The organism is Amycolatopsis sp. VC5-11, assembly GCF_037034185.1.
In the GTDB taxonomy this organism is placed as follows: Bacteria; Actinomycetota; Actinomycetes; order Mycobacteriales; family Pseudonocardiaceae; genus Amycolatopsis; species Amycolatopsis nivea.
This window is the reverse complement of the sequence record NZ_JBAGKF010000009.1, coordinates 283,095-333,677: the sequence shown is the minus strand read 5'-3', so window position 1 is coordinate 333,677 and position 50,583 is coordinate 283,095. Positions and strand designations below refer to the sequence as shown.

General features: G+C 70.1%; 52 protein-coding genes (1 of these 52 cut by a window edge). 23 read left to right on the top strand and 29 right to left on the bottom strand.

Annotated elements, in window-relative coordinates:
* Positions 1-941 precede the first annotated feature (941 nt).
* The 4 genes from WA670_RS27050 to lipA all read right to left on the bottom strand — a co-directional run bounded on the left by WA670_RS27050 (position 942) and on the right by lipA (position 4,984).
* Positions 942-2,144, bottom strand: a complete 1,203-nt coding sequence (locus tag WA670_RS27050) for an Ig-like domain-containing protein (protein WP_336159229.1) — start codon at positions 2,142-2,144, stop codon at positions 942-944.
* Positions 2,145-2,274: 130 nt separating this feature from the next.
* Complete coding sequence (locus WA670_RS27045) at positions 2,275-3,144, bottom strand: patatin-like phospholipase family protein (protein WP_134665687.1); 870 nt, start codon at positions 3,142-3,144, stop codon at positions 2,275-2,277.
* Between the two features lie 57 nt (positions 3,145-3,201).
* A complete protein-coding gene (locus WA670_RS27040) occupies positions 3,202-3,879 on the bottom strand; it encodes a DedA family protein (protein ID WP_043839989.1) in 678 nt (225 codons plus the stop codon).
* Between the two features lie 103 nt (positions 3,880-3,982).
* Positions 3,983-4,984 carry a lipoyl synthase gene (gene lipA, locus WA670_RS27035; RefSeq protein WP_134665689.1) on the bottom strand — a complete coding sequence of 334 codons (1,002 nt, stop codon included), beginning with the start codon at positions 4,982-4,984 and terminating at the stop codon, positions 3,983-3,985.
* A gap of 128 nt (positions 4,985-5,112) precedes the next feature.
* On the opposite strand from lipA, the gene WA670_RS27030 reads away from it, so the two are divergent.
* Genes WA670_RS27030 through WA670_RS27015 form a run of 4 tightly spaced genes read left to right on the top strand, consistent with a single transcriptional unit; the run spans position 5,113 to position 8,978 of the window.
* On the top strand, positions 5,113-6,021 hold the full coding sequence (locus WA670_RS27030; protein WP_037809491.1) for an ABC transporter ATP-binding protein: 909 nt from the start codon (positions 5,113-5,115) through the stop codon (positions 6,019-6,021).
* Positions 6,018-6,791 (top strand): ABC transporter permease, encoded by a 774-nt coding sequence (locus tag WA670_RS27025; RefSeq protein ID WP_037809493.1) that lies wholly within the window; start codon positions 6,018-6,020, stop codon positions 6,789-6,791. The genes WA670_RS27030 and WA670_RS27025 overlap by 4 nt, the downstream gene beginning before the upstream one ends.
* Positions 6,792-6,825: 34 nt before the next feature.
* Positions 6,826-7,521, top strand: a complete 696-nt coding sequence (locus tag WA670_RS27020) for a response regulator transcription factor (protein ID WP_134665939.1) — start codon at positions 6,826-6,828, stop codon at positions 7,519-7,521.
* A 17-nt stretch (positions 7,522-7,538) separates the two neighbouring features.
* Positions 7,539-8,978: a sensor histidine kinase gene (locus tag WA670_RS27015; protein ID WP_199817403.1), complete on the top strand. Its 1,440-nt coding sequence runs from the start codon at positions 7,539-7,541 to the stop codon at positions 8,976-8,978.
* On the opposite strand, the gene WA670_RS27010 is transcribed toward WA670_RS27015, so the two are convergent.
* Positions 8,959-9,903 (bottom strand): oxidoreductase, encoded by a 945-nt coding sequence (locus tag WA670_RS27010; protein WP_336159228.1) that lies wholly within the window; start codon positions 9,901-9,903, stop codon positions 8,959-8,961. The two genes, WA670_RS27015 and WA670_RS27010, sit on opposite strands and share 20 nt — an antisense overlap.
* Before the next feature lie 19 nt (positions 9,904-9,922).
* Positions 9,923-10,444 (bottom strand): hypothetical protein, encoded by a 522-nt coding sequence (locus tag WA670_RS27005; RefSeq protein ID WP_275295744.1) that lies wholly within the window; start codon positions 10,442-10,444, stop codon positions 9,923-9,925.
* 132 nt (positions 10,445-10,576) lie between these two features.
* On the opposite strand from WA670_RS27005, the gene WA670_RS27000 reads away from it, so the two are divergent.
* On the top strand, positions 10,577-11,197 hold the full coding sequence (locus WA670_RS27000) for a TetR/AcrR family transcriptional regulator (RefSeq protein WP_275295745.1): 621 nt from the start codon (positions 10,577-10,579) through the stop codon (positions 11,195-11,197).
* A gap of 25 nt (positions 11,198-11,222) precedes the next feature.
* Positions 11,223-12,158, top strand: a complete 936-nt coding sequence (locus WA670_RS26995) for an LLM class F420-dependent oxidoreductase (protein WP_336159227.1) — start codon at positions 11,223-11,225, stop codon at positions 12,156-12,158.
* A gap of 46 nt (positions 12,159-12,204) precedes the next feature.
* On the opposite strand, the gene lipB is transcribed toward WA670_RS26995, so the two are convergent.
* The 7 genes from lipB to lpdA form a co-directional block, all read right to left on the bottom strand.
* Positions 12,205-12,948 (bottom strand): lipoyl(octanoyl) transferase LipB, encoded by a 744-nt coding sequence (gene lipB / locus WA670_RS26990; protein ID WP_037809504.1) that lies wholly within the window; start codon positions 12,946-12,948, stop codon positions 12,205-12,207.
* Complete coding sequence (locus WA670_RS26985) at positions 12,945-13,574, bottom strand: phosphatase PAP2 family protein (RefSeq protein WP_037809506.1); 630 nt, start codon at positions 13,572-13,574, stop codon at positions 12,945-12,947. Before WA670_RS26985 ends, lipB begins: the two co-directional genes overlap by 4 nt.
* Positions 13,571-14,449: a TIGR01777 family oxidoreductase gene (locus tag WA670_RS26980; RefSeq protein ID WP_037809508.1), complete on the bottom strand. Its 879-nt coding sequence runs from the start codon at positions 14,447-14,449 to the stop codon at positions 13,571-13,573. Before WA670_RS26980 ends, WA670_RS26985 begins: the two co-directional genes overlap by 4 nt.
* Positions 14,450-14,464: 15 nt before the next feature.
* Complete coding sequence (locus tag WA670_RS26975) at positions 14,465-14,950, bottom strand: ArsR/SmtB family transcription factor (protein WP_037809509.1); 486 nt, start codon at positions 14,948-14,950, stop codon at positions 14,465-14,467.
* A 5-nt stretch (positions 14,951-14,955) separates the two neighbouring features.
* The gene (locus WA670_RS26970; protein ID WP_336159226.1) at positions 14,956-16,065 is read right to left on the bottom strand and encodes a serine hydrolase; all 1,110 of its coding nucleotides are present in this window, start codon (positions 16,063-16,065) and stop codon (positions 14,956-14,958) included.
* A 114-nt stretch (positions 16,066-16,179) separates the two neighbouring features.
* Positions 16,180-17,967 (bottom strand): 2-oxoglutarate dehydrogenase, E2 component, dihydrolipoamide succinyltransferase, encoded by a 1,788-nt coding sequence (sucB, locus tag WA670_RS26965; RefSeq protein WP_134734449.1) that lies wholly within the window; start codon positions 17,965-17,967, stop codon positions 16,180-16,182.
* A gap of 55 nt (positions 17,968-18,022) precedes the next feature.
* Positions 18,023-19,396 carry a dihydrolipoyl dehydrogenase gene (gene lpdA, locus WA670_RS26960; protein WP_037809512.1) on the bottom strand — a complete coding sequence of 458 codons (1,374 nt, stop codon included), beginning with the start codon at positions 19,394-19,396 and terminating at the stop codon, positions 18,023-18,025.
* Between the two features lie 193 nt (positions 19,397-19,589).
* Here lpdA and WA670_RS26955 point away from each other — a divergent pair, with 193 nt between their 5' ends.
* Positions 19,590-19,937, top strand: a complete 348-nt coding sequence (locus WA670_RS26955; RefSeq protein WP_043827645.1) for a hypothetical protein — start codon at positions 19,590-19,592, stop codon at positions 19,935-19,937.
* A 535-nt stretch (positions 19,938-20,472) separates the two neighbouring features.
* On the opposite strand, the gene WA670_RS26950 is transcribed toward WA670_RS26955, so the two are convergent.
* Together WA670_RS26950 and WA670_RS26945 are read right to left on the bottom strand one after the other, a co-directional pair.
* Complete coding sequence (locus tag WA670_RS26950) at positions 20,473-21,456, bottom strand: SMI1/KNR4 family protein (RefSeq protein ID WP_336159225.1); 984 nt, start codon at positions 21,454-21,456, stop codon at positions 20,473-20,475.
* A gap of 83 nt (positions 21,457-21,539) precedes the next feature.
* Entirely contained in the window at positions 21,540-23,042 is a 1,503-nt protein-coding gene (locus WA670_RS26945) for a leucyl aminopeptidase (RefSeq protein WP_043827644.1), read from the bottom strand.
* A 102-nt stretch (positions 23,043-23,144) separates the two neighbouring features.
* Here WA670_RS26945 and WA670_RS26940 point away from each other — a divergent pair, with 102 nt between their 5' ends.
* Positions 23,145-24,002: a sulfatase gene (locus WA670_RS26940; RefSeq protein ID WP_336159224.1), complete on the top strand. Its 858-nt coding sequence runs from the start codon at positions 23,145-23,147 to the stop codon at positions 24,000-24,002.
* Complete coding sequence (locus WA670_RS26935; protein ID WP_134733547.1) at positions 23,995-24,621, top strand: DUF402 domain-containing protein; 627 nt, start codon at positions 23,995-23,997, stop codon at positions 24,619-24,621. The genes WA670_RS26940 and WA670_RS26935 overlap by 8 nt, the downstream gene beginning before the upstream one ends.
* Before the next feature lie 10 nt (positions 24,622-24,631).
* Here WA670_RS26935 and WA670_RS26930 read toward each other — a convergent pair whose 3' ends face one another.
* Positions 24,632-24,934 carry a hypothetical protein gene (locus tag WA670_RS26930; protein ID WP_037809519.1) on the bottom strand — a complete coding sequence of 101 codons (303 nt, stop codon included), beginning with the start codon at positions 24,932-24,934 and terminating at the stop codon, positions 24,632-24,634.
* Positions 24,935-25,030: 96 nt separating this feature from the next.
* Between WA670_RS26930 and WA670_RS26925 the strand changes: the two genes are divergently transcribed.
* The gene (locus tag WA670_RS26925; RefSeq protein ID WP_037809520.1) at positions 25,031-26,134 is read left to right on the top strand and encodes a branched-chain amino acid aminotransferase; all 1,104 of its coding nucleotides are present in this window, start codon (positions 25,031-25,033) and stop codon (positions 26,132-26,134) included.
* Between the two features lie 66 nt (positions 26,135-26,200).
* Here WA670_RS26925 and cobT read toward each other — a convergent pair whose 3' ends face one another.
* Positions 26,201-27,271, bottom strand: coding sequence for a nicotinate-nucleotide--dimethylbenzimidazole phosphoribosyltransferase (gene cobT / locus WA670_RS26920; RefSeq protein WP_037809521.1), 1,071 nt, complete (start codon positions 27,269-27,271; stop codon positions 26,201-26,203).
* A gap of 79 nt (positions 27,272-27,350) precedes the next feature.
* Between cobT and WA670_RS26915 the strand changes: the two genes are divergently transcribed.
* Complete coding sequence (locus tag WA670_RS26915; protein WP_336159223.1) at positions 27,351-28,043, top strand: IspD/TarI family cytidylyltransferase; 693 nt, start codon at positions 27,351-27,353, stop codon at positions 28,041-28,043.
* Here the strand turns inward: WA670_RS26915 and WA670_RS26910 are convergent, their stop codons facing one another.
* Both WA670_RS26910 and WA670_RS26905 read right to left on the bottom strand, forming a co-directional pair.
* Entirely contained in the window at positions 28,044-29,033 is a 990-nt protein-coding gene (locus WA670_RS26910; protein WP_037809525.1) for an aldo/keto reductase family protein, read from the bottom strand.
* A 54-nt stretch (positions 29,034-29,087) separates the two neighbouring features.
* On the bottom strand, positions 29,088-29,747 hold the full coding sequence (locus WA670_RS26905) for a DUF3043 domain-containing protein (RefSeq protein ID WP_037809528.1): 660 nt from the start codon (positions 29,745-29,747) through the stop codon (positions 29,088-29,090).
* Between the two features lie 143 nt (positions 29,748-29,890).
* Here WA670_RS26905 and WA670_RS26900 point away from each other — a divergent pair, with 143 nt between their 5' ends.
* A complete protein-coding gene (locus WA670_RS26900) occupies positions 29,891-30,268 on the top strand; it encodes a HesB/IscA family protein (RefSeq protein ID WP_037809530.1) in 378 nt (125 codons plus the stop codon).
* A gap of 73 nt (positions 30,269-30,341) precedes the next feature.
* Here WA670_RS26900 and WA670_RS26895 read toward each other — a convergent pair whose 3' ends face one another.
* Complete coding sequence (locus tag WA670_RS26895) at positions 30,342-30,527, bottom strand: hypothetical protein (RefSeq protein ID WP_037810040.1); 186 nt, start codon at positions 30,525-30,527, stop codon at positions 30,342-30,344.
* A gap of 155 nt (positions 30,528-30,682) precedes the next feature.
* Here WA670_RS26895 and WA670_RS26890 point away from each other — a divergent pair, with 155 nt between their 5' ends.
* Complete coding sequence (locus WA670_RS26890; protein WP_106961136.1) at positions 30,683-31,672, top strand: carbohydrate kinase family protein; 990 nt, start codon at positions 30,683-30,685, stop codon at positions 31,670-31,672.
* A 308-nt stretch (positions 31,673-31,980) separates the two neighbouring features.
* On the opposite strand, the gene asnB is transcribed toward WA670_RS26890, so the two are convergent.
* On the bottom strand, positions 31,981-33,915 hold the full coding sequence (asnB, locus tag WA670_RS26885) for an asparagine synthase (glutamine-hydrolyzing) (protein WP_134665713.1): 1,935 nt from the start codon (positions 33,913-33,915) through the stop codon (positions 31,981-31,983).
* Between the two features lie 212 nt (positions 33,916-34,127).
* On the opposite strand from asnB, the gene ctaC reads away from it, so the two are divergent.
* Entirely contained in the window at positions 34,128-35,075 is a 948-nt protein-coding gene (gene ctaC, locus WA670_RS26880; protein ID WP_051728682.1) for an aa3-type cytochrome oxidase subunit II, read from the top strand.
* A 32-nt stretch (positions 35,076-35,107) separates the two neighbouring features.
* Positions 35,108-35,530: a cytochrome c oxidase subunit 4 gene (locus tag WA670_RS26875; protein ID WP_037809532.1), complete on the top strand. Its 423-nt coding sequence runs from the start codon at positions 35,108-35,110 to the stop codon at positions 35,528-35,530.
* Positions 35,531-35,541: 11 nt separating this feature from the next.
* Here the strand turns inward: WA670_RS26875 and WA670_RS26870 are convergent, their stop codons facing one another.
* Positions 35,542-36,450, bottom strand: a complete 909-nt coding sequence (locus WA670_RS26870) for a DMT family transporter (protein ID WP_336159222.1) — start codon at positions 36,448-36,450, stop codon at positions 35,542-35,544.
* A gap of 83 nt (positions 36,451-36,533) precedes the next feature.
* On the opposite strand from WA670_RS26870, the gene WA670_RS26865 reads away from it, so the two are divergent.
* On the top strand, positions 36,534-37,493 hold the full coding sequence (locus tag WA670_RS26865) for a GlxA family transcriptional regulator (RefSeq protein WP_336159221.1): 960 nt from the start codon (positions 36,534-36,536) through the stop codon (positions 37,491-37,493).
* 159 nt (positions 37,494-37,652) lie between these two features.
* Here the strand turns inward: WA670_RS26865 and trpD are convergent, their stop codons facing one another.
* From trpD to WA670_RS26850, 3 genes are all read right to left on the bottom strand, one after another.
* Positions 37,653-38,696 (bottom strand): anthranilate phosphoribosyltransferase, encoded by a 1,044-nt coding sequence (gene trpD, locus WA670_RS26860; RefSeq protein WP_336159220.1) that lies wholly within the window; start codon positions 38,694-38,696, stop codon positions 37,653-37,655.
* Positions 38,697-38,701: 5 nt separating this feature from the next.
* Entirely contained in the window at positions 38,702-39,115 is a 414-nt protein-coding gene (locus WA670_RS26855; protein ID WP_009074814.1) for a hypothetical protein, read from the bottom strand.
* Positions 39,116-39,176: 61 nt separating this feature from the next.
* Positions 39,177-39,602, bottom strand: a complete 426-nt coding sequence (locus WA670_RS26850) for a ribonuclease E inhibitor RraB (RefSeq protein ID WP_037809537.1) — start codon at positions 39,600-39,602, stop codon at positions 39,177-39,179.
* Between the two features lie 107 nt (positions 39,603-39,709).
* On the opposite strand from WA670_RS26850, the gene ctaE reads away from it, so the two are divergent.
* From ctaE to qcrB, 4 genes are read left to right on the top strand one after another with little or no spacing between them, the layout of a single operon-like run.
* The gene (ctaE, locus tag WA670_RS26845) at positions 39,710-40,336 is read left to right on the top strand and encodes an aa3-type cytochrome oxidase subunit III (RefSeq protein WP_009074819.1); all 627 of its coding nucleotides are present in this window, start codon (positions 39,710-39,712) and stop codon (positions 40,334-40,336) included.
* 55 nt (positions 40,337-40,391) lie between these two features.
* Positions 40,392-41,210, top strand: coding sequence for a cytochrome bc1 complex diheme cytochrome c subunit (gene qcrC / locus WA670_RS26840; RefSeq protein ID WP_037809539.1), 819 nt, complete (start codon positions 40,392-40,394; stop codon positions 41,208-41,210).
* A complete protein-coding gene (qcrA, locus tag WA670_RS26835; RefSeq protein WP_037809545.1) occupies positions 41,207-42,358 on the top strand; it encodes a cytochrome bc1 complex Rieske iron-sulfur subunit in 1,152 nt (383 codons plus the stop codon). The genes qcrC and qcrA overlap by 4 nt, the downstream gene beginning before the upstream one ends.
* Positions 42,355-44,013 carry a cytochrome bc1 complex cytochrome b subunit gene (gene qcrB / locus WA670_RS26830; protein WP_037809547.1) on the top strand — a complete coding sequence of 553 codons (1,659 nt, stop codon included), beginning with the start codon at positions 42,355-42,357 and terminating at the stop codon, positions 44,011-44,013. The genes qcrA and qcrB overlap by 4 nt, the downstream gene beginning before the upstream one ends.
* A gap of 58 nt (positions 44,014-44,071) precedes the next feature.
* Here the strand turns inward: qcrB and WA670_RS26825 are convergent, their stop codons facing one another.
* The 4 genes from WA670_RS26825 to WA670_RS26810 form a co-directional block, all read right to left on the bottom strand.
* Positions 44,072-44,524, bottom strand: coding sequence for a GNAT family N-acetyltransferase (locus WA670_RS26825; RefSeq protein ID WP_037809548.1), 453 nt, complete (start codon positions 44,522-44,524; stop codon positions 44,072-44,074).
* Between the two features lie 29 nt (positions 44,525-44,553).
* Entirely contained in the window at positions 44,554-45,006 is a 453-nt protein-coding gene (locus WA670_RS26820) for a GNAT family N-acetyltransferase (RefSeq protein WP_037809549.1), read from the bottom strand.
* Between the two features lie 33 nt (positions 45,007-45,039).
* Complete coding sequence (locus WA670_RS26815; protein ID WP_009074830.1) at positions 45,040-45,324, bottom strand: Lrp/AsnC family transcriptional regulator; 285 nt, start codon at positions 45,322-45,324, stop codon at positions 45,040-45,042.
* A gap of 82 nt (positions 45,325-45,406) precedes the next feature.
* Positions 45,407-47,125, bottom strand: coding sequence for a DEDD exonuclease domain-containing protein (locus WA670_RS26810; RefSeq protein ID WP_238607706.1), 1,719 nt, complete (start codon positions 47,123-47,125; stop codon positions 45,407-45,409).
* Between the two features lie 120 nt (positions 47,126-47,245).
* On the opposite strand from WA670_RS26810, the gene WA670_RS26805 reads away from it, so the two are divergent.
* From WA670_RS26805 to WA670_RS26795, 3 genes are all read left to right on the top strand, one after another.
* The gene (locus tag WA670_RS26805) at positions 47,246-48,643 is read left to right on the top strand and encodes an NYN domain-containing protein (protein WP_037809553.1); all 1,398 of its coding nucleotides are present in this window, start codon (positions 47,246-47,248) and stop codon (positions 48,641-48,643) included.
* 783 nt (positions 48,644-49,426) lie between these two features.
* Positions 49,427-49,648: a hypothetical protein gene (locus tag WA670_RS26800; RefSeq protein WP_037358162.1), complete on the top strand. Its 222-nt coding sequence runs from the start codon at positions 49,427-49,429 to the stop codon at positions 49,646-49,648.
* A 429-nt stretch (positions 49,649-50,077) separates the two neighbouring features.
* Positions 50,078-50,583 carry the beginning of a C40 family peptidase gene (locus WA670_RS26795; protein ID WP_238607705.1) on the top strand. The gene runs 556 nt beyond the window's last position, so only the first 506 of its 1,062 coding nucleotides appear in the window; it begins with the start codon at positions 50,078-50,080; its stop codon lies off the right edge, out of view.

The window sequence follows — 50,583 nt, the reverse complement described above, 5'->3', positions numbered from 1 at the left end:
CTGATAGGTCTGGGCCCCGGTCGAGAACCCGAAATGGGTTTTCCCGGGGCCCAGACTCATGTTCACGGACAAGTACGAGGCCCGGAACCCCACCAGGGGAACCGGGCCTTCGTCATGCCCAAGCTATTTCTTCGGAGTCTCCCGAAGGCTGCCGCTGGATCACGCCGCGGCGCGCGCAGGACTGGGCTTCAAGACTCCAGGGAGCGTGCGAGGGGAACGCATCCCGCGGAAGCGAGCAACTAGTTGGCCCCATTCAGCAGCGCAGGCAGTGGCGGCACGAGGCAACGAGACCCAGTCAGCACGGCAGACAACGGAGCAACTAGTCCTGGGCGAGCTTCGCCCGCGTTGTGCGCTCACCACGGACGTGGCGGCTCCCAGCACCGCCGGCGGGGAAGCGATGCGACACGCAGAGAAACGTCGAGCACCGCCGGCAAAGCGGCGCGGTGAGGGAAGGTGTCCGCATCAGGGAGCAATGGGCGGCACTAGGCGATGAGATCGAGGCAGCAAGACCGGCAACGGAAGGCCCGTCCTGGGCCGGGCTTCGTCTCCGCAGCCGATTCGACGGCATTCCGGCCCGGGTACCGATAGCCACTCCGCAGCGGCATGGCCCGGTGTCGGTCACTGCTCGGCAGCGACACAGCCCGGTGCCGCTAACTGCTCCGCGGCAACGCGACTCGGTGCCGCTCACTACTCTGCGGCGACGCGATTCGGTGCAGCTAACTGTTCTGCGGCGACACGGCCCGGAGCTGCTCACTGCTCCGCGGCGACGCGGCCCGGTCCCGATCACTGCTCCGCAGCAACGCAGCCCCGCCCCGGTAACCACTCCGACCCCCGGGCAGCAAAAAGGGTGCCGGAGCAAGAAGCTCCGGCACCCTTCTCTGTCGAACCGTTCAGCCGAACCAGCCCTCAACCTTGCCCAACCCAAGCCGGGCAGTGAGGGGCTACTTCAGGGCCGAGCCCTTCTGCCAGTCGGTCCAGGACTTGGACCAGTCGCCGTACAGGTCCCACACCGGGAGTTGCGGGCCGCCTGAGTTGGTGACTTCTACGACGTCTCCCAGGCCGAAGTTGTTGAAGAACCACTCCGCGTTCGCGGCGTTCAGGTTGATGCAGCCGTGCGAGACGTTGGAGCTGCCCTGTTGCCCGACGCTGTTCGGGTTCTCGTGGACGAACTCTCCGTCGTTCGAGATGCGTTCGGAGAACTTCTCGTTCGAGCGGTACGCCTTCGGGTCCGGCGGGCACACGCCGTACGTGCAGGAGTCCATCGTGTAGTTCGCCTGCTTGTCCGAGATGACGTGCGGGCCGAGGTGGGTGGGGGTCGCGTCCTTGCCCATCGAGATCGGCATCGACTTCACCATCGAACCGTTGTGGAAGATCTGCATCTGTTCGCTGTTGCCGTCGGCTTTCGCGATCCACGAATCGTGCACCTTGTACGTTTCGGTGCGATCGTCCGCTCCGTACACGCCATTTCCGAAATCGACGCCGTAAATCTTCGCGGTCACCGTCAGCGTGGTGCCCGGCTTCCAGTATTCCTTCGGCCGGTAGTGGACGTTCTTGTCGTCGATCCAGTACCAGCTGCCGTCCTGCTTCGGCGACGACTCGACCGTGAGCGCCTTCTCCACCGCGGCCTTGTTCTTCACCGCGACGCCGAAGCTGAACACGATCGGCTGGCCGACGCCGACACCCGCGCTCTTCACCGCGTTCGGGGCCGGGATCAGGTTCGCGTTCGCCTGCTTCTTCGGCGACAGCGTGGTCACCTGGCCCTGCTGTTCGACGGATTTCCCGTCCGCGCCTTGGGCATGCGCCTTCACCTGGTACGTGCCGCCGTAGCCGAGGACCTCGGTGGTCGTCCAGCTGAGCTTGTCCGGAGAGAACTCGCCCGCGACGGCTTTGCCCTTGGAGCTCGTGACCGTGACGTCCGTGAGCTTCCCGTTCGCCGCCTTCACGACGATCGGCGTGCTCGGGCTGATCCCGGACGCGTTGGCCGGTTCGATCGACACCGAAGCCGGTGTCGCGGTCTGGCTCGACCCGCCCGGCGCACCGGGCGTGCCAGCGTTGCTGCCGCCGTCCCCGGAGGAACAGGCGGAAAGCAGCACGGTCGCCGCAAGAATTCCGGCGAGCGGAAAAAATGTCTTCTTCGGGAACATTATGTCTCTTTTGTGAGGGTCCAGGACCGGCAGGTTCAACTGCAAAACTACGCGATCGGAAAGACGCCCCGACCGGCGGATCGGTGCATTAGGGTGACGCGGATCACGTTCGCGAATTCCGCGTCGCGGATCAGGGACGCAGCAATCCGGGCGCGCCGTACAAGCCGGGGCCGTCGACGGTCAGTTCCTTCAAGTGGTCTCGCGCGGCGTGGTAGGCCTGCGACGCCAGGTCGTCGGTGCGCGAGAAGTCCAGCGGGCTCACCTGGACCGGTGCCGGGCCCGGCAGGTAGACCACCGGCACCGTCCGGGCGGCGACCGGCGCTTCCAGCACGGCCTGGTTGCGCATGCTGATCATCGCGGTGAACATCATCACCTCGGCGAACGTCCGGGGCGCGCCGGGCATTTTGCCGGGGAACGCGCAGTCCAGGACGACCAGCGACTTCGCGCCCATGCGCAACGCCTGCCGCATCGGGACGTTGGCGACCAGGCCGCCGTCGTAGAGGAGACGGTCCTCGTACGGCACCGGCGGGTAGATGCCGGGGATCGCGCAGCTCGCCAGGAGCGGTGCTTGCAGCGGACCGGAGGTGAGCAGGACCGGTTCGGCGGTGTCGACGTCGGTGGTGACGACGCCCAGCGGCATCGCCAGATCCTCGAACCGGCGGCCGGCGCCGAGGTGGTCGTCGATGATCCTGGCGAGGCCGGTGTTCGGGAACAGGTGGGTTTTGCTGTGCCGGAGCGTCCGGACCTGGCTGAGCACGCCGCCGGGGAAAGCCTCGGCCTTCGTCATGTGCGCCCAGATGTCGCGGAGCCGCCGGAGCCGGTCGTCGCCGGCCAACGCGAGCACCGCGGCGTTCAGCGAGCCGACGGACGTGCCGACCGCCAGATCCGGCGTGATGCCCGCTTCGTCGAGGGCTTGCAGCATGCCCACCTGCAGCGCGCCGAGGCTGCCGCCCCCGCCGAGGACGAACGCGACCGGCTTCGGGAGGTCAAGTGCCTGCATACGGTCGAATCTAATCAGCCGGACGGCTCCCGGGCGGGTGACTTCGAGTGACCTCGGTCAATTGCCGGTGCGGGCGGGCTCTTCCGGCTGCTCGTCCGGCGAAGCGGCGGAACCGGTGATGCCCAGTGCCTTGCGTTTCTTCATGCGCAGCAAGAAGAAAACCAGCACCCCGATCACCAGCGCGGCCACCACGAGGAACCCGGTGTTCATCGCGCTCTCGACCTGCTTCGCCGCCTCGCCCAGCGCCGCGCCGAGGCTGATGTGCACGAGCGACCAGCAGAACGCGCCGGCGGCGGTCGCCGGGAGGAACTTGCGGAACGGCAGGTTCGACGCTCCCGCGGCGGCCGGCGTCAGGGTGCGCAGCACCGGCAGGAACCGCGCGAAGAACACCGCCCACGCGCCCCGGCGTTCGAGGACGCCGGTGGCCTTGTCCCAGGCGTCCAGCCCGTATTTGCGGATGAGCTTCGTCTCCCGCAGCCGCGGCCCGAACTTCCGGCCGAGGGCGTACCCGATCGAATCGCCCAGCGCCGCGCAGACGGTGACGACCGCCCACAGCGTCAGGAAGCGGGGCACGGACGTCGCCGTGGTCGCCGCGATCAGCAGGCCCGATTCGCCCGGGGCGATGAAGCCGAGGCCGATCGTGCACTCGGCCAGCACGAGCCCGCCTGCCGCCGCGACGAGACCCGGTTGGGGGAGTGCTTGCAACCAGTCGAGGATGTCCGTTACTAAAGCCACACCATCACTTTACTGATTCTTGGGAATAGCGTGCCACGTTCAGGGGACGCGGAGACGAATAAGGGGCCCCGGTGCGTAACCGGGGCCCCTCGTCGGTACGGGTTCAGCGGGACAGCAGGCTGCTGGCTTCTTGCGCCGCCGGTCCTTCGGCGGTCAGGTGGGCGAGGTTCTCCGGGAGCGCCTCGCCGCGGTGCGCCTTGGTCTGGGCGTAGAGCCGTCCGGCGCGGTAGGACGAGCGGACCAGGGGACCGGCCATCACGCCGGGGAAGCCGATCGCCTCGGCGGTCTTGGCGTGCTCCACGAATTCCTCCGGCTTGACCCAGCGGTCGACCGGGTGGTGCCGTGGGGAAGGCCGCAGGTACTGGGTGATGGTGATGATCTCGCAGCCCGCGTCGAAGAGGTCCTGCAGCGCGACGCTGACCTCCTCGGGGGTTTCGCCCATGCCGAGGATCAGGTTCGACTTCGTCACCAAACCGGCCGCGCGGGCCTGGGTGATGACGTCCAGGGAGCGCGCGTAGCGGAAGCCGGGGCGGATCCGCTTGAAGATCCGCGGCACCGTCTCCACGTTGTGCGCCAAAACCTCGGGCCGTGACCCGAACACCTCAGCCAGCTGGTCGGGTTCGGCGTTGAAGTCCGGGATCAGCAGCTCGACACCGGTGCCCGGGTTCAGCGCGTGGATCTGACGCACCGTCTCCGCGTACAGCCACGCACCACCGTCCTCGAGATCGTCCCGGGCGACCCCGGTGATCGTCGAGTACCGCAGCCCCATGGCCTGCACCGACTCCGCGACCTTCCGCGGCTCCGTCCGGTCCAACGCAGCAGGCTTGCCCGTGTCGATCTGACAGAAGTCACAGCGCCGGGTGCACTGGTCCCCGCCGATCAAGAACGTGGCCTCCCGGTCTTCCCAGCATTCGTAAATATTGGGACAACCCGCTTCTTCGCAGACGGTATGGAGGCCTTCGCGGCGCACGAGCCCCTTGAGTTCGGTGAACTCCGGACCCATCCGCACCCGCGTCTTGATCCACGACGGCTTCTTCTCGATCGGCGTCTCGCTGTTGCGCACCTCAAGCCGCAACAACTTCCGCCCCTCCGGTGCAGCAGTCACGATCCCCACCCTACGCCGAGGTTTTCCTGTGAACGGGACCCAATCCAGCCCGTGGACGGCCGCGAACGCACAGGGTTCTCCCAGAAGCTCTGCGGATTCGCCCGGACCGGCCGGGCACGCTCGCCAGCATGACAGCGATCGAAGTACGCGGGCTCACGAAACGGTACGGGCCCGACACCGTGGTGGACGACCTGTCGTTCAGCGTCGAGCCCGGGCAGGTCACCGGGTTCCTCGGGCCGAACGGGGCGGGCAAGTCCACGACGCTGAAGATGATCACCGGTCTCGCCGCCCCGACGCGCGGGTCGGTGACGATCGGCGGACGGCGCTACCGGGACCTCGCAGTGCCGCTCACGGAGGTCGGCGCGCTGCTCGACGCGGGTGCCGTGCACGGGGCCCGCAAGGCGCGCGACCACCTTCTCGCGCTCGCGGCGAGCAACCGGCTGCCGCGGAGCCGGGTCGACGACGTGCTCGCGCGCACCGGTCTGGAGAGCGTGGCCGGGCGGAGGGCAGGCGGGTTTTCGCTCGGGATGCGGCAGCGGCTCGGCATCGCGGCCGCGCTGCTCGGCGACCCCCGGGTGCTGATTTTCGACGAACCGGTGAACGGCCTCGACCCCGAGGGCATCCGCTGGATCCGGGACTTCATGCGCTCGCTTGCCCGCGACGGCCGCGCGGTGCTGGTGTCCAGCCATCTCATGAGCGAGATGGCGCAGACCGCCGACCGGCTGATCGTCATCGGCAGGGGCAAGCTGCTCGCCGATACCGCCACCGCCGAACTGGCCGGTCAGGCGGGTTCGGTGCTCGTCCGCGCCGCCGATCCGGACGGGTTCGCCCGCCATCTGCTCGCCGCCGGAGCCACCGTGCGGGACAGCGCTGGAGACGCGCTGGTCGTCTCCGGCCTGACCAGCGACGAGATCGGAAAACTGGCCGCGTACCACGGGGTCGCGCTCGGGGAGCTCACGCCGCAGCGGGTTTCGCTCGAGGACGCGTTCCTCGCGCTCACCGAGGACAGCATCGAGTACCAGGGGGTTGCCGCGTGATCGTCTCCGGCACGCTCAGGTCGGAGTGGATCAAGCTCCGCAGCCTGCGTTCCACCTGGTACACCGTGGCCAGCCTGTTCGCCGCCGGGCTCGGCATCACCGCGCTCGCGACCGCTTCGGCGGGCGCCGAGTACGCCAAGGCGACGGCCGCGGAACGCGCGGCCTGGGATCCGACGGCTCTCAGCTTGAAGTCCTTCATCGTCGCGCAGCTGATCATCGGGGTGCTGGGTGTCCTGGTCGTCACGTCGGAATACGCGACCGGGCTGATCCAGACATCGCTCACGGCGACGCCGCGGCGGTCCCGGCTGCTCGCGGCGAAGGTGGTGCTCGCCGCCGCGGTCGCCGTCGTGGCCGGGCAGGTGCTGATGTTCGCTGCTTTCCTGATCGGACAAGGGTTTCTCGCCGCACAGCAGTTGCCGCACGTGAGTCTCGGCGACGCTGGCGTGCTCGGTGCCGTGGTGGGCGGCGGGCTGTACCTCGCCGCGATCGCGTTGCTCGCGGTCGGTCTCGGCACGCTGATCCGGGCGACCGCGGGTGCGCTGGCCGCGCTGGTCGGGATCGTGCTGCTGGTGCCTGCGGTCGCCGACCTTTTCCCGTCCTGGATGCAGTGGCTGTTCACGTTCTGGCCGTCCAAGGGCGCGGCGGCGATTTTCTCCGGCAAGGTCGATCCGGCGTACCCGGATCCATGGCTCAACCTCGCCGGTCTGTACGTCGGCGTGGCCGTGGTGCTGGCCGTCGCGTTCGCGGCGTTCCGCAGGCGGGACGTGTGACCGTGGTCTCCGTACGCTGGCGTTCATGGCAGGGATGACGCCCGCTCGGCTGCTGGTGGTCGACGACGAGGCCACCGTGCGGCAGTTGTTGTCGGCGGCGTTGCGGTTCGCCGGTTTCGAGGTGAGGTCCGCGGCGACGGCGGGCGAGGCAGTCACCTCCGCTGCGGAAGAGCCGCCTGACCTGGTGCTGCTCGACGTGATGCTGCCGGACGCGGACGGTTTCGAGGTCGCCCGGCGTTTGCGCGAACGGCATCGGCCCGGCCGCGGCGGACCGGTGCCGGTGCTCTTCCTCACCGCCCGCGACCGGCAGGCGGACAAGGTCGCCGGCCTGTCGCTGGGCGCCGACGACTACGTCACCAAACCGTTCGACCTGGAGGAGCTCATCGCGCGGATCCACGCGATCCTCCGGCGCACGCAAGGACACCAGGCGGTGGTGACGGTGGGCGAGCTGGTGCTCGACGCGGAAGGCCATCAGGTGACGCGGGCCGGGCAGCCGGTCCGCGTCTCGGCCACCGAATTCCGGCTGTTGCGGTATCTGATGGAGAACGCCGGACGCGTGGTGTCGAAGGCGCAGATCCTCGACCGGGTGTGGCAGTACGACTTCGGCGGCGACGCCAGCATCGTCGACACCTACATCTCCTATCTGCGGCGCAAGGTCGACACCGGCGAGCCCAAGCTGATCCACACCGTGCACGGCGTCGGTTACGTGATGCGGGAACCGCGGCGGTGAGGCATCCGCTGCGCCGGATGTCGTTGCGCACCCGGCTCCTGCTGATCACAGCGGGTCTCTTGCTGGCCGGGCTGACGCTGATCAGCGCCGTCGTCTCGGACCGTCTGGAGCGCTACCAGCTCGACCGGATCGACACGCAGTTGCGCGGTTTCACCGAGCTGATCGCGCGCGTGCCGTCCGGCGTGCTGCCCGCGGGCGACCCCCGGACGTCGGCGCTGGACCCGGCGCTGGACCTGATCGGCGCCCCGTACGTGGTCTATCTGGGCGCGAACGGCGCGGTGACCGGCGGCATCCATTCTTCACGGCTGGCGGCGGAAACCCTGCCCTCGCCCGAGGAACTGCGATCGGTACCGGTGCACGGCCCGCCTGCCGACCTGCGGGCCGCGAACGGTTCGGAGCGCTGGCGCGCGGTCGCGGCACCGGCACCGGGCGGGACGGTGATCGCGGCGGCTCCGCTCGCCGAGGCGGACGCCCTGATCTCCCGGTTGCGGATCAGCAGCGTGGTCACCGGATCCGTGCTGCTCGTGCTGCTGACCGGGGCCGGCTGGTTCGCGCTGCGCGGCGGGCTGCGTCCGTTGCGCCGGATCGAGCACACCGCGGCGGCGATCGCGGGCGGCGACCTCAGCCGCCGGGTGCCCGGGATCGCCGCGCCGGGAACGGAAATCGGCCGCTTGGCGGGGTCGCTCAACACCATGCTCGGACAGCTGGAGCGAGCCTTCGCCGACCGGACCGCTTCCGAGGCGCGGATGCGAACCTTCGTCGCGGACGTCAGCCACGAACTGCGCACGCCGCTTTTCGGGATCAAGGGCACCGCCGAGCTGTACCGGATGGGTGCGCTCCCGGAACAGTCCGATGTGGACGAAGCCATGCACCGGGTCGACCGGGAAGCGGTCCGGCTGGCCGCGCTCACCGAGGACCTGCTTTTGCTTGCCCAGCTTGACGAAGCTCCGGAAGCGCAGCTCGACCGAGCGCCGATGGACTTGCGCACGCTGGCTGGCGACGCCCGGCACGCGTTGCGCGCGCTCGACCCGTCACGGCCGATCGAACTGACCGGACCTGGCGGCGAGGGCGGGCCTGGACCGGCTCCGGTGAACGCCGACGAGGCGCGGCTGCGGCAGGTGGTCACGAACCTCGTCGGCAACGCTGTCGCGCACACTCCGCCGGGCACCGCGGTCCGCATCGGGGTCGGGACTGTGGGCGGTCGGGCGGTGCTGGAGGTTGCCGACGAAGGACCGGGAATGACTGCGGCGCAAGCAGAACGCGTCTTCGACCGGTTCTATCGCGCGGACCGTTCGCGAGCGAGGACACCGGGTGCGGACGCGGGTCTGGGGCTCGCGATCGCCCGGTCGCTGACGCGGGCGCACGATGGCGAGATCGAGCTGGAGACCGCGGTCGGCGAGGGGGCGTGTTTCCGGATTGTGTTGCCGCTGCTGGAGTTCAGTGCGGATCGGGAGTGACGCCGGTCAGCTCGGCAGTCAGTTCCCACAGCCTGGTCCCGGCTTCCGGATTCCGGGCCGGGGCAAGGGTGCGCACCTTCGTCGGACGGCCGCGGACCGCGAAAACCGGTCCGATGTAGTCGCCGCCTTCGACGTCGGGGGCCGTCGCGGCGTACAGCTGCGGCAGTGCGCCGTGCTCGACGCGTTGGGCCAGCAGCATTCCGCCGAGCTTGCCGATTTCCCGGAGTGCGGTGCGCAGCACGGGATTCCGGTACGAGCTCGCCATGTTCGTGGTCAGGCCGGTCGCGCTGTAGCCGGGATGCGCGAGCACGCTGCGCACGGTGGAATCCGCCGCGCGGAGGCGTCGGTCCAGTTCGATGCCGAAGGTTTGGTTCGACAGCTTCGCCTGGCCGTACGCAGCGGCAGCGCGGTACGGGCGGCGTTCGGCGTTCGGGTCGTCCAGGTGCAGGTGCGCGCCGAGGGCGGCGACGCTGGACAGCGTGACGACGCGGCCAGCTGGTGCGCCGCGCAGGGCGGGCATCAGCAGCCACGTCAGCGCGGCGTGCCCGAGGTGGTTCGTGCCGAATTGGAGTTCGAAACCGTCCGCGGTGCGGCCTTGTGCGGTGGCCATGACCCCGGCGTTGTTCATCAGCACGTCCAGTGCGTCGCCGGTGAGTTCGCGCACGGCCGCGGCGGCTTTCCGGACGGACGCCAGGTCGGCGAGGTCCAGGCGCACGAGTTCGGGTTTGGCTCCGGAAGCCGCGCCGCGAACTCGCTCGAGTGCGGTTTCGCCGCGTTCCGGCGAGCGGCAGCCGAGCAGCACGCGGGCGCCGTGCGCGGCGAGGACTTCCGCCGAACGCAGGCCGAGGCCGGAATTCGCTCCGGTGATCAGGACGGTCCGGCCGCTCTGGTCGGGGATCCGGGCCTCGGTCCAGCGTTCGTTCATCGGGCCAGCTAACTACACGTCACGCACTCGGCGCGAGCAGGCGCATCAGATGCCCGACCGGGCCGCGCCTGCGGACCGGGCCGGTGTCGCCGGCGCGGATCAGCGCGTCGAGCGTCCGCCCGACCTTGACGATCTCTTCGGCGGGCTCGTCCGGTTCGGCGAGGCCGGCGGTGAGCGCCAGCATGTACAGTTCGGTGCGGTGCAGCGGTTCCAGCGCGGGGCAGCGCTCCAGCGCGCCGTCCAGTGCCGCACGAAGGTCTTCGTGGTCGTGCTGCGCCTGCCGCCACGCGCGGGTGACGGCGTCGACCTGGTCGCCGGGAAGATCTGCCTCGTCGGGATCGGCGAACTCGGCGCGCAGGTAGCCGCTGAGCAACTGCGTCCACTTGTACTGCAGTGCCAGCAACAGGTTCTCTTCGGTGCCGAACTCGTCGGCGGCACCCGGGATTTCGGCCAGCGACAGCGGTGCCTGCGGCGCGCGCCTCGCCTGGCGGACAGCGGCATCGAGGATCTCTCGCCGCCGGTAGAAGTCGGTCCAGCTCATGGTGTGGCTCCCCTTCCGTGACCCGGGTCATACTGCCGGTCTGCGGCATACTTCCGGTACGGACCTGACGCAGCCAACATACCACGGGTATGGTCCGTCGGGTCCCGGCGTAAGGTTGTGAGCGTGCCGACAATGAGGTCCCGACGACTCGACTACTCCGAGTCGACCCGATCCGCCCTGGTCGACAGCGCGGTCGAACTGTTCACGAAACGCGGATACGCGGGCACCTCGCTCGACGAGGTGGCCAAGCGCGCCCGCGTCACGAAAGGCGCGCTGTACCACCATTTCAGCGGGAAGCAGGCGCTCTTCGAGGCCGCCTTCGAGCAGGTCGAAAGCCTGGTCTACGACCGGCTGCAGAAGATCATGACTGGCGACGGCGAGCCGTGGGATCGCGCGATGGGCGGGCTGCAGGCGTTCATCCGCAGCTGCCTCGACCCCTCGTACCAGCGGATCGCCATCCACGAGGGGCCGGTCGTGATGGGCTGGGAACGCTGGCGCGAGGCCGAGGAACAGTCGAGCTTCGGGCTCGTGCGGTCCGGGCTCCAGCTGCTCGTCGACGCGGGCGAGGTGGAGCCGGTGCCGGTCGACCTCACCGCGCGGCTGCTGTTCGGCGCGCTGTCGAGCGCGGCCACCGAGATCGCGGGCGCGGCCGACCCGAAGAAGGTCGGAGCCGAGATCGAGGACGTCATCACGCGGATGCTGTCGAGGCTGCGCCGCCCCGCGGGTCACGAAGAACGGCCCGCCGCGGGCTGACCGATCCGCCATTAGGCTGGCGGACATGGACTTGAGGATCTTCACCGAACCCCAGCAGGGGGCGAGCTACGACGACCTGCTGCGGGTCGCGCGGACCACCGAAGCCGCGGGCTACGACGCCTTCTTCCGCAGCGACCACTACCTCAAGATGGGCAGCGCGGACGGCCTTCCCGGGCCGACCGACGCGTGGATCACCCTCGCCGGCCTCGCCCGCGAGACCGAGCGCGTCCGGCTCGGCACGCTCGTCACCGCGGCCACCTTCCGTCACCCCGGCCCGCTCGCGATCTCGGTCGCGCAGGTGGACCAGATGTCCGGCGGGCGCGTGGAATTCGGCCTCGGCACCGGCTGGTACGACGACGAGCACACCGCCTACGGCCTCACCCTGCCGCCGCTCAAGGAGCGCTTCGACCGCTACGCCGAGCAGCTCGCGGTGATCACCGGCCTGTGGAAGACCCCGGTCGGCGAGACCTTCTCCTACTCCGGCGACTACTACACGCTCGCCGACTCGCCCGCGCTGCCGAACCCCGCGCAGTCGCCCGCGCCGCCGGTGATCATCGGCGGGGGCGGCAAGAAGCGCACCCCGGCGCTGGCCGCGCAGTACGCCGACGAGTTCAACCTGCCGTTCGTGGACGCCGAAACCGCGCTCGCGCAGTTCCAGCGGGTGGACGCGGCGGCGGAGGCGATCGGCCGCGACCCCAAGGAGATCCTGCGTTCGGTCGCGCTCGTGCTCGCGGCGGGCCGGGACGAAGCCGAGGTCGCGCGCCGCGCGTCCGCGATCGGCCGGGAGACGGACGAACTGCGGGCCAACGGGCTGGCCGGGACCGCGGCGGAGATCGTCGACCGGATCGGGCAGTGGCGCGAGAAGACCGGGATCACCCGGCTGTACCTGCAGGTGCTCGACCTTTCCGACCTCGACCACATCGAGTTCGTGGCCTCCGAGGTCGCACCGCAGCTGGACTGACGCGAAAAGGGGCCTCCCCCGGGAGGCCCCTTTGTCGTGGAGAAGGTCAGTTCTGCAGGGCGAAGGTGACGCCGGGGGCCTTCGGAGCCTCCGGGCGCGGCAGCCAGCGGTCGTCGCTCACCGGCAGTTCGCCTTCGAGCGCGGCCAGCACCAGCTCCTTCGCCACCGGCAGCACCTCGGCGACCGGGACGTCGCGCTGCAGTTCCCAGGACAGCGACGTGGTGCCCGCGTCGCGGATGCCGCACGGCACGATGTTGTCGAACGCGGCCAGGTCGGCGTTGCAGTTCAGCTCGAAGCCGTGCATGGTCACGCCGCGCTGGACGCGGATGCCGATCGCGGCGATCTTGCGTTCGATGCCGCGTTCGTCGGCCGGGATCCACACGCCGCTGCGGCCCTCGACGCGGCCGGTGCGCACGCCGAACCGGTCGCATACCGCGATCAGCGCTTCTTCCAGCCTGCGCACGTAGTGCATGACGTCGATCGGATCGGCGAGCTTCAGGATCGGGTAGCCGACCAGCTGGCCGGGGCCGTGCCAGGTGATCTTGCCGCCGCGGTCGACGTCGATCACCGGGGTGCCGTCGGCGGGCCGGTCCTCGGGTTCGGTGCGCTTGCCCGCGGTGTAGACCGACGGGTGCTCCAGCAGCAGCATGGTGTCCGGCCCGGTTTCGTCCGCCCGCGCGGCGAGGATCTCCCGCTGCAGGTCCCAGGCCTCGGTGTAGTCGATCGTCCCGATCTCGCGCACGACGAGGGGCTCGGTGGCGATGCGGCAGCTTGCGCTCGAAGAACTCACCCGTCGAGGCTACGCCTTTCGCGCACCGGAAAGGGGACCAGCCGGAGTGCGGTCGCTGACACCAGTCCGACGCCGAGCACCGCGAGCACGGCCCCGATCGTGTCGGTGACCCAGTGCACGCCGAGCACGATCCGGCAGGCCGCGGCCAGCACGGTCGCGGCGGCGGACAGCCAGATCGCCCACCGCACGGCCCGCGGCCGGAGCCAGGCGCACAGCAGGACCACGACCAGGCTGGTCGTCGCCACCGAGACGACGTGGCCGCTGGGATAGCTCAGATCCGGGTACACCCGCGGGCGCTGCCGCTGGAACACCGGCTTGAACGCCAGGCTGGTCAGCCGGCACAGCACCAGCACTACGGCGAGCCGCACGCACAGCGAGAGCTGCGACCGGTCCCGCAGCACGACCGCCAGCAGCACCACGCCGAGCACGTACGGCAGCACCGGGCCGAGGACGTTCGTCACCACGCCCGCGATCTGACCGGCCGGGTGAGTGTCCTGCCCGCGCAAGGCCGTGGCGACCTCGACGTCGAGCTGCAGCGGCTGCCGGTCTACCAGGAAGCCGAGCCAGAGGAACGCGGCGAACAGCACCACTCCAGTGACGATCCACCGGACGCGCGGCATCGTCACGTCGCCGCGGCGAGCGCGCTGTCGACGGTGCGGTGCCGGAATTCGTACCCGCTCGCCTCGAGCTTCCGCGGCACTGCGCGCTGCCCGAACAGCGCCATCTCTTCGGCGGCCTGGCCGAGGGCGATCTTCATCGCGATTTCCGGCACCCACCACGGCGCGGGCCGGTGCACCGCGTGGCCGAGGGCCTTGGTGAACTCAGCGTTGGAGACGGGAATCGGGCCGGTGAGATTGACCGGGCCGGACAGCGTCTCGTGCTCCAGGATGTGCACGAGGGCACCGATTTCGTCGTCCAGCGCGATCCACGGCATGAACTGGCGGCCGTCGCCGAGCCGTCCGCCGAGTGCGAAACGGAATAGCGGGCGCAGCACGTCGAGCAGGCCGCCGCTGCGGGCCAGCACGAGACCCGTGCGGACCGAGACCACGCGGGCGCCGGCCGCCGCGGCGGTCGCGTCCTCCCACTCGACGCACATCTCGGCGAGAAAACCGTTGCCCGGCTTGGTGTCCTCATCGACCACAGTGGACCCGGTGTTGCCGTAGTAGCCGACGGCGGAGGCGTTCACCAGCACCCCGATGCCGTGCTCCGCCACCGCTTCGGCGAGCACTTCGGTCGGCTCCACCCGGCTGTCGAGCAGCTGCTGTTTGCGCATTCCGCTCCAGCGGCCGGGCAGCAGCGGGGCACCGCACAGGTTCACCACCGCGTCGATGCCGTCGAACGCGCCGTCGTCGATCCGTCCCGACGGCGGGTCCCAGCCGCGCTCGTCTTCCGCCCGCGCGGTCCGCCGCACCAGCCGGCGCACCTCGTGCCCGGATTCGCGCAGCCGTCCGGTCAATGCGGTGCCGATAAGGCCGCCGGAGCCCGCGATGAGTACCCGCATGTCTCTGATCGTGTCCTATCGGCCCGGTTCGCGCACACCCGGGCGGAGCTGACCGGCGACGTCGGCGGCGGCGGTCAGCAGCACCAGCGCGGGGATCGCGGCGGTCGGCTTGAGCCGGTAGCTGCCGCGGCGGTCCTGCTCGACGAGCCCGGCCGCGGTGAGCGCCTTGAGATGGTGGTAGAGCCGCCCCGGCGAGCTGAGTTCCGCGGCTTCCTGCAGCGCGGCCCCGGTTTGCGCGCCGTCGCGGGCGAGCAGCCGGACGAGCGCGATCCGGTCGGTGTTCGCCAGCGCGGCGAGCACCTCGGCGCGCGGCCCGTCCGGCAGCGACAGGACCGCCGGGGTCGTGAGCCGGATTTCCCAGCGCAGCTCGGGATCGGTCAATTCACCCTGATAGCCCACGATCCCCGGCGGACCGTCCTGGACGGGTTCGGCGGGCCGCCCCTCCAATGCGGCCATCCGGCGTTCGAGCGCCGCGACACGCTCGGCGAGGTCTTCGGTCATGCCGGTCAGTGTCCCAGCGCACGCTCCAAAGCCGCGAAGGTGTCCGGGCGGAACAGCGCGCCGACGCACAACTGCTGCAGCACTCCGCCGTACTGGAGATCCTCCGGCGTGGAGTTCTTGATGAAGACCGTGCAGGTGCCGGGACGGCGGTCCGGCCACAGCAGATCGAACCCGAGCACGAGGAAGCCGGGAAGGTTTCCGCCCTTGTACAGCACGGCTTTCGTGCCCGACGGCTCGTGTCCCGCGAACTGTTCGCCGAGGACTCGCTGCGCGAGAACGGCCGCGCGATCGCGGTTCGCGGCGATCTCGTGGTGCAGCCGGAACAACTGCTCGGCGCTGCCCTGTCCGGTCGAGGCCGACCACGCCATGATCGCTTCGACGGAGGGCGGCTTTTCGGCGACCCGGGGGAGCACCTGGGCACGGAACGACGGATCGCACGCGAACCGGTTCGACAGCGCGTCTCCCGCCGCGCGGCGGAGCACGACCGGGCTGCCTGGCGGCGGGCAGTACTCGGGGAAAAACAGCAGCAACGTTTCGCCGCCGAACATCCGCACGTCCGGCATCCGCCAGCCGCCGCGGGCTGCCGCCGCACGCAAAGCCCGGTCGCCGAGCCGGGCGCGCAGGTAGTCCGCCGCGGCATTGTCGCTGCAGAGGATCATCGTTTCCGCGATGCTCCGCAGCGGCACGCGCTGGTCCGGGTTCTTCGCGACGCCGTACTCGTCGCACGGGATTCCCAGATAGGTCAGCGCGGTGTGGTGGTCGCCCTTGCCGACCTCGCCGTCGCCGATGTACGGATGCCGGGCGTCCCAGTCGCCGACGCGCACCTGCTCGTCCGGATCGAGCCGTCCTTCGGCGACCGCGGTCGTGTAGGCGAGCAGATGGACCACCTTGATCGCGGACGCGACGACGAGCGACCGGTCCGCGAGATGGCTGAACCGGCGGCCGGCGCCGTCGGAGAAAACCGCTGACACGTCGTCGCGGTGGACCGCGAGCCGGGCGAGCCAGCCTTCGGGAGTGGATTGGTCCGGGGGATCGGCCAGCGCGACCGAGGGCAGGACGAACGTGGCGGCCCCCGCTGCTGCGACCGACGTGAGCAAGCTTCGTCGAGTGAGCATGCCGAGCAGCCTACTCCGGTATTCCGGAATTCCGGATTAGCCGAAAGTAGGAGAAGCGGCGAAGGCCCCCGCACTCGGGCGAGTGCGGGGGCCTTCGGCCGGAGAACTACCGGATCAGAGACCCAGCTCGTCCTCGAAGTTGCCCTCTTCCAGCCGCTGCTTGATCGTGGTCAGGAAGCGGCCGGCGTCCGCGCCGTCGACCAGGCGGTGGTCGTAGGTCAGCGGCAGGTACGCCATCGAGCGGACCGCGATGGTGTCGTTGCCCTCGGCGTCGCTCACCACGACCGGGCGCTTCACCACGGCGCCGGTGCCGAGCATGCCGGACTGCGGCTGCACGATGATCGGCGTGTCGAACAGCGCCCCGTTGGAGCCGATGTTCGTGACGGTGAAGGTGCCGCCGATCAGCTCGTCCGGCTTGATCTTGTTGGCCCGGGCCCGCGCCGCCAGGTCGGCGATGCGGTGCGCGAGACCGGCGAGGCTCAGCTCGCCCGCGTCGTGGATCACGACCGAGAGCAGGCCGCGCTCGGTGTCCACCGCGATGCCCAGGTGCACGGCGCCGTGGTAGGTGATCTCCTTCGTGTCCTCGTTGTAGGACGCGTTGACGTTCGGGTGCTGCTTGAGCGCCTCGACGGTCGCCTTGGCGAAGAACGGCAGGAACGTGAGGTTGACGCCCTCGCGCTCCTTGAACGCCGCCTTCGCGCGCTGGCGCAGCTTGGCGATCTTGGTGACGTCCACCTCGTGCACCTGCGTGAGCTGCGCGGAAACCTGCAGCGACTCGCGGGTCTTGGTGGCGGTGATCTGCCGGATCCGGCTGGCCTTCTGCACGGTGCCGCGCAGGGCGGCGACCTCCGGCGACACCGCGGCGGCGCGCGGCGCGGACGGAGCGGCGGCGGCCGGGGCGGCTGCCGGAGCGGAAGCAGCCGGGGCCGGAGCCGCCTTCTGCTTCGCCTCGGCCGCGGCGAGCACGTCCTGCTTGCGAATGCGGCCGCCGACTCCGCTGCCGGTCAGCGACGCGAGGTCGATGCCGTGCTCGGAGGCGAGCTTGCGCACCAGCGGCGTGACGTACGGGCCGTCGGCGGATTCCGCCGGGGCCTGGGCGGCCGGAGCGGGCTTGCTCTCCTGCGCCGGAGCCGGGGCCGGAGCGGCAGGCGCCGGAGCCGGAGCCGCCGGGGCCGGGGCGGGCTTGCTTTCCTGGACCGGGGCCGGGGCGGGCTCGGGTTCCGGAGCCGGAGCGGGCTTGCTCTCCTGCGCGGGCGCGGCGGCCGGGGCGGCGCTCGCGTCGCCGATGACCGCGAGCACTCCGCCGACCTCGACGGTCTCGTCCTCGCCCGCGCGGATCTCCAGCACGGTGCCGGCGACCGGCGACGGGACCTCGGTGTCGACCTTGTCGGTGGAGATCTCGAGCAGCGGCTCGTCGACCTCGACCGACTCGCCGACCTGCTTCAGCCAGCGGGTGACGGTGCCCTCGGTGACGCTCTCGCCCAGTTCGGGCAGCTTCACCTCGGTGCCCGAACCGCCCGCGGCCGGAGCGGTGTCCGGCTGCGACGGCGCGGATTCGGCCGGGGCGGATTCGGCCTGGGCAGGGGCTTCCTGCTGCTGCGGCGCGGGCTCCGGTTCCGGCTCGGCCTGCTGGGCCGGGGCGGAGGACTCGGGCACGCCGCCGGTGCCGTCGTCGATCACCGCCAGCTCGCCGCCGACCTCGACGGTGTCGTCTTCCTTGGCGCTGATCTTCACGACCGTGCCTGCCACCGGCGACGGTACTTCGGTGTCGACCTTGTCGGTCGAGATCTCGAGCAACGGCTCGTCGACCTCGACGGTGTCGCCCTCCTGCTTCAACCACCGGGTGACGGTTCCCTCGGTGACGCTCTCGCCGAGCTCCGGCAGCGTGACGGAGTAGGCCATTGTTCGCTGGCTCCCTTGATCGCTAAGACGTGGTCTGGATTGTGCTGGTTGCGCGTCAGCTGTGCACGTGCAGCGGCTTGCCCGCGAGGGCGAGGAACGCTTCGCCGAGTGCCTCGGTCTGCGTGGGGTGCGCGTGGATCAGCGGGGCGACGTCCTCCGGGAACGCCTCCCAGCTGTAGATCAGCTGCGCTTCGCCGATCAGCTCGCCGACCCGGTCGCCCACCATGTGCACGCCGACGACGGGGCCGTCCGGGGCCTTCACCAGCTTCACGCCGCCGGAGGTCTTGAGGATCTGGCTCTTGCCGTTGCCGCCGAGGTCGTAGGTGAACGTGGTGACGTCCGAACCGTACTTCTCCTTGGCCTGGGCCTCGGTGAGCCCGACCGAGGCGACCTCGGGGTGCGAGTAGGTGACGCGCGGGATGCCGCGCTCGTCGATGGCGCGCGGGTTCAGCCCGGCGATCTCCTCGGCCACGAAGATGCCCTGCTGGAAGCCGCGGTGCGCGAGCTGGAGGCCCGGCACGATGTCGCCGACCGCGTAGACGTTCGGCAGGTTGGTGCGCAGCCGGTCGTCGGTGAGCACGAAGCCGCGGTCGATCTGGACGCCCGCCTCCTCGTAGCCGTGCCCGGCCGAGTTCGGGCCGCGGCCGACGGCGACCAGCAGCAGGTCGGCCTCCAGCGTTTCGCCGGACTCCAGCGACACGCTGACGCCGTTGTCGTCCTGCTTCGCGCCGGTGAACCGGACGCCGGTCTTGAAGGCGATCTTGCGGCGGCGGAACGCGCGCTCGAGCTGCTTGGAGGCGTACTCGTCCTCGTTCGGGACCAGCCGCGGGAGCGCCTCGACCACGGTGACGTCGACCCCGAAGGAAGCCCACACGCTGGCGAACTCCACGCCGATCACGCCGCCGCCGAGCACGACGACCTTCTTCGGCACGTAGTCCAGCGTCAGCGCCTGCTCGCTCGCGATGATGCGGCCGCCGAGCTCCAGGCCGGGCAGGGTGCGCGAGTACGAACCGGTGGCGAGGATGACGTTCTTGCCGGTGTAGCGCGTGCCGTCGACCTCGACGGTGGTGCCGCCGACGAACCGGCCGGTGCCCTCGACGAGGTTCACCTTGTGCGCCTTGGCCAGGCCCTGGAGGCCCTTGTACAGCCGGGAGACGATCCCGTCCTTGTACTTGTTCACCCCCGCGATGTCGATGCCCTCGAACACGGCCTTGACGCCGAAGGTCTCGGCGTCGCGGGCCTCGTCGGCGACCTCGGCGGCGTGCAGCAGGGCCTTGGTCGGGATGCAGCCCCGGTGGAGGCAGGTCCCGCCCAGCTTGTCCTTCTCGATCAGCGTGACGGAAAGGCCCAGCTCGGCCGCGCGGAAGGCCGCGGCGTAGCCGCCCGATCCGCCTCCCAGGATCACGAGGTCGGCGGAGGTGTCGCTCACTTCAATAACTCCTCGGCAGCGATAGGGGTGGAGCTTCGGTCGCCGCGGCACCCGGTATAACCGCGCGCGCGACAACAGCCATCTTGTCACTACGCCGATCGGCGTTGCGACCTAGCCGGGCCAAGGCGGTGCTGCGACACCGGCCACACACGAACCCGGGAATAATGAAGTCCGGACTCTCGCCGGAAGAAAGGTGGTCGAAGTGGGGATCTTCGACTCGTTGCGCCGCCGCGGCAGACGCGGCGCGGGCACGGGAGCGGGCCGCTCCGGGGGCTCGAGCGATACCCGTTACCTGGAGGAATGGGCTGCTGCGCGTCGTGGGGTGGAGGCGTATGTCGAGCCGCCGACCACGGTGACTGACACCACTGTGGTGCTTGTCGCCCATGACGGGGAATGGACCCGCCGGCGTATTGGGAGCTTCGACGCGGCGCAGCGGTTCGGGCATAAGCACACGATTCCGGTGTATGAGGCTGCGCGGGTTGGTTATCCGAAGCGGATGCGGGAGTACACGGAGAGGCAGAAGCGGCGGCCTGGTGGTTGAGGTTGGGCTGTTGTCGGTGACTTCTCGTCGCCTGGCGGCGACATCGGGCGTTGGTTGCGTGGGGCACCCCGAAGTTTGATTGTGCTGACGGTTCGGGGGTGCTTGTCAAGGCGGGAAAGATGCCTTGACAAGCACCCCCGAACCGCAGGGGAGCTTCGTATCGGGGTGCGGGGGAGGGCTGGGTGCCTCGCTCGTTGGGTGCATCGGCTGCGGGTCGGCTTGGTGCCTCGATAGTGGGTGCATCGGATGCGGTGAGCGGTTGGTGCATCGATGTCGGCTGCGGGAGCCGGGCTGGGTGTCTCGTTTGTTGGGTGCATCGGCTGCGGTTGGATGGGTGGTAGCGCCCCAATGTGGCATTGGGTGCGTTAGATGCACCGAATGCCGCATTGGGTGCGTCGCGGTCCGTGAAGGGCTCCTTGAGGGAATCTAGGTCCGTGAAGGAGCCCTTCACGGACCGGTGGCTGGTCGTGAGGGGAACCCTGGGGGAATCTGGGTTCGTGAGGGTGGCCCTCACGGGCTTCGGCGGGTGGGTGAGTCAAGCGCTTGCTTCCAGAAGCCGGTGGTGGTGTTCCAGCAGTGCGCGAAATGATGCGTGCGCGGTGCTGCCGTAGGTGAGGTCCACTTCGACTGCTCGCCAGTTGTCACCGGTGTGGGTGAGCAGGATTGTCGCGGGGTCGGAGACGATCACGACGGATCCGTCGGCGCGCAAGTCTCGGGCGGGCAGTAGGCGGGGGAACACTACGTCCGCGGGTAAGCCGTCCGTGAGTGTCAGGAACTCGCGGTAGTCGTCGGGCAGGCGGAGGCCGAGGCGTTGTTCGGCGGCGGCTAGATCGGCGGGTGGCGTCGGGGCGGGGGCGCGTTGTCCGCGCAGGCGGAGGATCGCTGCGAGCAGTTCAGGGAGGCTGGCTGGGCCGGTCGGGTGGCGTTCGCGCAGGGCGGCGATCAGTGCGCCTGCGCATTGGTCCGGCCATTCGGAACCGAGGGCGAGTGGATCTGCGCCGTTGATTAGTTGGGTAGTGAGTGAGCGGGTGGCGGCGAGGGTTGCGACGTCTGGGGTGGGGTGGTTTTCCACGAGGGTGGCCCATGCGTCGAGGTCGGCGGCGGCGAGTGCGTCGCGTATCGGGTCGGGGCGCTTGGGGGCGAGCGCGGAGACTGCGCCTGCGACTGGTGAGCCGTCGAAGAGACCGTCCAAATCGGACACTCGGCGGGTGAGGAAGGCTTGGTGGGCTTGTTCTTCTGCGTCCAGGTCTAGCGGGGCGAGGGCGTCTGCCCATTGTGGACGGTCGCCGCGGGCCTCGAAGAGCATTGCCCAGGCGCGGGCGTGCACGGCGTCGTCGGCGAGTGCGGACGTTGGGCGGCCGGTTACCGCGTGCCATTGCGTGACAAGGCGGTCGGAGGCGTCGGTCGCGCCTGCGGTTGCCAGGAGGAGTGCGGCGTGGCCGATCCTGCGGTCAGCGGCGGCCTCGTCGGCGGTGAGCACGTCGCGGACGGCGGTTTCGAGGTAGTCGTCGCGCTGCATGTCGCGAGCGTGCCACACGGCCGCGGACACGACGGAGGCCCCGCACCGGCGTGGGTGCGGGGCCTCCGGGTCAAACAGGTCGATCAGCCCTGGTCGGCGATGTCCGCCAGCACCGCGGCGATGGTGCGGACCGGGATGCCGGTGCCGCCCTTGCCGGTGTAGCCCCACGGGCCGCCGGAGTTGAAGGCCGGGCCTGCGACGTCGAGGTGCGCCCACGGCAGGTCGGCGGGCACGAACTCGCGCAGGAACACGCCCGCGACGAGCATGCCTGCCCAGCGCTGGCCGGTGACGTTCGCGATGTCCGCCAGGCGCGAGTCCAGGTCGGCGCGCAGTTCGTCGGGCAGCGGCATGGCCCAGCCGCCCTCGCCGGTGGCCTGCATGATGCCCGCGACGCGGTCGCGGAACTCGTCCGAGCCCATCACGCCGGAGATCCGGTTGCCCAGCGCGACCACCTGCGCGCCGGTCAGCGTGGCGGTCTCGATCAGGTAGTCCGGGTTCTCCTCGGCCGCCCGCACGATCGCGTCGGCCAGCACGAGGCGTCCCTCGGCGTCGGTGTTGAGCACCTCGACGGTCTTGCCGCCGTACATGGTCAGCACGTCGCCGGGACGGTAGGACGTGGCCGAGGGCAGGTTCTCGGCCAGCGGGATGTGCGCGGTGACCTCGAGCGGGTACTTCAGCTTCGCGGCCAGCACGACCGACGCGAGCACGGCGGCCGCGCCCGACATGTCGGAGGTCATGTGGTCCATGTTCGCGGCGGGCTTCAGCGAGATGCCGCCCGAGTCGAAGGTGATGCCCTTGCCGACCAGCGCGACCTTCTTGCGCGCCTTGGCCGGCTTCCAGCTGACCCGCAGCAGGCGCGGCGGCCGCGACGAACCGCCGCCCACGCCGAGGATGCCGCCGAAGCCCTTGCGCTTGAGGGCCTTCTCGTCGAGCACCTCGAAGTCGAGGCCGTTCTCGTCGGCGAGCTTCTTCGCGCGGTCGGCGAAGGAAGCCGGGAACAGGTCGTTCGGCGGGGTGTTGATCAGGTCGCGGGCGATGATCACCGACTCGGCGATGAACCCGGCCGCCTTCAGCGTGGCCTTGTGCTCGCGCGCGGTGCCCTCGGCCGGGCTGACCAGGTCGGCCTTCGCCAGCGGGCCCTCGCCCTTCTCCGAGCGGTACTCGGTGAAGACGTACGCGCCCAGCGCGATGCCTTCGGTGGCGGCGTGCAGGTCGAGCGCCGACAGCGTGACGAACGCGCGCTCGGTGCCGTTCAGCGCGCGGGCCGCGGCGCCGGCCGCGCGGCGCACCTGCTCGGCGGTGATTACGCCGTCCTGCGGCTTGCCGAGGCCGACCGCCAGCACGACGCCCGCGGGCAGCTTGCCCAGCGTCGGCAGCTTCACGATCTCCTCGGCCTTGCCGGTCGCGCCGAGCGTGCCCAGCACCTCGGCGAGCTTGCCGTCGAACGCCGCGTCGGCGACCTCCGCGCCGGCGGCGAGCTCGAGGCCGCCCTCGCCCTGGAGAGTGCCGATCACGACGACGTCGGCGCGGGTCTTGCCCAATGCCGCACCCGTGTTCTCGGAGAGGGCAAGCTTCGGCACGGTCACTTCTGGCTCCTCGCGACGTCGCGGTGGCGCCGGGCGATCTGCCCGGTCGATCGTGAGCCATGCTAATGACAAAGCCATCCGGACGGGGGAAGGGGGATCGCGGTGCGGCTCGCGGGAGCACTCCTGGTGACGCTGGCGGCAGGCGCCGCCGGGGCCGGGTTTTGGGTGCTCGGCGGGGTTTTGCTCGCCGCGCTGATCGCGGTCGCGGCTTCCCGGCTGCCCGCGCTCGGCGATGATCCGGCCGCCCGGATCGCCGGCGGATTATCCCGGCTGGCCCAGATCGTCGTGCTCGCGCAGGCCTTCGGCGCGTACGTGTTCCCAGTGCAGCCCGGATACGCCGCCGCTGCGCTCGTGGTGTTCGTCGCGGCGGCGGACTTCGCCGGGCTGCGGCTGCCGGACCTGCTGGTCAAGTGGGTGCTCGGGGTGCTGCTGGCCGCCGCGGCGGTGCTCGTGGCGATGTGCCTGGCGGTCGCTCCGGTTGCGCAAACGGGCGGAATCGGCACGCCGCCGGTGGCCGGGATCGTGGTCGCGGCGTTGTTCCTGCTGCCGTTCCTCGTTCCGGAACCAGGGGAGCGGAGCACCGGACGTGCGCTCGTGCTGAGTCTGGTCGCGGTGGCGGTCACGGCGGTGACCCTGCTGCAGCTGGGTCCGGTCCGGCTCGGACTGTCCGGGACCGCGATGCGGGATCTGCTCTCCGCGGCGGACGCCGGACAGTTCCAGCCGTTGCTCACGGTGATCGCAGTGCTGGCGACTCTTCCCTCGGCATTCACGACTTTCGTCGGTGCTCGACAGCGGTTTGCGCCGTCTGGCGGGGCTCCGGTCGCGATAGCCGCGGTGCTGGCAGCGGTAGCCGCGGCGTTCGTTCCGCTGCCGGCGGTACTGCTCGTGGCGGGCCTCGGCGCGGTGGCGGAACTGCTGCTGCGGGTGCGGGTTCGCCGCTACCGTGGCGTCCATGACTGAGCACCGCTGGGCGCCGGGACAGACAGTCGTCGAACGTTTCGTCCGCCCGGACGGCAGCATCGGCCAGCATCATCCGCTGCGCGTGCTCTCCGACGACGGCGAGACGCTGCTCGGCTGGCTCCCGGTCGGCACGCCGATCGTCGGCAGCAGGCTCGCGGACGGCCGCTCATTGCGGGAAGCGCCGCTGGAACAACGGTTCCGCGAGCCGCGCGTATGCGTGCCGGACATCTGGCACGGCTCCTCGACGCTGCGGCTGATCCCCGAGCGGGCGTGGTCGTCGGTGTGGTGGTTTTTCGAGCCGGACGGCCGGTTCCGCGACTGGTACGTGAACCTCGAACTGCCGCGCGGGCGCACCGAAACCGGCCCGGACCGGATCGACGGCGTCCTCGACCTGGTCGTGACGCCGGGCGCGGGCTGGGAATGGAAGGACGAGGACGAAGCGGAGGCGGCCCTCGACGCGGGGCGGTTGACCATCGCCGACCTCGACCAGCTGCGCGCGGAAGGCGAACGGATGGGCGCGCTGGCCGAGCGGGGCGCGTACCCGTTCGACGGCACGCACACCGATTTCCGCCCGGACCCGGACTGGCCCGCTCCGGCGCTGCCCGCCGGGCCGTGCTGACCGCTGCCGCTTACTGGGCCAGCAGGACCAGCGCGATGAACAGCACGATGTTGACGACGAGCAGGATCACCACGGATTTGGTCGGCAGGTTCTTGGTGATCACCTTGCCGTGCAGGTTCTTCCACCAGTAGATGCCGAATCCGGCGACGACCAGTCCGAGGAAGAAGCCGAACCCGCTCGAAAGCAGGCCCCAGCCGACCATCCCGAGCAGTCCCGCGCCGAAGGTCAGCAGGGCGGCGGCGCCGAAGGTCTTGACGTCCGGCCCGGCCCCGGGCCCGGTTTGGCGTGCTGGTTGAGTGCTCACGCCGACCATCGTAGTGGGGTGACGCTGCGAGCGCGGGACAGTGCGGCGAGTAAAACCACAGGACTTCCGACTAACGTGCTTCCGACCAAGCGCTATCGTTTACGCATGACCACAGCGACGCAGTTCACCCACGTTCCGAACCCGAGCCCCGCGAGTCCTGAACGCGTCGCCGAGGTACTTGCCAAGCCGGGGTTCGGCACGCATTTCACCGACCACATGGTCACCGTGCGCTACAGCACCGAAAAGGGCTGGCACGACGCCAAGGTCGGGCCGTACGAACCGTTCACCCTCGACCCGGCCACGTCCGTGCTGCACTACGGGCAGGCGATCTTCGAGGGCCTCAAGGCCTACCGCCAGCCGGACGGCACGATCGCCGCGTTCCGGCCGGACGCCAACGCGCAGCGGTTCCGCGATTCCGCCGAGCGGCTCGCGATGCCGCAGCTGCCGGTGGAGACCTTCGTCGACGCGCTGCGCGAGCTGATCGCCGTCGACGAGCGCTGGGTGCCGACCCGCCAGGGCGACTCCCTGTACCTGCGCCCGTTCATGATCTCCACCTCGGCCGGTCTCGGCGTGAACAGCCCGGCCGACGAGTACGTCTTCGCGGTGATCGCCTCGCCGGCCGGCTCGTACTTCAGCGGCGGCGTCAAGCCGGTCAGCGTGTGGCTGTCCACCGAGTACGTGCGCGCGGCCCCCGGCGGCACCGGCGCGGCGAAGTGCGCCGGCAACTACGCGGCGTCCTTCGTGGCGCAGGCGCAGGCCGTCGAAAAGGGCTGCGACCAGGTGGTGTGGCTGGACGCGGTCGAGCGCCGCTGGGTCGAGGAGATGGGCGGGATGAACCTGTTCTTCGTCTTCGGCTCGGGCGACGACGTCCGCGTGGTCACCCCGGAGCTCACCGGTTCGCTGCTGCCGGGCGTCACCCGGAAGTCGTTGCTGCAGCTGGCGAAGGACGCCGGGCACAAGGTCGAGGAGCGCCGGATCTCCACCGACGAATGGGAGAAGGCGGCCGCCTCGGGCGAGCTGACCGAGGTGTTCGCCTGCGGCACGGCGGCGGTCATCACGCCGGTCGGCCACGTGAAGCACGGCGGCGGCGAGTTCTCGATCTCCGGCGGGCAGCCGGGCCCGGTCACCATGGCCCTGCGCGAGCAGCTCGTCGGCATCCAGGAAGGCACCCGCCCGGCCCCGTCCGGCTGGATGACCCCGCTCACCTGACGTTCCAGCTGTCCGTGAAGGGCTCCTTGCGGGAATCGGATTCCCGCAAGGAGCCCTTCACGGCTTTCAGGACGTGAGCGGGCCGGAGACGCCGGATTGCTCGTGCGTGGTCATCTCGGCGAGCACGCGGCTGGCCATCATCAGCAGCGGCAACGCGGTGACCGCGCCGGTGCCTTCGCCGAGGCGGACGTCGAGGTCGAGCAGCGCCCCGAGGTCGAGGTGCTCCAGCGCGAGCGCGTGCGCGGGTTCGCCAGTGAGCTGCCCGGACATCCACCAGCGGCGCGCGCCGGGCGCGAGTTCTTCGGCGACGAGCGCGGCGGAGCAGACCACGAGCCCGTCGAGCACCACCGGCGTGCGGCGAACCGCTGCCTGCGCGAGAAAGCCCGTCATCGCGGCGATATCGGCCCCCGAGGACGTCCGCAGCAGCGCGAGCGGGTCGGCCAGCACCGCGCGGGCCCGGCGCAGCGCGTCGCGGACCGCGGCGGCCTTGCGCATCCAGGTGTTGTCGTCGATGCCCGAACCCCGGCCGACCACGGCGACCGGTTCGCTGCCGGTCAGCGCCGCGACCAGCACCGACGCCGGGGTGCTGTTGCCGATCCCCAGGTCGCCCGCGATCAGCAGGTCCGCACCGCCGTCGACCTCCGCGTCGGCGATCTTGCGGCCGGCTTCGACCGCGGCGCGCACCTCGGCGTCGGTGAGCGCGTCCTCGACGTCGATCGAGCCGGAACCGCGGCGCACCTTGAACTCGCCGATCGACCGCATCGCGGATTCCTCGGTGTCCACGGCCATGTCGACCACGCGCACGCCCGCACCCGCCGCCGCGGCGAGCACGTTGATCGCCGCGCCGCCGGTCAGCATGGTCCCGACGAGCTGCGACGTGACCTCCCGCGGATACGCCGAGACGCCCTTCTTCGCGATGCCGTGATCGCCGGCGAACACGACGACGCGGGGGCGGGTGAACGGCCGCGGCGGCGCCTGGCCCTGGCACGAAGCGATCCAGACGCCGAGCTCTTCCAGCCTGCCGAGCGAGCCCGCCGGTTTGACGAGCTTGTCGTGCAGCGCGATCGCGCCCGACCGGGCCAGGTCGCTCGGCGGTTCGATCTCGCCGAACTCGATGCCCGTTTCGCCGGTGTCCACAGCCAGGTTTCCTTTCGCCGCTGGGCGTCCCGGCGCCCAACCTACCGCCGCGCGAGCAGGGCCCTTAGGGTCGGTCGGCGTGCGGGAATCGACGGCGGCCGGGGTCGTGCTGGCGAGTGGTGCGGGGACCCGGGTCGGGGCCGCGCTGAACAAGGTCTACCTGCCGGTCGCGGGCAGGCGGGTGGTGGCGTGGTCGCTGGACGCGTTCGCCGCGGCGCCCGGGATCGGTGTGCTGGTGCTGGTGATCCGGCCCGAGGACGCGCCGCTGGCCGAGGAAGTGCTGGCCGGGACGAGCGCTCCGGTGGAGATCGTGACCGGCGGCCCGACGCGGCAGGCTTCCGAACTGAACGCGCTGCGCCATCTCGCGCCGCGGATCGCCGACGGGACAGTGGATTCCGTGCTGCTGCACGACGGGGCCCGGCCGTTGGTGACGCCGGAGCTGATCGCTGCGGTGCTGGAGCGGACCAGGGAAGACGGGGGAGCGGTGCCGGGACTGGCCGCGGACGACGTGGTCTCGATGGCCGGGCCGGACACAGTCGCGGGCCCGCTGCCCGGCGCGATCCGGGTGCAGACCCCGCAGGGCTTCCGGGCGCGACCGCTGCTCGCGGCGTACGAACAGGCCGCCGAGGAAGGGTTTCTGGGCACCGACACGGCTTCGTGCATGGAGCGGTTCTCCGCGCTGCCGGTGCGGTGGGTGCCCGGCAGCGCGGAGAACGTGAAGATCACCTATCCGCACGACCTCGCGGTGGCGGAGCGGTTCCTGCTGCGCTGATCAGGGGGAAACGGTGAGCGCCGGGTCGGTGACCACGACGTCGCCCAGCGCCTCGTCGATCGCCGTGAGCAGCTCCGGCTCGAGCTTCACGCCGGCGGCCTTGACGTTGTCGTGCACCTGCTCCGGCCGCGAGGCCCCGATGATCGCCGACGCGACGTTCGGGTTCTGCAGCACCCACGCGACGGCCAGCTGCGCCATCGACAGCCCGGCGTCGGCCGCCAGCGGCTCCAGCTTCGCGACCGCGGCGAGGGTCTTCTCGTCGAGGAAGCGCTTGACCATGTTCGCGCCGCCGTTCTCGTCGGTCGCGCGCGAACCGGCGGGAAGCGGCTGGCCCACCTTGTACTTGCCGGTCAGCACGCCCTGCGCCACCGGCGACCAGACGATCTGGCTCAGGCCCTCGCGCTCGGAAGCGGGCACGACCTGCGATTCGATGACGCGCCACAGCATCGAGTACTGCGGCTGGTTCGACACGAACGGGATCTTCAGCTCGCGGGCGAGCGCCGCGCCGCGGGAGATCTGCTCGGCGTTCCACTCCGAGACGCCGATGTAGAGCGCCTTGCCCTGGCGGACCAGGTCGGCGAACGCCTGCATCGTCTCTTCCAGCGGCACCGTGCGGTCGAACCGGTGCGCCTGGTACAGGTCGACGTAGTCGGTGCCGAGCCGCTTGAGCGACGCGTTGGCCGACTCGAGGATGTGCTTGCGCGAGAGACCCTTGTCGTTCGGGCCCTTCGGACCGGTCGGCCAGAAGACCTTGGTGAAGATCTCCAGGCTCTCCCGGCGCTGCCCCTTCAGCCCGCGCCCGAGCACCGACTCCGCGGCGGTGTTGGCGTAGACGTCAGCCGTGTCGAAGGTCGTGATGCCCGCGTCGAGCGCCGCCTTGATGCAGGCTTGCGCCTGGTCCTCCTCGACCTGGGACCCGTGGGTCAGCCAGTTGCCGTAGGAGATCTCACTGATGTTGAGGCCGCTGCGGCCGAGACGTCGAAACTCCATGCCGACAGCGTAAACGTTTCGTTCGCGAGGCTAACGACCTGTGTGCCGCACGGCTCAGTTCGGGATCGGGTCCCCGGCCTTGAGCCGCGGCTTCGGCACGCGCAGCTTGCGGATCTGGCTCGCCCGGACGAACGCGTACCAGCCGACGCCGCGGGTGGCGGTCGCCGGTTCCTTCGGGAAGCGCTCGCGGACCAGCTTCGAGATCTTGCGGCCGTTCACGAAGCCCTCGATGGCCATGACCAGCAGCATCGCCATGCAGACCAGGGTGATGTACTGCTGCACCGCCGGCGCCGGGACCAGCAGCGCGAGGAACACCAGGATCGCCAGCGGCATGAACAGGCCGAGGATGTTGCGCCGGGAGTCGACCAGGTCGCGCACGTACGCCTTGACCGGGCCCTTGTCGCGCGGCGGCAGGTACTTGTCGTCGCCCGACATCATCCGCTCGCGGCGCACGCGGGCGGCTTCCTTGCGGTCTTCCTTGCTGACCGGGTTGGCCTTGCGCAGCTCCTTGTTGCGCTTCATCGCTTCGCGCATGGAGGTGGGCGGCGCCGCGACCGGCCCGCGCCTGCGTCCCTCGGCCTCGCGGCGCTTGGGCGTCGCCTTGCCCTTTCCCGGCGTGTACGACTTGCTCGTGACCGGGGAATCGTCAGCGGCGGCCTCGGCCGCGGAGTCTTCGGCGGCGGGGTCAGTGGTGCTTCGGCGCAGGAACCTCACCTCACCAGGGTATTGCAGGCGTCACGGCTTTGTTCACCAGGTCGTTCCATATGCGACGATGGAGGGGAACAGATCGGGCGAGTCCCGTGTTGTGCCTAGGACACGAGATGTACCCGCAGCGAGTTCGACCAAGAGGGAGTGCCATGACGACCGCTGAGCAGACCGGTGCGGCTGCGGCCGAGACCGCCGAGGAGACCCACGGCGTGACGTTGACCGACGCCGCGGCCGCCAAGGCGAAGGCGCTGCTCGAACAGGAGGGCCGCGACGACATGCACCTGCGCATCGCCGTGCAGCCCGGCGGCTGTGCTGGCTTGCGCTACCAGCTGTTCTTCGACGAGCGCACGCTCGACGGCGACCTGTTCCGCGACTTCGACGGCCTCCAGGTCGCCGTGGACCGGATGAGCGCGCCTTACGTGTCCGAGGCCGTGATCGACTTCGTCGACACCATCGAGAAGCAGGGCTTCACGATCGACAACCCGAACGCCACGGGTTCCTGCGCCTGCGGCGACAGCTTCCACTGAGCCCAGAGCCGGAAAACGGGCCCCGCGCGATCCGCGCTGGGGCCCGTTCTCGTTTCCGGCGTTCCCGGCCGGCTCAGACGTAGGCGTCGAGATCGGCGACCTGCGCGTGGCAGGCGTCGTCGACCGTCCACGGCCGCGCGGCCCTCGGGCGCGGCAGCCGGGCCTGGTCGGCGGGCTGTTCGGGCTGCAGCGTGGACGGCAGGTGGGCGCAGTCGGCGATCAGGTCGCCGAGGGTTTCCGGTTCGGTCGCGAGGTTCACTCCAGCCACGCTATTCAGCCGGACTTGAACGGGAAACGAGTACCGGCCGGTAGTGTCGGAACGTGGCGCGGAAACTACCCGGAAGGGTCATGACCAGCGGGTAACTTGCGTCAGGGCGCGAAAACGACAGCTCATCCACCCCGTGAGGAGAACCGGTGGCAGACAAGCCCAGGATCGCCGTGTCCGGCAGCATCGCTACGGACCATCTGATGCACTTCCCGGGGAGGTTCGCCGAGCAGCTCGTCGCCGAGCAATTGCACCGGGTGTCGCTGAGCTTCCTCGCCGACGACCTCGTCGTGCGCCGCGGCGGCATCGGCGCGAACATCGCGTTCGGCCTCGGAGTGCTCGGCGTCGAGCCGGTGCTCGTCGGCGCCGTCGGCCAGGACTGGGCGGACTACCAGTCGTGGCTGCAGCGCCACGGCGTGGACACCTCGGGCGTGCTGGTTTCCGAGGTCGCGCACACCGCGCGGTTCGTGTGCACCACGGACGAGGACATGTGCCAGATCGCGACGTTCTACGCGGGCGCGATGGCGGAGTCCCGCAACATCGAGATGGGACCGATTTCGGATCGCGTCGGCGGGCTGGGGCTGGTGCTGATCAGCCCGGACGATCCCGAGGGGATGGTCCGGCACGCGCAGGAGTGCCGTCAGCGGGGGTACACGTTCGCGGTCGATCCCTCACAGCAGCTGGCCCGGATGGACGGGGCGCAGGTGCGGTCGTTCGTGGAGGGGGCCAAGTACCTGTTCAGCAACGACTACGAGTGGGAGTTGCTGCTGCAGAAGACCGGCTGGACCGAGGCCGACGTGCTGGAGCGGGTCGGGCTGCGGATCACCACGCTGGGGGAGAAGGGCGTGGAGATCGTCGGGCGGGACGGGACTGCGTTGCAGATCGGAGCGGTGCCGGAGCGGGGGAAGGCTGATCCCACTGGGGTGGGGGATGGGTTCCGGGCTGGGTTTCTCGCTGCGATCGATGGCGGGTTGAGTTTGGAGCGGGCGGCGCAGTTGGGGTGTTTGATCGCTGTGCTGGTGCTGGAGACTGTGGGGACGCAGGAGTGGCGGCTGGAGCGGGGCGAGGCGTTGACTCGGCTGCGGGAGGCGTTCGGGCCTGAGGCTGCTGAGGAGATTGCGGCGGTTTTGCCTGCTTGAGTCTCGGTCCGCCTCGTCGCCTGGCGGCGACATTGGCCCGTTGGTTGCGTGGGGCACCCCGAAGCTTGATTGTGCTGACGGTCGGTGGGTGCTTGTCAAGGCGGGAAAGATGCCTTGACAAGCACCCACCGACCGCAGATGCGCTTCGTATCGGGGTGCGGGGGAGGTGTGGGTGCCTCGATGGTTGGGTGCATCGGCTGCGGGTGGGGCTGGGTGCCTCGCTCGTTGGGTGCGCCGGTGCGGTTTTAGGGCCGTGAAGGGCTCCTTGAGGGAATTAGATTCCCTCAAGGAGCCCTTCACGGACTTTGCTAGAGCTTGACTGGGTAGGCCGGTTCCGGGATTTCCGGCTTGATGCGGTGTTCCACGAAGATGCCGTGCCACAGCATGAAGACCAGCAGGGCCCAGAGCTGGCGGCTGCGGTCCAGCTGGCCTTCCTTGTGTTCGTCCAGCAGGCGCAGCACTGCGGTTTTGTCCAGCAGCTCGTCGGTCTTCGAGTCGTTGATGATGCCGCGGGCCCAGTCGTACATCTCGTTGCGCAGCCACAGGCGGATGGGGACCGGGAAGCCCAGTTTCTTCCGGTTCAAAACGTGGCCGGGGATGATCTTCGCGAGGGCCTGGCGCAGTGCGTACTTGGTGGTGCCGTGCGCGAGTTTCTGGTCGAGCGGGATCGAAGCGGCGACCTTGAACACCTCGGCGTCCAGGAACGGCACGCGCAGCTCCAGCGAGTTCGCCATCGTCACCTTGTCCGCCTTGACCAGGATGTCGCCGCGCAGCCAGGTGTACAGGTCCACGTGCTGCATGCGGGCCACCGGGTCCCAGCCTCGGGACACGTCGTACCAGGGGGCGGTGACGTCCTTGAAGCCGACGCCTTCCTGGTACGTCCGCAGCACGGCGCGCAGCTGCTCGTCGCGGAAGTTGCGGGCGTTGCCGTAGTAGCGGTCTTCCAAGGGGAGCGCGCCGCGGCGCAGCAGGTCCTTGCCTCGGGTGCCCTCCGGGATCTTCGTGGACACCTTGCCCAGCAGTTTTCGCACGCTGCCGGGGATTTTCTCGAACGGGGCCAGCGAGATCGGCTCGCCGTAGATCGTGTAGCCGCCGAACAGTTCGTCCGCGCCTTCGCCGGACAGCACCGCCTTCACGTGCTTGCGGGCCTCGCGCGCGATGAACCACAGCGGGACCAGCGCCGGGTCCGCGACCGGGTCGTCCAGGTACCAGACGATGAGCGGCAGCGCTTCCATCATCTCGTCCGCCGACACCGTGCGGACCACGTGCTTCACGCCGATCGCGGCGGCCGATTCCGCGGCCACGTCCACCTCGGAGTAGCCCTCGCGCTCGAAGCCGGTGGTGAACGCGATGAGGTTCGGGTTGTGCTCCTTGGCGAGCGTCGCGGTCGCGGTGGAGTCGATGCCGCCGGAGAGGAACGCGCCGACCGTCACGTCCGGGTCCGAGATCATGTGCTTGCCGACCGAGTCGCGCATCACATCGGCGATGCGCTCGTACAGCGCCTCGGCCTCGGCGGGGCCGTTCACCGGCTTCGCGGCGAACTTCGGGTGGAAGTAGCGGGTGAACTCGGGCTTCCCGCCCGGCGAGAGCCGGAACGAGGTGCCGGACTCGACGCGGCGGATCGCGGTGTGCAGCGACTCCGGCTCCGGCACGTACTGCAGCACCAGGTAGTGCTGCAGGGCCTTGCGGTCCAGCTCCTGCGCGACGCCGAGCGTGTCCGACAGCTCCAGCAGGCTCTTCTTCTCGCTCGAGAACGCGGTGCCCTTCGGGCCCTCGCTGTAGTAGAGCGGCTTGATCCCGAACGGGTCGCGCGCGCCGAAAACGGTCTTTTCCGCCGAATCCCAGATCAGGAACGCGAACATGCCGCGCAGCTTTTCGACCGCTTTGTCCCCGAGGTAGTGATATGCCGCGACGATCGCCTCGCCGTCGCCTTCAGTGGCGAATTTCGCACCGAATTTTTCGGCGAGCTCGTCGCGCAGCTCGCGGTAGTTGTAGATCTCGCCGTTGAAGTTCAGCGTGTAGCGGCCGGGGGCCTCCGGCGGACCCCACACCAGCGGCTGGTGCGCGTGGTCGACGTCGATGAAGGCGAGCCGGTTGAAGCCGTACACGACCTCGGCATCGGCCCAGGTGTCCTGCTCGTCGGGGCCGCGGTGACGCTGGCAGCGCATCGCCGCGCCGACGCTCGCACGGGCCGCCGCGGCGTCGTTTTCGGTCGCGCAGATCAGTCCAAGCAGGCCGCACACGTGTACTCACACACCTCAGGGTCGGGCCGGTCCGGGGAAGGGCCCAGTATGCCGGTGCGGGGCGACTCGCCCGGAAAGCGGGTGACGCGTGGCGCAACTGGTCACCCCTTGGTCAGCGGGAGCGGCCAACTCGGCTAGGCTCCGCCTGTCACGAAGATCGGTCGAAGAAGGCCCGGTGTGAGAGGGCCTGTTGGGTGAAAGGGCAGGGCGCAGTGGGAAAACCAGAGCGCACCCCGGTGGGTAAGCGGGTCGGGCGTGTCGCCGCGCTGGCCGTGCTGGTGGCGCTGACCGCGACGGGCTGCTCGGGAGACGAGATCCTCCGCTTCGGCTGGCCCAAGGGCGTCACGCCGCAGGCCGACCAGATGCGCACCCTCTGGACGTGGACGGTCGTCGCCGCGCTCGTCGTCGGCGCGATCGTGTGGGCCCTGATCTTCTGGACCGCGATCTTCCACCGCAAGAAGAAGGGCGCGGCCGCCGAAGGTCCCGAGGACCTCCCGCGGCAGTTCCAGTACAACATCCCGCTGGAGATCTTCACGGTCGTCCTGCCGACGATCATGGTCTGCGTGCTGTTCTTCTTCACGGCGACGACCGAGAGCAAGGTCCTCGACAAGAAGCCGAACCCGGACGTCGTGGTCGACGTGATCGCCTTCCAGTGGAACTGGGAGTTCAAGTACGAGGGCGACGCCGCCAAGCGCGCCGACGGCACCCAGGTGAGCACCGTCGGCTCCTCCGGCGAGATCCCGCTGCTCGTGCTGCCGACGAACAAGACCATCGAGTACCGGCTCCGTTCGACGGACGTCATCCACTCGTTCTGGGTCCCGGAGTTCAACTTCAAGCGCGACGTGATGCCGGACCCGGAGAAGAACAACCAGGACAGCTCGTTCCAGAACTCGATCGACCGCGAAGGCTCGTTCGTCGGCCGCTGCGCCGAGCTGTGCGGGACGTACCATTCGGTGATGAACTTCGAGGTGCGCGCCTTGTCCCCGGACAAGTTCGACCAGTACCTCAAGCTGCGCACCGAGACGAACCCGAAGACCGGCAAGCCGAACACCGCGTCTGAGGCGCTGGCTTCGATGAACTGCGGCGAGCTGTGCAGCCCGTACGCGGTGACGACGAAGCCGTTCAACACCGACCGCACCGCGCGCACCGCGTCCAACTGACGGCGAACCAGAAGGAGCAGGGGACCAATCCCATGAAGGTCGAAGCCCGGATTTTCTACATGGTGGCGGGGTTTGCCGTCCTCATGACCGCCGTCTACTGGGTCATGACCGCGCTCTTCACCACCGACCAGAAGGCTGAGCCGGTCGGCATCGTCGCGCTGTTCCTGACCGGCGGCCTCGCGTTCCTCGCCGGCAGCTACATGCAGTTCGTGTCCCGCCGGATCGAAGAGCGCCCGGAGGACCGCGAGGACGCCGAGATCAGCGACGGCGCCGGCGAGCTGGGCTTCTTCAGCCCGGGCAGCTACTGGCCGGTCGCGCTGGCCGCGGCAGCCGGGCTGGCCGGCCTCGCCCTCGCGTTCTTCCACATCTGGCTGCTCGTGATGGCGATCGTGGCGCTGCTCATCGCCGTGGGCGGCCTGGTGTTCGAGTACCACACCGGTCCCGAGCACGACTGAGTTCTTCCGCTTCACCGCGACGCCCGGCTGGGAATCCCCGGCCGGGCGTTTCGCGTATCCGGCTTCACGCGCTGCGGAGCCAGCGCCGCGGCGAGCACCGCCAGCATGCCCAGGCCCTCCGGCCAGGTGAGCCGGTGCCCGAACGCCAGCATGTCCACCACGACCGCGACCACCGGGTACAGGTAGGACAGCAGCGCGACCGTCGTGGTCGGCAGCTTGCCGATGCTGGCGTACATCAGCACGTACATCACCGCGGTGTGGACAGTGCCCAGGAGCAGCAGCCACAGCAGTCCCGGAGCCGAACTCGGCAGCGGCGTGAACATCAGCGCGGGGGCGAGCACGATCGCGCCGACCGTCAGCTGCACCGCCGCGAGCAGATGCGGCCGGATGTGCTTGAGCTGCTTCGCGATGAAGGACGCACCGGCGTAGAGCAGCGCCGCGCCGAGCGCGAGCGCGATTCCGGCGAATCGCACGGGTTGTCCGTCATCTCCTTGTGCGGAAAGGGAAATCACCACCACTCCGGCGAACGCGATGCCCGCCCGCGCGAGGTGCGAACGGCCGACCTTCTCGCCGAGGAACACCGCCGCCATTCCGACCAGGATCAGCGGCTGGGTGTGGTAGACGACCGTGCTGACGCCGATGGACGACAGCGAGTAGGACGCGAACAGCAGCACCCAGTTGCCGACCAGCAGCAGCCCGCCGGCGATCGCGAGCAGCAGGTCGCGGCGGGTCGGCCGCCAGTCGCGGAACCAGCCCCTGGCGAGGGACCACACGACCAGCAGGACGCCGCCGACGAGGCAGCGGGCGAACGCCACCGCCGGTGCGGCAGCGCCGCTTTCGAGCACGACCGCGCCGATCGTGCCGGACAACGCCATCGCCGCGGACCACTGCAGGACCGGGCGGGATTCGGGGTTCTTCATGCGACCCAGATTCGTCTCCGCGGCGGCGCTCAACCAGTGTCAGAGATGACAATGACCGCAAAACTTGTGACATGCTGGGCCGCATGGACGTGCAACGGGTCGCCGTGCTGCTCGCGGACCGGGTTTCGCCGTTCGAGCTGGGGGTCGCGTGCGAGGTGTTCGGCACCGACCGCAGTGCGGACGGCATGCCCGGCTGGGACTTCGGCGTGTGCTCGCCGGGCGGCGCGGACGTGGCCAGCTGGTCCGGCTTCGGCCTGGCCGGACTGCGCGATCTCGACTTCGCGGCGTCGGCGGATTTGGTGATTGTGCCCACGCAAACGCCGCGGACCGCGCCGCCGCCGGAGCCGCTGCTGGACGCCTTGCGCGCCGCCCGGGAACGCGGAGCGTGGGTGGCCGGGTTCTGCGCGGGAGTTTTTTCCCTCGGCTACGCGGGCCTCTTGGACGGCCGTCGCTGCACCGTGCACTGGATCTACGAACCGGAATTCCGCCGCCTGTTCCCCGCCGCGGAAGTGGACCCGCAAGCTCTCTACGCGGACGACGACGGCGTGTTCACCAGCGCCGGGACGGTCGCGGCGGTGGACCTCTGCCTGCACCTGGTGCGCCGCCTGCGCGGAGTCACGGCGGCGACGGCGCTGGCCCGGCGAATGGTGGCCGCTCCGCACCGCGCGGGTGGGCAGGCGCAGTTCGTGCAGGCCCCGGTGCCCGCGACGGCCGCCCCGGACGACGCGGTGGTCGCCGAAGCGCTCGAATGGGTGGAACGACGGTTGGATCAGCCGTTCACGGTCGCGGAATTGGCGCGCCGCAGCGGATTGGGGGAGCGGACGTTCCTGCGCCGGTTCTCGGCCGCGACCGGGACGACGCCGCACCGCTGGCTGACCGAACGCCGCCTCGACCGGGCGCAGGCGCTGCTGGAGGAGGGCTCGCTTTCGGTGGAGGACATCGCGGTGGCTTGCGGATACGCGTCGGCGGCGGCGTTGCGGCACCAGTTTTCGCGGTTGCGCGCTACTACGCCGAGCGCTTACCGGACCGCCTTCCGTTCGTGAGCCTTGCTCCGGCTCGCCGCGATCCTGCTGTGGCATTGGGCTCATGTGACGCACCGAACGCCGCATTGGGGTGCGCGCCCCGAACGACTCGCTGAAAACGACGAACGCCGCACCGGGCGCGGAAAAGCGCCCGATGCGGCGTCCAGCCGATGCGAACGGTCAGCGCTCAGCCGAGGAGAACGCGATCCACCGGTCCAGCAGCGCCGCTGCCGCGCCGTTGTCGATGGCCTGGCGTGCTCGGTCCAGTCCGGCCGCCAAGTCGTCCTCGAGCGAATCGGAGAAGCCCGCGAAGGCGGCCAGCGCGGCGGCGGCGTTCAGCACTACCGCGTCGCGCACCGGGCCGGTCTTGCCGCTGACCAGTTCCCGGACTACCTCCGCGTTCGCCGCGGCGTCGCCGCCGCGCAGGTCCTCCGCCGTGGCGCGCGGGATGCCGAGCGTCTGCGGGTCGAAGGTGCGTTCCGTCACCGTGCCGCCGGAGACCACCAGCACCGAGGTCGTCGTGGTGGTGGTGATCTCGTCCAGCCCGTCGTCGCCGCGGGCCACCAGCACCGACATCCCGCGCTGGGCGAAAATCTCCGCCAGGGCACGGGTTTTGTCCGCGTACGCGCAGCCGATCAGCGCGCTCTGCGGCTGCGCCGGGTTGGTGAGCGGGCCGAGCAGGTTGAACGTGGTCGGCACGCCCAGTTCGCGCCGCGGCGGGCCGGTGTGCCGGAACGCCGGGTGGAACGCCGGGGCGAAGCAGAACCCGATGCCGATCTCCTCGAGCGACGCGAGCACCGCTTCCGGCGGCAGGTCGATCTTCACGCCGAGGGTTTCCAGCACGTCGGCCGCGCCGGACTTCGACGACGCGCTCCGGTTGCCGTGCTTGGCCACCGGCGCGCCCGCCGCCGCCGTGACGATCGTCGCCATCGTGGAGATGTTCACCGAGTTCGACCGGTCGCCGCCGGTGCCGACGATGTCCACCGCGGGACGGCTCAGCGTGATCCGCCGGGCGTGCGCCAGCATCGCGTCGGCCATGCCGGCGATCTCCGCGGGCGTTTCGCCCTTGGCGCGCAGCGCGACCGCGAAGCCGCCGATCTGCGCCTGCCCGGCGCTGCCGGACATGATCTGGTCCATCGCCCACGCCGTGTCCTCCGCGGACAGGTCCTCGCCGGCGATGAGCCGGGTCAGCAGCGCGGGCCAGGTGTGCGGGGTGGCGCCCACCGGGCTCAGCCGCCGTTGACGGCGGGGACCCGCCCGGCGCGCAGCACGCCGGCGACGGTTTCCGCCGCGGTCAGCGGGTCGAGGGGGTGCACCAGCACGGCGTCGGCCAGCGCCCAGGTGGCGAGCCATCGGTCGTCCCGGCGGCGGACGGCCACCACGATCGGCGGGCAGTCGTCGATCTCGTGCTTGAGCTGGCGGGTCAGGCCGATGCCGCCGGTCGGCTGCGCCTCGCCGTCGAGGATCGCGAGGTCGACCGAGCCCGCGTCCATCTCGGCGAGCACGTCGGCGATGCCGGCCGCCTCGACCCACTCGACGCGGCCGAGGTCGGCCGCCGGGCGCCTGCCGACGGCGTTCATGATCGCCTCGCGGACCTCGGCCTTGTGGCTGAACACCAGGATCCGCTGGGACTGCTCGCTCATTGAGCACGCCTCCGTCTCGTCACGGGTGGAACAGCCGCGATCGTATCGGCCGAGACGCATCTCACGCGGACGCGGTGGGCGAGTCACCCGGTTGCCGCGCCTCCCAGCCCGGGGCGTCGCCGCCGAGCCGCTGCGCCAGACCGGCCATCCGGGACCGTTCCTGGGCGCAGTGCAGGGCGTCCAGGACCTGCACCCGCCGGGCGTGCGCCAGCACCCGGTCGCCGTCGCGGCTTTGTTCGCGCAGGTCGTAGCCGTCCTGCGCGAGAATCGCCGCCGCCTCGTCGATCCGGTCCGCCGGGAGGACGAGGTGATGGACGAGCACCGCGGGCGCTTCACTTGCCCAGCCGGGTGAATCGGCGAGCACCGCGGAATCCGCGACGGCCGGATCGAACGCCGAAACGACGGTCCGCAGACCGGGCGCGTCCGGGTCGAGAACCGCTTTCCCCGGCTTTCTCACCAGGTCACGGAGCTTCTCCAGCCAACTCACGAGTAGCTCCTTCCGCCGCTGGTCCGCGTCTCGCGCGCGGGTGTGACGCGAAGCTCCCACGACCCGCCGCAGACCCGGCGGGCGGGGTGCGGTCGCGAGAGGACATAATGCGATCCGTGACAACGGCAGCTCCCACCATCAGCCAGCGGGTCCACTCGCTGAACCGGCCGAACATGGTCAGTGTCGGCACCGTCGTGTGGCTGTCCAGCGAACTGATGTTCTTCGCCGGACTGTTCGCCATGTTCTTCACCGTCAAGGCGCAGAACCCGGCCGGGGCGTCCTGGCCGCCGCCGTTGCACGGCGAGGAGTTCCACCTCAACGTCGCGTACGCGATCCCGTTCACGGTGATCCTCGTGCTGTCGTCGCTGACCTGCCAGTTCGGCGTGTTCGCCGCGGAGCGGGGCGACGTCTACGGCCTGCGGCGCTGGTACATCGTGACGCTGATCATGGGCGCGATCTTCGTGTTCGGGCAGGCGAACGAGTACCACAACCTGGTCGAGGAAGGGCTCACGATCCCGTCCGGCCCGTTCGGCACGGTGTTCTACCTCGCGACCGGTTTCCACGGCCTGCACGTGATCGGCGGGCTCATCGCCTTCGTGTTCCTGCTGGTCCGCACGAAGCTCAGCAAGTTCACTCCGGCGCAGGCCACCTCGGCGATCGTCGTGTCGTACTACTGGCACTTCGTCGACATCGTGTGGGTAGGCCTCTTCGCGGTGATCTACATCCTTCCCTGATCTCCGCACCGCCCACCACAAAACGGCCTGAACTGACAGCAAGGGTTGCCGCAAGATGACCACCAGCACCAAATCCTCGGAGCGCCGGTTCCGCGCGCGCTCGAAGATGCGCAGGCGCCTCGCGGGCGTGCTCGCACTCGGCGTCGCCCTGGTGGGGGCCGGCGCCCTGTACGCCGTGTTCGCCCCGGAACCGCAGACCGCGCAGGCGCAGGGCGACCCGGCGCTGCTGCGCCAGGGCGAGCAGGTCTACAACAACACCTGCATCGAGTGCCACGGCGCGAACCTCGAGGGCGTCAAGGACCGCGGTCCGAGCCTCATCGGCATCGGCGACGCGGCCGTCTACTTCCAGACTTCCTCCGGCCGGATGCCCGCGGCGCGCCAGGAGGCGCAGATCGCCCGCAAGCCGCCGAAGCTGACCCCGAGCGAGATCGACGCGGTCGGCGCCTACGTGCAGGCGCACGGCGGCGGCGCGCAGCGTCCGGAGGAGCGCGGCGAGGCGCTGCGCGGCAACGACCCGGCGCGCGGCGGCGAGCTGTTCCGCCTTAACTGCGCCTCGTGCCACAACTTCACCGGCCGCGGGGGCGCGCTGTCGGCGGGCAAGTACGCGCCGCCGCTCGACCCGGCCACCGAGGAGCAGATCTACGACGCGATGCTCACCGGGCCGCAGAACATGCCGAAGTTCTCCGACCGCCAGCTCAGCGCCGAGGAGAAGAAGGACATCATCGCCTACGTCAAGTCGGTGTCCGACGGCAACAACGACCCGGGCGGCAACGGTCTCGGCGGGGTCGGCCCCGCCTCCGAAGGCGTCATCGCCTTCGTCGTCGGAATCGCCGCGCTCGTCGGCATTACGCTGTGGATTGGATCGAAGGCATGAGTGCCGAAGGGCCCAAGCCGCCCTCGGAGGCGGAGCTGGCTGAGATGGACCGCGACGAGCTGCTCAAGCTCGGCGGTCAGCTGGACGGCGTCGAAATCGTCGAGTACCCGGAGCCGTGGCCGGTCGAGGGCACCCGCGCGGAGCGTCGCGCGCAGCGCCTCGTCGCGTTCTGGTTCGCCCTGTCGGCGCTCGCCGGCCTGGCGTTCGTGGTCGTGATGGCCTGGCCGAAGTGGTGGGAGTACAAGGACCCGAGCGACCCCAGCGGGCACTCGACCTACAGCCTCTACACCCCGGCGCTCGGCGTCACGCTCGGTCTCGCGGTGCTGGCGCTCGGCATCGGCGTGATCCTCTACACCAAGAAGTTCGTCCCGCACGAGGTCTCGGTGCAGCAGCGCAGCGACGGCCCGTCCGCGGAGGTCGACCGGGCCACCATCCTGGCCCACCTCGCCGACGCCGGGACCCGCAACGGCATCGCCCGCCGGTCGCTGATCAAGCGCACCGCGGGCGCGGGTGCGGGCGCGCTCGGCCTCGCGGTGGCGGCGCTGCCGATCGCGTCCTTCATCAAGAGCCCGTGGACGGACTCCGACAACCGGGACGGCCTCTGGCACACCGGCTGGCTGCCGAACTTCCCCGGCGAGAAGGTCTACCTGCGCCGCAACACCGGCAACCTCGAAGCCGACGTCAAGGAAGGCGTCGCGCTGGTCAAGGCCGAGGACCTGGACGCGGGCGCGATGGAGACGGTCTTCCCCTACCGCGAGTCGGAAAAGGGCGACGAGAAGAAGCTGTCCGAGGCGCTGATGCGGGTCGACAACCCGGTCATGCTCATCCGGCTGCGCCCGACCGACGCCGCGCGCGTGGTCAAGCGCAAGGGCCAGGAGGACTTCAACTTCGGCGACTACTACGCGTACACGAAGATCTGCAGCCACGTCGGCTGCCCGACCTCCTTGTACGAACAGCGCACGAACCGCATCCTCTGCCCGTGCCACCAGTCGCAGTTCGACGCCCTGCACTACGCGAAGCCGATCTTCGGCCCGGCGACCCGTCCGCTCGCCCAGCTTCCGATCACGGTTGACGAAGAGGGATACTTGATCGCGAAGGGCGATTTCATCGAGGCCATCGGACCGGCCTTCTGGGAGCGTAAGTCATGAGTTCACTCACCACGCCGACCAAGGGCACGAGCGCACTCCAGAAGCACCTGGGCGAGGCCGCGGACAACGCGGACCAGCGGTACAAGCTGGCCAAGGGCCTGCGGCACCAGATGAACAAGGTGTTCCCGACCCACTGGTCCTTCCTGCTGGGCGAGATCGCGCTGTACAGCTTCATCGTCATCCTGCTGTCCGGGGTGTACCTGACGCTGTTCTTCGACCCCTCCATGCAGGAGGTCACGTATCACGGCAGCTTCACGAACATGCAGGGCATGCAAATGTCCCAGGCGTTCCGCACCACGCTGGACATCTCGTTCGACGTGCGCGGCGGCCTGTTCGTGCGGCAGCTGCACCACTGGGCGGCGCTGATCTTCGTCGCGTCGATGATGGTGCACATGCTCCGGATCTTCTTCACCGGCGCGTTCCGCAAGCCCCGTGAAGCGAACTGGGTCATCGGCGGCCTGCTGCTGATCCTGGGCATGTTCGAGGGCTTCTTCGGCTACTCGCTCCCGGACGACCTGCTGTCCGGCACCGGTATCCGCGCGACCCTGTCCGGCATCGTGCTGTCGGTGCCGGTGATCGGCACCTGGATCCACTGGGCGCTGTTCGGCGGGGAGTTCCCCGGCGACCAGATCATCCCGCGGCTCTACACGCTGCACATCCTGCTGATCCCGGGCATCATGCTGGCCCTGATCGGCGCGCACCTCGCGCTGGTCTGGTACCAGAAGCACACGCAGTTCCCGGGCGTGCGGCGCAAGGAGACCAACGTCGTCGGCGTGCGGATCATGCCGTACTTCGCCCTCAAGGGCGGCGCGTTCTTCACCCTGGTCGTCGGCGTGCTGGCGCTGATGTCCGGCCTGTTCCAGATCAACCCGGTGTGGAACTTCGGGCCGTACAACCCGTCGATGGTGTCCGCGGGATCCCAGCCGGACTTCTACATGGCCTGGGCGGACGGCATCCTCCGGATCTGGCCCGCGTGGGAGCTCTACCTGGGCAACTACACGGTCCCGGCGGTGTTCTTCGCCGGCGGTATCGGGATGCCGGTGCTGTTCGCGATCCTGCTGACGTATCCGTTCCTGGAACGGAAGCTGACGAAGGACAACGCGCACCACAACCTGCTCCAGCGGCCGCGCGACGCACCGGTCCGCACCTCGCTGGGCATGATGGCGCTCGGGTTCTTCGCGATGCTCGAACTGTCCGGCTTCAACGACATCATCGCCGACCAGTTCGACATCTCGCTGAACGCGACGACGTGGGCCGGGCGCATCGGCGTGCTGATCGTGCCGCCGATCGCGTACTACGTCACCTACCGGATCTGCCTCGGCCTGCAGCGGTCCGACCGGGAAGTGCTGGAGCACGGCGTCGAGACCGGCATCATCAAGCGGCTCCCGCACGGCGAGTTCATCGAGATCCACCAGCCGCTGGCCGGCACGGACAGCCACGGCCACGCCATCCCGCTCGAGTACCAGGGCGCGGCGGTGCCGAAGAAGATGAACAAGCTCGGCACCGCGGGCACCGCTGTCCCGGGTTCGATCTGGACGCCGGACCCGGCGGAGGAGTCGAAGGCGCTCGAGCGCGCTCGCGGCAACGGCCACGGGAACGGACACGGGAAGCGCGAGGGCACCGAGGAGTCGACCGAGGTCGGTTCCGGGCACTGAGTCCCGCAGAACGCCGGAAGGCCCCTTCCTCATCGAGAGGGAGGGGCCTTCTCGTGTTTCAGAGCTGGATGCGGGCGACGATCTCGTCGTCGTCCATTTCGCCGGTCGGCCGGAAGCCCAGCTGCTGGTAGAAGGGGCCGGGGCTGTGCTTGCCCGGCATCCAGCTGACCGTGACGAATTCGGCGTCGCGGCGGCGCGCTTCGGCCAGCACCGCCTCGACGGCGAACCGTCCGTAGCCCTTTTTCTGGTGTTTGGCGGCGATGTTCAGCCGCCACAGGTAGTGGCGGTAGTAGTCGGTCGGGTTGTCCGGGTCGAACGCGGCCATGACGAAGCCGACGAGTTTCTTCCCGGCGTAGATCAGCCTCGGCCAGGCGATTTCGTGCTGGACATAGGCTTCGGCGAGCGAGCAGGCGACCGGAGCGACGTAGTCGCGTTGATGCTTCGCCACTTTGAGATCGCAGGCGTCTTCCACGTTGTCGACCGTGACTTCGACCAGTCTCGGGGTCGTCATGCGAATTACGGTAGCGCTGCCGCCGGGGTTCAGAGCTGGATGCGGGCCACGACCTCGCCCTCGTGCTGCTGGCCGGTGGGCTGGAATCCCAGCCGCAGATAAAACGGCTCCGGACTGTGCTCGCCGGGCACCCACAGCACTGTCGCCGATTCTTGTCCGCGGCGACGCGCTTCGGCCAGTACCGCTTCGACGGCGAACTTCCCGTAGCCCTTTTTCTGGTGCTCGGCCGAGATGTTCAGCCGCCAGATGCCGCAGCGGAAGTAGTCGATCGGACAGCCCGGATCGAAGGCGGCCATGACGAAGCCGACGAGATCGTCGCCGGCGTAGACCAGCCTCGGCCACGCGACGCCCGGCTGGGTGTAGGCCTCTGCCAGCGAACGGGCGACCGGGGCCACGTAGCGCTCCTGGTGCGGCGCCACCGACAGATCGCAGGCCGCGCCCACGTTGTCGGTGGTGACCTCGGCCAGCCGCAGTGTTGTCATGCCCCGGACGTTAGCCCGGGGGTACGACAATTCTCAGGCTCCTTCGACGCCGATCTCGAACGCGGAGTCGGTGTCGGCGCGGGAGTAGGAGCGGAACGCGATGTGGGTGACGGTGTCGAGGACGCCGCGGACCTTGCCGATGCGGCCGGGGATCAGGTCGGCGAGGTCTTCGTGGGCCTGCACGCGCACGGTGGCGATGAGGTCGACGTCCCCGGCGCACGAGTAGACCTCGGACACCTGGTCGAGGTCCGCGATCGCCTGCGCGGCCTGCGGGATTTCCTCGGCCTCTACGTTGATCAGCACGATCGCCGTGATCACAGCGTTCCTCCCACTTCCTGGCGGTAACCGACGTGCGCGATCGTAGCCGGGAACACGCCCGCGCATGGTGCGGCGGGGCTTCTCAGCCCGCGACGTGTTCGAGTGACCGGGCGTCGGCGACCCGGGCGAGCCAGGATTGCCATCCGGCGACAGCGGCGGGCTCGGCCCACGGCCGGGTGGTGCGGACGAGCCGGGTCCCCGGCCGGGCGAGCCAGCGCAGCAGGATCCCGACCTCCTCGCCGGGAGCACCACGCAGCGGACCGTCGCCGGGCAGCACGGTTTCCCCGGCGGCGACGAGGGATTCGACCACCGGCATCGGCGGCACCCCACGGCGGGCGACTCCCGCGGAGGCGAGCCTGCCGTAGCGGATGACGGACAGTTCCCAGCCGCCATTGCCGTCCGGGGCCGCCGCGATGAGTTCCGCGACCGACGCGAGCGCGGCCTGCCGGTGCGCGCGGCCGACGGCGCGGACCAGCCCGGCCAGTTCGTCGCGGTGGCGCGCGGCCTGTTCGTAATGCCTTCGCTCGGCCATCTCCTCCAGCCGCGCCGCCGCCAGGTGCAGGGGACGGCCGTCATGACCGGCGATGAGCCCGCGAGCAGCTTCGACAGCGGGGGAGTAGTCGGCGACGGTCTGTCTGCCCGCGCACGGGGCTCCGCAACGGCCGAGTTCCGCCAGGACACACGGTGTGCCGGACGCGGCGGTGGCGGAGATGCGTTGGGTGCAGGTGCGCAACCCGGAAGCGTCGGCGAGAGTCTCGGCGGCCGTGCGCGCGTCGGCTTGGCTGCGGAACGGCCCGAGCGTGCCCGCGCGCGGCAGACGGACCACGGAAAGCCGCGGGAAAGCCTCGTCGGTGAGGCTGATCCACCAGCCGTGGTGCGGGTTTTTCGAACGCCGGTTGTAGGCGGGCCGGTGCGCGGCGATCAGCCGCAGTTCGCGGATCTCGGCTTCGAGGGAATGCGCGCACTCGATGGCGTCCACCCGCTCCGCCAGCGCGACCATTTCCCGGATCCGGCCCCGGCTCTCGGAACCGGTGAAATACGTGCGCACGCGCCGTCTCAGGTCGCGCGCGGTGCCTACGTACAGGACTTCGTCGCGCGGACCCTTGAAGAGGTACACGCCGGGCCGCGACGGGAGGTCGGCAGCGAGGTTTCGCTTGCGCCGCTGGGCTGGCGTGACGTCTGGGAGGTAGTCGATCAGCTCCTCGACGGTGTGCACGCCGAGGTTGCCGACGCGCTCCAGCAACGCGTGCAGGACGTCGGTGGTGGCGCGGGCGTCGTCGAGCGCGCGGTGCGTCGGCCGGGTGCGCGCGCCGAGCAGCATGGACAGCGACGACAACCGGTAGCTGCGCGCTTCTTCTCTCGGGATGACGCGGCGCGCCAGCTTCACCGTGCAGACGACGGTGGGACGCGGCCAGACGTAGCCGTGTCCTTCGCAAGCGGCCTTCATGAAGCTGGTGTCGAAGCCGGAGTTGTGCGCGACCAGCACGGTGCCCGCGATGAACTCCAGGAACGCGGGCAGCACGCGTTCGATCCGCGGCGCGTCGTAGACCATCGCCTGCGTGATCCCGGTCAGCTCGACGATCTGCGGCGGAATCGGCGTGCCCGGGTTGACCAGCGTCGCGAACTCGCCCAGCACCTGGCCGGCGCGGACCTTGACCGCGCCGATCTCGGTGATCCCGTCCGGCCCCGGTTTGGTGCCGGTGGTCTCGAGGTCGAACACGACGAACGTGGTGTCCCGCAGCGGGGTGCCGAGCTCGTCGAACGCCAGCTGAGCCTGGTCCGGCCTCGGTCGGGTCTCCATGATCGCGCACAGTAGGGCCGACCACCGACAATCTTCGCGCGCGCCGCCCGTGGCCCGATGGTGACCAGCGGAACGGGCCGGTGCGGCGCGGGATCCGGCGGCGGGGCCTACCCTGGACCAATGCACCCTCAGCCCGTCGAACCGGAAGAAGCCGCGGAGGCCGTCGGCCCCTCGGCGGTTCCGGCGCGGGCGGGAGAGGACGCCGAGGCCGCCGAACCGGGGACGTGTCCGGAACCGGCGACGTGGACGAGCCTGCCGGAGGCGGTGCGCGAGCGGATCGCCGAACTGGCCGCGGCCGCGGTCGCGAAACTGCCGGTCGCCGACGTGCCGCGGCAGCTGCGGCCGGTCGCGAAATTCGCCCCCGCCAAGCGCGCGAAGCTTGGCGGCACCGCGCTGCTCACGGCGTTAGGGGATTCGGCGCAGTTCCGGACCGCGGTCCTGGAATGGCTGCGCGAGCACCGGACCGACGCGCTGGACCCGAACGTTTCGGACTCCGTCTCGGCCGCTGCCGCCGCCGTGCTGCTCGGCGAATCCGGCGCGGCCGGACGCGTGCGGCTGGTCGCGAAGAACGCCGAGGAAACCGCGCTGCGCGCTGAGCGGGACGCGGCGCTGGCCCGGAACCAGCGGCTGGAAGTCGAAATCGCCGAGCTGCGCGCCGAGTTGGAAGAGGCGCGCGGAGCGGTCGAGAGCGCGCGCGGCGAACGCGAGGCCGAGGTCGAGAAGCTGCTGCGCCGGCTGCGCGAGCAGGGCGTGCTGCTGCGGCAGGCCAAGGACGCGGCCGAGGCGGCGCGCGCCGAACTGGCCGACGGGGGCGCGACGCGGGAACGCGAGATCGAGATGCTGAACGTGCAACTCGACCGGGAACGTCGCCGGGTCGCCGCGGAACGCACTCGCGCCGAACGGGCGGTCGCGGACGCGGAGATGGCCCGCCAGTCGGCGCGCGAAGCCAGGGAGGCCGACGAGGTCCGGCTGGCATTGCTGGTGGACACGATCGACGGCGCGGTGCACGGCCTGCGCCGCGAACTGGCTTTGGGCGACCGCGGCGCGCGCCCTGCCGACATGGTGAGCGGCGCGCGGTCCGGACTCGGCCCGGGCGGGCGGATCCAGGACGTCACGGCGCTCGACCGGCATCTGGCGTTGCCGAACGTCCATCTCATCGTGGACGGCTACAACGTCACCAAAACGGGTTACCCGGAACTGGCGCTGGCCGATCAGCGAGACCGGCTGGTGCATCAGCTCTCGGCACTGGCGGCGCGCACGTCGGCGGAGGTCACGGTGGTGTTCGACGGGGCCGGCGTGCTGTCGGTGCCCGCCGCGGTGCCGCGCGGGGTGCGGGTGCTGTTTTCCGAGCGTGGCGTGCTTGCCGACGACGTGATCCGGTCGCTGGTCGCGGCCGAGCCGAAGGGCCGTCCGATGGTCGTCGCGACATCCGACCGGGCGGTCGCGGACTCGGTCCGCGCGGGCGGCGCGCACCCGGTGGCGTCGGCGGTTCTCGTCAGCCGATTGGGTCGTGTCTGATCCTGGCCGCCCTCGCGGCTCCGGAAATTGTCGGTGGTGCTTCCTACCGTTTGTTCCCGAGGCGATTCCCGGAACCGGTCCGGGGCCTCGCGGACGAACGGAGGCCCGGCAATGGGCGAGAACAAGCAGGAGCGGTTCGGAGTCGGTTCCGGCATGCGTGCGGCGGAGTCGGCTGGGGTTAGCGGGGGAGTTCGGTTCGCGGCGGGGCCGGGGGATCGGAACGCCGGGGTTGGTGGCGGGGCTCTTGAGCGCTCTCGGCCGTTGGATCATGGGGCTGCTGAGCGGTCGCGGCCGCCGGACGTTGGGGCTGAGGGCTCTCGGCCGCCGGACCATCAGGCTGACGGAGCGGTTGAACGGTCCCGGCCGCTTGGTCGTGGGGCTGTCGTGGCTGCTGAGCGGTCCCGGCTGCCGGGTCACGGGGTTGGCGGGGAGGCTGACCACTCCCGGCCGCCACACCATCGGCATGGCGAGGCGGCTGAACGGTCCCGCCCGCCGGATCGAGGTGGTCACCCGGGCGGGGAGGGTCCGGCGGTGAGTCTTGCCACTGGGGTGAGTCCGGCCACGGGCCAAGCGCGGGACCGGGATCTGGAGGCGCGCCGGGAAAGCGGCGTTTCGTCGGGTTCCGGCGAAAGCGCTGCTGCCGCGGCTTCGTCCGGCGAAAGCGAGTGCGCGGAACCCGTCAGCCCACGGCGCTCAGCGCGACAGCACCCGGGCGCGGCACGAAGCGCGAAGCGGGCGAAACCCGTTGCCTCCCGCCAGGAAGAGCGGCGTCCGGCCGGCGCGGTGGACGTCGCGGTCGAGGACATCGACACGTTCGTCGTCGACTGCGACCGGTGTGCGGTGCGCGGGGCGGCGTGTGCCGATTGCGTGGTCAGCGTGCTGCTCGGGCCGCCGGTCGGCCTCGTCTGGGACGCGGACGAGCGGCGGGCTGTCGACGCGCTCGCCGAGGCGGGGATGGTGCCGCGGCTGCGCCTGGTTCCGGAGACCGACAGTAGGTCGGCGTGACACCAGTGGGTGACACTGGCTCGCCGAGCGGTCGCCTCGGTGCGGTGAACGGTAAGTAGTCGAAGGGGTCGTTTGTGCTGCCAGAGCGTGTGACTTAAGTCACGTGTAGCTGCCTTGCTGGTCCGATGGTGTTTCGCCGGACTACGGAGAGTTTTTACGGGGGGCCCGGTGGACGCGCCGACGGTCTTTTCGTAACCTGGCCGAGATCTCGCGCCAGTCAGCTGTCGGACGACGGCGACGCGGGATCGCCGCCGGTTCGGCTTTGTCGGGGAGTCAGGACCGGAACCAATCACCGTGCGCGGGAAAAGCTGTTGTGACACACGACGGCCGGAACGCGGACGGACAGCGTGCGCGAAGAGGGCCCCCGACCTCTTCCGCGCCGGGGTTCCGGCCACGGCGGCCCGACGAGCAAAGGAGACCCGCGCGGCCGTGCAGTCGCATCCAGTCAAGCGCGTGGTGTCAGGCGCCCTCGCGGCCGCCTCGGTGATCGCAGTCGTCGCCGTGGCGCAGCCAGCGGGCACCGCAGCCGCTTCCCCCCTCCCCGTCCTCCAGGCCCCGCCGGACTCCGGTTCGGACGCTCTCACCAAGTACCGCGACCTCGCGGCGCAGGCGGAGAAGGCGAACGAGGACCTCCTGAAAGCCAAGGACGACCTCACTGCCCGCCAGGGCGACCTCGACAAGGCCAACGCGGACGTGGGCAACGCCCACAACCTCTCCGCGCAGGCCGCCGAGAACGAGAAGAAGTACAAGGTCGACGTCGACAAGTTCGCGAACGCGTCGTTCCTGTCCGGCGTGCAGATGAACAAGCTGTCCGCGCTGCTGGCGGGCACGTCGACGCAGGAGTTCCTCGACCGTTCGTCGGCGCTGGACCAGATCGCCTCGCAGAAGGCTGTCGCGCTGGAGAAGCTCCAGGGCGCGGTCGACCAGGCCAAGTC

Coding starts and splice junctions, on each gene's coding strand:
- WA670_RS26810 (WP_238607706.1), bottom strand. CDS start 47,125: ATGGAGACCCGACCGAGGCCGGACCAGGCTCAGCTGGCGTTCGACGAG.
- WA670_RS26865 (WP_336159221.1), top strand. CDS start 36,534: ATGGACGTGCAACGGGTCGCCGTGCTGCTCGCGGACCGGGTTTCGCCG.
- qcrA (WP_037809545.1), top strand. CDS start 41,207: ATGAGTGCCGAAGGGCCCAAGCCGCCCTCGGAGGCGGAGCTGGCTGAG.
- sucB (WP_134734449.1), bottom strand. CDS start 17,967: ATGGCCTACTCCGTCACGCTGCCGGAGCTCGGCGAGAGCGTCACCGAG.
- WA670_RS26930 (WP_037809519.1), bottom strand. CDS start 24,934: ATGGTCGGCGTGAGCACTCAACCAGCACGCCAAACCGGGCCCGGGGCC.
- WA670_RS26875 (WP_037809532.1), top strand. CDS start 35,108: ATGAAGGTCGAAGCCCGGATTTTCTACATGGTGGCGGGGTTTGCCGTC.
- qcrC (WP_037809539.1), top strand. CDS start 40,392: ATGACCACCAGCACCAAATCCTCGGAGCGCCGGTTCCGCGCGCGCTCG.
- WA670_RS26935 (WP_134733547.1), top strand. CDS start 23,995: ATGACTGAGCACCGCTGGGCGCCGGGACAGACAGTCGTCGAACGTTTC.
- WA670_RS26910 (WP_037809525.1), bottom strand. CDS start 29,033: ATGGAGTTTCGACGTCTCGGCCGCAGCGGCCTCAACATCAGTGAGATC.
- WA670_RS26825 (WP_037809548.1), bottom strand. CDS start 44,524: ATGACGACCCCGAGACTGGTCGAAGTCACGGTCGACAACGTGGAAGAC.
- WA670_RS26975 (WP_037809509.1), bottom strand. CDS start 14,950: ATGACCGAAGACCTCGCCGAGCGTGTCGCGGCGCTCGAACGCCGGATG.
- WA670_RS26970 (WP_336159226.1), bottom strand. CDS start 16,065: ATGCTCACTCGACGAAGCTTGCTCACGTCGGTCGCAGCAGCGGGGGCC.
- WA670_RS27000 (WP_275295745.1), top strand. CDS start 10,577: ATGAGGTCCCGACGACTCGACTACTCCGAGTCGACCCGATCCGCCCTG.
- WA670_RS26820 (WP_037809549.1), bottom strand. CDS start 45,006: ATGACAACACTGCGGCTGGCCGAGGTCACCACCGACAACGTGGGCGCG.
- WA670_RS27010 (WP_336159228.1), bottom strand. CDS start 9,903: ATGAACGAACGCTGGACCGAGGCCCGGATCCCCGACCAGAGCGGCCGG.
- WA670_RS26870 (WP_336159222.1), bottom strand. CDS start 36,450: ATGAAGAACCCCGAATCCCGCCCGGTCCTGCAGTGGTCCGCGGCGATG.
- WA670_RS26900 (WP_037809530.1), top strand. CDS start 29,891: ATGACGACCGCTGAGCAGACCGGTGCGGCTGCGGCCGAGACCGCCGAG.
- WA670_RS26805 (WP_037809553.1), top strand. CDS start 47,246: ATGCACCCTCAGCCCGTCGAACCGGAAGAAGCCGCGGAGGCCGTCGGC.
- WA670_RS27015 (WP_199817403.1), top strand. CDS start 7,539: ATGTCGTTGCGCACCCGGCTCCTGCTGATCACAGCGGGTCTCTTGCTG.
- WA670_RS27050 (WP_336159229.1), bottom strand. CDS start 2,144: ATGTTCCCGAAGAAGACATTTTTTCCGCTCGCCGGAATTCTTGCGGCG.
- WA670_RS27020 (WP_134665939.1), top strand. CDS start 6,826: ATGACGCCCGCTCGGCTGCTGGTGGTCGACGACGAGGCCACCGTGCGG.
- WA670_RS26925 (WP_037809520.1), top strand. CDS start 25,031: ATGACCACAGCGACGCAGTTCACCCACGTTCCGAACCCGAGCCCCGCG.
- WA670_RS26950 (WP_336159225.1), bottom strand. CDS start 21,456: ATGCAGCGCGACGACTACCTCGAAACCGCCGTCCGCGACGTGCTCACC.
- WA670_RS27005 (WP_275295744.1), bottom strand. CDS start 10,444: ATGAGCTGGACCGACTTCTACCGGCGGCGAGAGATCCTCGATGCCGCT.
- WA670_RS26855 (WP_009074814.1), bottom strand. CDS start 39,115: ATGAGCGAGCAGTCCCAGCGGATCCTGGTGTTCAGCCACAAGGCCGAG.
- WA670_RS26980 (WP_037809508.1), bottom strand. CDS start 14,449: ATGCGGGTACTCATCGCGGGCTCCGGCGGCCTTATCGGCACCGCATTG.
- ctaE (WP_009074819.1), top strand. CDS start 39,710: ATGCGATCCGTGACAACGGCAGCTCCCACCATCAGCCAGCGGGTCCAC.
- WA670_RS27030 (WP_037809491.1), top strand. CDS start 5,113: ATGACAGCGATCGAAGTACGCGGGCTCACGAAACGGTACGGGCCCGAC.
- WA670_RS26995 (WP_336159227.1), top strand. CDS start 11,223: ATGGACTTGAGGATCTTCACCGAACCCCAGCAGGGGGCGAGCTACGAC.
- WA670_RS27045 (WP_134665687.1), bottom strand. CDS start 3,144: ATGCAGGCACTTGACCTCCCGAAGCCGGTCGCGTTCGTCCTCGGCGGG.
- qcrB (WP_037809547.1), top strand. CDS start 42,355: ATGAGTTCACTCACCACGCCGACCAAGGGCACGAGCGCACTCCAGAAG.